Source organism: Klebsiella sp. HMSC25G12 (assembly GCF_001807705.1).
Taxonomy (GTDB): Bacteria; Pseudomonadota; Gammaproteobacteria; order Enterobacterales; family Enterobacteriaceae; genus Klebsiella; species Klebsiella variicola.
The window spans coordinates 100036-156525 of sequence record NZ_KV789900.1 but is presented as its reverse complement, the minus strand read 5'-3'; the positions used below and the strand labels follow the sequence as shown (position 1 = coordinate 156525).

55 protein-coding genes, 1 tRNA gene, 1 pseudogene and 1 other annotated feature (1 of these 58 only partly in view) are annotated in these 56490 nt (G+C 57.3%); of the genes and pseudogenes, 14 read left to right on the top strand and 43 right to left on the bottom strand.

What is annotated here, in order from left to right; genetic code table 11:
* The 7 genes and pseudogenes from rihC to HMPREF3096_RS31905 all read right to left on the bottom strand — a co-directional run.
* On the bottom strand, positions 1-187 hold the start of the coding sequence (gene rihC / locus HMPREF3096_RS17305) for a ribonucleoside hydrolase RihC (RefSeq protein WP_008807491.1). Its footprint begins 728 nt before the window's first position; the window shows 187 of its 915 coding nt (coding positions 1-187); the start codon lies at positions 185-187; the stop codon falls past the left edge of the window.
* Between the two features lie 67 nt (positions 188-254).
* Positions 255-1205, bottom strand: coding sequence for a 4-hydroxy-3-methylbut-2-enyl diphosphate reductase (gene ispH / locus HMPREF3096_RS17300; RefSeq protein WP_002887979.1), 951 nt, complete (start codon positions 1203-1205; stop codon positions 255-257).
* Between the two features lies 1 nt (position 1206).
* A complete protein-coding gene (gene fkpB, locus HMPREF3096_RS17295) occupies positions 1207-1656 on the bottom strand; it encodes an FKBP-type peptidyl-prolyl cis-trans isomerase (RefSeq protein ID WP_002887976.1) in 450 nt (149 codons plus the stop codon).
* Positions 1657-1773: 117 nt separating this feature from the next.
* Positions 1774-2274 carry a signal peptidase II gene (gene lspA / locus HMPREF3096_RS17290; protein WP_008807492.1) on the bottom strand — a complete coding sequence of 167 codons (501 nt, stop codon included), beginning with the start codon at positions 2272-2274 and terminating at the stop codon, positions 1774-1776.
* Complete coding sequence (gene ileS, locus HMPREF3096_RS17285) at positions 2274-5090, bottom strand: isoleucine--tRNA ligase (RefSeq protein ID WP_032731653.1); 2817 nt, start codon at positions 5088-5090, stop codon at positions 2274-2276. The genes lspA and ileS overlap by 1 nt, the downstream gene beginning before the upstream one ends.
* Positions 5091-5133: 43 nt before the next feature.
* Complete coding sequence (ribF, locus tag HMPREF3096_RS17280; protein ID WP_008807494.1) at positions 5134-6072, bottom strand: bifunctional riboflavin kinase/FAD synthetase; 939 nt, start codon at positions 6070-6072, stop codon at positions 5134-5136.
* A 7-nt stretch (positions 6073-6079) separates the two neighbouring features.
* A pseudogene (locus HMPREF3096_RS31905) lies at positions 6080-6285 on the bottom strand (DUF2575 domain-containing protein); the annotation flags it as partial.
* 116 nt (positions 6286-6401) lie between these two features.
* Here HMPREF3096_RS31905 and rpsT point away from each other — a divergent pair.
* A complete protein-coding gene (rpsT, locus tag HMPREF3096_RS17275) occupies positions 6402-6665 on the top strand; it encodes a 30S ribosomal protein S20 (protein WP_002887965.1) in 264 nt (87 codons plus the stop codon).
* Between the two features lie 119 nt (positions 6666-6784).
* Here rpsT and nhaR read toward each other — a convergent pair whose 3' ends face one another.
* From nhaR to dnaK, 4 genes are all read right to left on the bottom strand, one after another.
* Entirely contained in the window at positions 6785-7681 is an 897-nt protein-coding gene (nhaR, locus tag HMPREF3096_RS17270) for a transcriptional activator NhaR (RefSeq protein WP_008807495.1), read from the bottom strand.
* Between the two features lie 54 nt (positions 7682-7735).
* Positions 7736-8911: a Na+/H+ antiporter NhaA gene (gene nhaA / locus HMPREF3096_RS17265; protein ID WP_008807496.1), complete on the bottom strand. Its 1176-nt coding sequence runs from the start codon at positions 8909-8911 to the stop codon at positions 7736-7738.
* A 175-nt stretch (positions 8912-9086) separates the two neighbouring features.
* Positions 9087-10220, bottom strand: coding sequence for a molecular chaperone DnaJ (gene dnaJ, locus HMPREF3096_RS17260; protein WP_008807497.1), 1134 nt, complete (start codon positions 10218-10220; stop codon positions 9087-9089).
* A gap of 87 nt (positions 10221-10307) precedes the next feature.
* A complete protein-coding gene (dnaK, locus tag HMPREF3096_RS17255) occupies positions 10308-12224 on the bottom strand; it encodes a molecular chaperone DnaK (RefSeq protein WP_008807498.1) in 1917 nt (638 codons plus the stop codon).
* Positions 12225-12610: 386 nt separating this feature from the next.
* Between dnaK and HMPREF3096_RS17250 the strand changes: the two genes are divergently transcribed.
* From HMPREF3096_RS17250 to satP, 3 genes are all read left to right on the top strand, one after another.
* Positions 12611-13015: a DUF2541 family protein gene (locus HMPREF3096_RS17250; protein ID WP_008807499.1), complete on the top strand. Its 405-nt coding sequence runs from the start codon at positions 12611-12613 to the stop codon at positions 13013-13015.
* 27 nt (positions 13016-13042) lie between these two features.
* Positions 13043-13792 (top strand): acidic protein MsyB, encoded by a 750-nt coding sequence (msyB, locus tag HMPREF3096_RS17245; RefSeq protein ID WP_008807500.1) that lies wholly within the window; start codon positions 13043-13045, stop codon positions 13790-13792.
* An 88-nt stretch (positions 13793-13880) separates the two neighbouring features.
* Positions 13881-14447, top strand: coding sequence for an acetate uptake transporter (satP, locus tag HMPREF3096_RS17240; RefSeq protein ID WP_012542907.1), 567 nt, complete (start codon positions 13881-13883; stop codon positions 14445-14447).
* A gap of 56 nt (positions 14448-14503) precedes the next feature.
* On the opposite strand, the gene HMPREF3096_RS17235 is transcribed toward satP, so the two are convergent.
* The 3 genes from HMPREF3096_RS17235 to tal all read right to left on the bottom strand — a co-directional run bounded on the left by HMPREF3096_RS17235 (position 14504) and on the right by tal (position 17568).
* Positions 14504-15808 (bottom strand): MFS transporter, encoded by a 1305-nt coding sequence (locus HMPREF3096_RS17235; RefSeq protein ID WP_016160273.1) that lies wholly within the window; start codon positions 15806-15808, stop codon positions 14504-14506.
* 119 nt (positions 15809-15927) lie between these two features.
* Entirely contained in the window at positions 15928-16515 is a 588-nt protein-coding gene (mog, locus tag HMPREF3096_RS17230; protein ID WP_008807503.1) for a molybdopterin adenylyltransferase, read from the bottom strand.
* Positions 16516-16614: 99 nt separating this feature from the next.
* Complete coding sequence (gene tal, locus HMPREF3096_RS17225; protein ID WP_004204228.1) at positions 16615-17568, bottom strand: transaldolase; 954 nt, start codon at positions 17566-17568, stop codon at positions 16615-16617.
* A 202-nt stretch (positions 17569-17770) separates the two neighbouring features.
* Here tal and HMPREF3096_RS17220 point away from each other — a divergent pair, with 202 nt between their 5' ends.
* Together HMPREF3096_RS17220 and yaaA are read left to right on the top strand one after the other, a co-directional pair.
* The gene (locus tag HMPREF3096_RS17220; RefSeq protein WP_016160272.1) at positions 17771-19201 is read left to right on the top strand and encodes an alanine/glycine:cation symporter family protein; all 1431 of its coding nucleotides are present in this window, start codon (positions 17771-17773) and stop codon (positions 19199-19201) included.
* A 77-nt stretch (positions 19202-19278) separates the two neighbouring features.
* Positions 19279-20052, top strand: a complete 774-nt coding sequence (yaaA, locus tag HMPREF3096_RS17215; RefSeq protein WP_008807505.1) for a peroxide stress protein YaaA — start codon at positions 19279-19281, stop codon at positions 20050-20052.
* Positions 20053-20091: 39 nt separating this feature from the next.
* Here the strand turns inward: yaaA and HMPREF3096_RS17210 are convergent, their stop codons facing one another.
* The 7 genes from HMPREF3096_RS17210 to yjjY all read right to left on the bottom strand — a co-directional run bounded on the left by HMPREF3096_RS17210 (position 20092) and on the right by yjjY (position 26848).
* The gene (locus tag HMPREF3096_RS17210; protein WP_012968980.1) at positions 20092-20391 is read right to left on the bottom strand and encodes a DUF2502 domain-containing protein; all 300 of its coding nucleotides are present in this window, start codon (positions 20389-20391) and stop codon (positions 20092-20094) included.
* 194 nt (positions 20392-20585) lie between these two features.
* Positions 20586-21866: a threonine synthase gene (gene thrC / locus HMPREF3096_RS17205; protein ID WP_008807507.1), complete on the bottom strand. Its 1281-nt coding sequence runs from the start codon at positions 21864-21866 to the stop codon at positions 20586-20588.
* A 3-nt stretch (positions 21867-21869) separates the two neighbouring features.
* Positions 21870-22799 (bottom strand): homoserine kinase, encoded by a 930-nt coding sequence (gene thrB / locus HMPREF3096_RS17200; protein ID WP_008807508.1) that lies wholly within the window; start codon positions 22797-22799, stop codon positions 21870-21872.
* 1 nt (position 22800) lies between these two features.
* Entirely contained in the window at positions 22801-25263 is a 2463-nt protein-coding gene (gene thrA, locus HMPREF3096_RS17195; RefSeq protein ID WP_032731600.1) for a bifunctional aspartate kinase/homoserine dehydrogenase I, read from the bottom strand.
* 25 nt (positions 25264-25288) lie between these two features.
* Positions 25289-25406 (bottom strand) — a sequence feature (Thr leader region).
* Complete coding sequence (gene thrL, locus HMPREF3096_RS29510) at positions 25345-25413, bottom strand: thr operon leader peptide (RefSeq protein ID WP_004222578.1); 69 nt, start codon at positions 25411-25413, stop codon at positions 25345-25347. (Overlaps the previous feature by 62 nt.)
* Before the next feature lie 211 nt (positions 25414-25624).
* On the bottom strand, positions 25625-26311 hold the full coding sequence (locus tag HMPREF3096_RS17190; RefSeq protein WP_022065748.1) for a tRNA/rRNA methyltransferase: 687 nt from the start codon (positions 26309-26311) through the stop codon (positions 25625-25627).
* A 396-nt stretch (positions 26312-26707) separates the two neighbouring features.
* Positions 26708-26848 (bottom strand): YjjY family protein, encoded by a 141-nt coding sequence (yjjY, locus tag HMPREF3096_RS30495; protein ID WP_001541509.1) that lies wholly within the window; start codon positions 26846-26848, stop codon positions 26708-26710.
* Positions 26849-26943: 95 nt separating this feature from the next.
* Here yjjY and arcA point away from each other — a divergent pair, with 95 nt between their 5' ends.
* A complete protein-coding gene (arcA, locus tag HMPREF3096_RS17185) occupies positions 26944-27660 on the top strand; it encodes a two-component system response regulator ArcA (protein WP_002887843.1) in 717 nt (238 codons plus the stop codon).
* 62 nt (positions 27661-27722) lie between these two features.
* Here arcA and creD read toward each other — a convergent pair whose 3' ends face one another.
* The 4 genes from creD to creA are packed head-to-tail and all read right to left on the bottom strand — an operon-like array spanning position 27723 to position 31741.
* Entirely contained in the window at positions 27723-29081 is a 1359-nt protein-coding gene (creD, locus tag HMPREF3096_RS17180; RefSeq protein WP_012968982.1) for a cell envelope integrity protein CreD, read from the bottom strand.
* A gap of 60 nt (positions 29082-29141) precedes the next feature.
* Positions 29142-30566: a two-component system sensor histidine kinase CreC gene (gene creC / locus HMPREF3096_RS17175; RefSeq protein WP_023339560.1), complete on the bottom strand. Its 1425-nt coding sequence runs from the start codon at positions 30564-30566 to the stop codon at positions 29142-29144.
* Complete coding sequence (gene creB / locus HMPREF3096_RS17170; RefSeq protein ID WP_032731599.1) at positions 30566-31255, bottom strand: two-component system response regulator CreB; 690 nt, start codon at positions 31253-31255, stop codon at positions 30566-30568. The genes creC and creB overlap by 1 nt, the downstream gene beginning before the upstream one ends.
* A gap of 12 nt (positions 31256-31267) precedes the next feature.
* Entirely contained in the window at positions 31268-31741 is a 474-nt protein-coding gene (gene creA / locus HMPREF3096_RS17165) for a protein CreA (protein WP_012542917.1), read from the bottom strand.
* Between the two features lie 209 nt (positions 31742-31950).
* On the opposite strand from creA, the gene robA reads away from it, so the two are divergent.
* Positions 31951-32820, top strand: coding sequence for an MDR efflux pump AcrAB transcriptional activator RobA (gene robA / locus HMPREF3096_RS17160; RefSeq protein ID WP_008807515.1), 870 nt, complete (start codon positions 31951-31953; stop codon positions 32818-32820).
* On the opposite strand, the gene gpmB is transcribed toward robA, so the two are convergent.
* Positions 32817-33464, bottom strand: coding sequence for a 2,3-diphosphoglycerate-dependent phosphoglycerate mutase GpmB (gene gpmB, locus HMPREF3096_RS17155; protein ID WP_008807516.1), 648 nt, complete (start codon positions 33462-33464; stop codon positions 32817-32819). The two genes, robA and gpmB, sit on opposite strands and share 4 nt — an antisense overlap.
* A gap of 113 nt (positions 33465-33577) precedes the next feature.
* Here gpmB and yjjX point away from each other — a divergent pair, with 113 nt between their 5' ends.
* Positions 33578-34093 carry an inosine/xanthosine triphosphatase gene (yjjX, locus tag HMPREF3096_RS17150; RefSeq protein WP_008807517.1) on the top strand — a complete coding sequence of 172 codons (516 nt, stop codon included), beginning with the start codon at positions 33578-33580 and terminating at the stop codon, positions 34091-34093.
* Here yjjX and trpR read toward each other — a convergent pair.
* The gene (trpR, locus tag HMPREF3096_RS17145; RefSeq protein ID WP_008807518.1) at positions 34080-34409 is read right to left on the bottom strand and encodes a trp operon repressor; all 330 of its coding nucleotides are present in this window, start codon (positions 34407-34409) and stop codon (positions 34080-34082) included. The genes yjjX and trpR overlap by 14 nt on opposite strands.
* A gap of 88 nt (positions 34410-34497) precedes the next feature.
* Positions 34498-36435 carry a murein transglycosylase gene (gene sltY, locus HMPREF3096_RS17140; RefSeq protein ID WP_032731598.1) on the bottom strand — a complete coding sequence of 646 codons (1938 nt, stop codon included), beginning with the start codon at positions 36433-36435 and terminating at the stop codon, positions 34498-34500.
* A 228-nt stretch (positions 36436-36663) separates the two neighbouring features.
* Between sltY and ettA the strand changes: the two genes are divergently transcribed.
* Positions 36664-38331, top strand: coding sequence for an energy-dependent translational throttle protein EttA (gene ettA, locus HMPREF3096_RS17135; RefSeq protein WP_012968984.1), 1668 nt, complete (start codon positions 36664-36666; stop codon positions 38329-38331).
* 175 nt (positions 38332-38506) lie between these two features.
* On the opposite strand, the gene nadR is transcribed toward ettA, so the two are convergent.
* Genes nadR through serB form a run of 3 tightly spaced genes read right to left on the bottom strand, consistent with a single transcriptional unit; the run spans position 38507 to position 42124 of the window.
* A complete protein-coding gene (nadR, locus tag HMPREF3096_RS17130; protein ID WP_002887802.1) occupies positions 38507-39739 on the bottom strand; it encodes a multifunctional transcriptional regulator/nicotinamide-nucleotide adenylyltransferase/ribosylnicotinamide kinase NadR in 1233 nt (410 codons plus the stop codon).
* A 21-nt stretch (positions 39740-39760) separates the two neighbouring features.
* Positions 39761-41143, bottom strand: a complete 1383-nt coding sequence (radA, locus tag HMPREF3096_RS17125) for a DNA repair protein RadA (RefSeq protein ID WP_002887800.1) — start codon at positions 41141-41143, stop codon at positions 39761-39763.
* A 9-nt stretch (positions 41144-41152) separates the two neighbouring features.
* Positions 41153-42124 carry a phosphoserine phosphatase gene (serB, locus tag HMPREF3096_RS17120; protein ID WP_016160266.1) on the bottom strand — a complete coding sequence of 324 codons (972 nt, stop codon included), beginning with the start codon at positions 42122-42124 and terminating at the stop codon, positions 41153-41155.
* A 104-nt stretch (positions 42125-42228) separates the two neighbouring features.
* Here serB and HMPREF3096_RS17115 point away from each other — a divergent pair, with 104 nt between their 5' ends.
* Together HMPREF3096_RS17115 and lplA are read left to right on the top strand one after the other, a co-directional pair.
* Positions 42229-42876 (top strand): YtjB family periplasmic protein, encoded by a 648-nt coding sequence (locus tag HMPREF3096_RS17115; protein ID WP_012542920.1) that lies wholly within the window; start codon positions 42229-42231, stop codon positions 42874-42876.
* A complete protein-coding gene (lplA, locus tag HMPREF3096_RS17110) occupies positions 42876-43892 on the top strand; it encodes a lipoate--protein ligase LplA (RefSeq protein WP_012542921.1) in 1017 nt (338 codons plus the stop codon). Before HMPREF3096_RS17115 ends, lplA begins: the two co-directional genes overlap by 1 nt.
* Before the next feature lie 79 nt (positions 43893-43971).
* Here lplA and deoD read toward each other — a convergent pair whose 3' ends face one another.
* The 12 genes from deoD to HMPREF3096_RS17050 form a co-directional block, all read right to left on the bottom strand.
* The gene (gene deoD / locus HMPREF3096_RS17105; protein WP_002887789.1) at positions 43972-44691 is read right to left on the bottom strand and encodes a purine-nucleoside phosphorylase; all 720 of its coding nucleotides are present in this window, start codon (positions 44689-44691) and stop codon (positions 43972-43974) included.
* 102 nt (positions 44692-44793) lie between these two features.
* Positions 44794-46017, bottom strand: a complete 1224-nt coding sequence (gene deoB / locus HMPREF3096_RS17100) for a phosphopentomutase (RefSeq protein WP_070544530.1) — start codon at positions 46015-46017, stop codon at positions 44794-44796.
* 52 nt (positions 46018-46069) lie between these two features.
* Positions 46070-47392: a thymidine phosphorylase gene (deoA, locus tag HMPREF3096_RS17095; RefSeq protein WP_008807525.1), complete on the bottom strand. Its 1323-nt coding sequence runs from the start codon at positions 47390-47392 to the stop codon at positions 46070-46072.
* Positions 47393-47505: 113 nt separating this feature from the next.
* Entirely contained in the window at positions 47506-48285 is a 780-nt protein-coding gene (gene deoC / locus HMPREF3096_RS17090; RefSeq protein WP_002887784.1) for a deoxyribose-phosphate aldolase, read from the bottom strand.
* A 415-nt stretch (positions 48286-48700) separates the two neighbouring features.
* Positions 48701-49486: a TatD family hydrolase gene (locus HMPREF3096_RS17085; protein WP_032731597.1), complete on the bottom strand. Its 786-nt coding sequence runs from the start codon at positions 49484-49486 to the stop codon at positions 48701-48703.
* Positions 49483-50556, bottom strand: coding sequence for a patatin-like phospholipase family protein (locus tag HMPREF3096_RS17080; protein ID WP_008807527.1), 1074 nt, complete (start codon positions 50554-50556; stop codon positions 49483-49485). The genes HMPREF3096_RS17085 and HMPREF3096_RS17080 overlap by 4 nt, the downstream gene beginning before the upstream one ends.
* Positions 50557-50709: 153 nt before the next feature.
* Positions 50710-50871 (bottom strand): DUF1328 domain-containing protein, encoded by a 162-nt coding sequence (locus tag HMPREF3096_RS17075; protein WP_002887716.1) that lies wholly within the window; start codon positions 50869-50871, stop codon positions 50710-50712.
* A gap of 129 nt (positions 50872-51000) precedes the next feature.
* Positions 51001-51621, bottom strand: coding sequence for a molecular chaperone OsmY (gene osmY / locus HMPREF3096_RS17070; RefSeq protein WP_008807528.1), 621 nt, complete (start codon positions 51619-51621; stop codon positions 51001-51003).
* Positions 51622-51840: 219 nt separating this feature from the next.
* Positions 51841-53430, bottom strand: a complete 1590-nt coding sequence (gene prfC, locus HMPREF3096_RS17065) for a peptide chain release factor 3 (RefSeq protein WP_008807529.1) — start codon at positions 53428-53430, stop codon at positions 51841-51843.
* A 90-nt stretch (positions 53431-53520) separates the two neighbouring features.
* Positions 53521-54198 carry a pyrimidine 5'-nucleotidase gene (yjjG, locus tag HMPREF3096_RS17060; RefSeq protein ID WP_012542924.1) on the bottom strand — a complete coding sequence of 226 codons (678 nt, stop codon included), beginning with the start codon at positions 54196-54198 and terminating at the stop codon, positions 53521-53523.
* 14 nt (positions 54199-54212) lie between these two features.
* Positions 54213-54659, bottom strand: coding sequence for a ribosomal protein S18-alanine N-acetyltransferase (gene rimI, locus HMPREF3096_RS17055; RefSeq protein ID WP_032731596.1), 447 nt, complete (start codon positions 54657-54659; stop codon positions 54213-54215).
* Complete coding sequence (locus HMPREF3096_RS17050; RefSeq protein ID WP_004146046.1) at positions 54628-55041, bottom strand: DNA polymerase III subunit psi; 414 nt, start codon at positions 55039-55041, stop codon at positions 54628-54630. The genes rimI and HMPREF3096_RS17050 overlap by 32 nt, the downstream gene beginning before the upstream one ends.
* Before the next feature lie 102 nt (positions 55042-55143).
* Between HMPREF3096_RS17050 and rsmC the strand changes: the two genes are divergently transcribed.
* Positions 55144-56172, top strand: a complete 1029-nt coding sequence (gene rsmC, locus HMPREF3096_RS17045) for a 16S rRNA (guanine(1207)-N(2))-methyltransferase RsmC (RefSeq protein WP_012542927.1) — start codon at positions 55144-55146, stop codon at positions 56170-56172.
* Between the two features lie 171 nt (positions 56173-56343).
* Positions 56344-56430 (top strand) — tRNA-Leu (locus HMPREF3096_RS17040).
* Positions 56431-56490: the final 60 nt, after the last annotated feature.

The window sequence follows — 56490 nt, the reverse complement described above, 5'->3', positions numbered from 1 at the left end:
CCAGCGGCACATCGGCATTCCAGAAGTGCAGCAGCTGCAGCGCGTTACGGGTCGTCTTCTCCACCGAAACGTTGCCCGCCACGGTGGTCATCAGTTGCAGCTCCAGCTCGGGCGCGAACAGCGCCGCGGCAATGGCGGCAGCATCGTCGATGCCCGGGTCAGTATCAAGAATGATCGGTAAGCGCATGGTTTCTCCCTAAAAAAAATGCCAGACGTTAAGTCTGGCATCTTCTCATACTGCTGGAGGAAAGAACTTACTCTACTTCACGGACATCCACACGCAGCTCTTTCGGCACTTCAAAGACGATATTCTCTTCCCGGCCTTCCAGTGGCACGGCTTCGCCGCCGCCCAGCTCCTGCAGGCGGGTAATGACGTTCTGCACCAGAATATCCGGCGCCGATGCGCCCGCCGTCACGCCGACACAGGCCGCATCCTTGACCCACGCTTCCTGGATATCGGAGGCGTCGTCAATCAGGTAAGCCGCTTTGCCCATCCGCTGCGCCAGCTCGGCGAGGCGGTTAGAGTTGGAGGAGTTTTTCGACCCGACCACCAGCACCACGTCAGCCTGCTCCGCCAGCGCGCGCACGGCTTCCTGACGGTTAGTGGTGGCATAGCAAATGTCGTCTTTGCGCGGGCCGACGATTTTCGGGAAACGCGCGCGCAGGGCGTCAATAACGTCAGACGTATCGTCGACGGAGAGCGTGGTCTGGGTCATAAACGACAGCCGGGCGTCGTTTTTGACTTCCAGCTTGAGAACGTCTTCCGGCGACTCGACCAGGTACATGCCCCCTTGCGGGTTATTGTACTGCCCCATAGTACCTTCGACTTCCGGGTGGCCGGCATGGCCAATCAGAATCGACTCTTCGCCGCGGCGGCTGGCGCGGGCGACTTCCATATGGACTTTGGTCACCAGCGGACAGGTGGCATCGAACACCGTCAGGTCGCGGCTCTTCGCTTCGTTGCGTACCGCCTGCGAAACACCGTGGGCGGAGAAAATCAGGATCGCGCCGTCCGGCACTTCGCTGATCTGTTCGATAAAAATGGCGCCGCGCTTGCGCAGGCTATCCACCACATAGCGGTTGTGCACCACTTCATGGCGAACATAGATCGGTGCGCCATACAGCGTCAGCGCGTTTTCTACAATGCTGATAGCGCGGTCAACGCCAGCGCAAAAACCGCGCGGGTTAGCCAACAGGATCTGCATGTTACTCCTCCAGCGCCGGATCGATCTCCAGCACTTCAATATCAAAATGAACGGTGCGCCCGGCCAGCGGATGGTTGAAGTCGACGGTGATGGAATCGCCGTTCACTTCGCGGATCACGCCAGGCATTTCGCTGCCATCCATTGCGGTAAAGAGCATAATCGCGCCGATCTCTGGTTCGCCAGCGTCGATAAATTCACGGCGAGAGAAATACTGAATCAGGTCAGGGCTGGGTACGCCAAAGGCGGCGTCAGGCTCCAGCGAAAAGGCCTTTTTCTCCCCCTCTTTCAGACCGAGAAGCTGTTGCTCCAGCCCTTCGGACAGAGAGGTGTCGCCGAGGCGAAACAGCGCCGGTTTGCCGTTGCTGCGGGTGGACTCGGCGGTGGAGCCGTCGTCCAGTTTCAGTGTGAAGTGCACCAGTACCGCGCTGTTGCTCTGTACGGATTTAGACATGCAAATTGCTCGCTTGTTTTAGGTCACCGGTTGCCCGGTGGCGCTATGCTAACCGGACCGACGGGCGGCCACAAATTCTGTAGGCCGGGTAAGCGTAGCGCCACCCGGCATTGACATTTACGCCTGCTCTTTCGCGGTCGGTTTCGGCAAGAAACCTTCAAGCACAATCAGCGCTGCGCCGATGCAGATCGCACTATCGGCGAGGTTGAAGGTGGCGAAATGCCAGTCGCCGACGTAGAAGTCGATCATATCGACCACGAAGCCGTGCCACAGGCGATCGAACAAGTTACCCAGCGCACCGCCGATAATCAGGGCGTAGGCAATATTGTTCAGCTTTTGCGTCGCCTTCGAACGGTACATCAGTACCGTCAGCACCACACAAATGCCGATCGCGATCCCGGAAAAGAACCAGCGCTGCCAGCCGCCGCTGTCGGCGAGGAAACTAAACGCCGCGCCATAGTTGCGGGCATAATGCAGATTAAGCGACGGGAACAGCGGAACCGTCTCCCCCAGAGCGAAATTCTGGAGGATCAGGAATTTGCTACCCAGATCGATAATCAGCACGGCTACGACGACCCACAGCCAGCGTAGCCCCGTTGAACAGATCGATTTACTCATCAGGCGAATTTACGTTGCTCGCCGTTACCGGCGACGTTGCTCACACAGCGACCGCAGATTTCTGCGTGTTCCGCTACCTTGCCGACGTCACTGGTGTAATGCCAGCAGCGTGGGCACTTCTCGCCCTCGGCTTTACTCAGGACCACTTTCAGCCCTTTCAGCAGATCGCTCTGCCAGGCATCAGCCGGCGCCTGCGCATAATCGGCAACGTTGGCGCCGGAGGTCAACAGGACAAATCGTAATTCATCGCCCAGCGCGTTGAGCTTGGCCGCCAGGTCGGCATCGGCATACAGCGTGACCGCTGCTTCCAGAGAGCCACCGACTTTCTTATCCGCACGCGCTTGCTCGATCACCTTGTTGACTTCGCCGCGCACCTTGAGCAATTCATCCCAGAAACCGTCGTTCATCGCTTCATCGTCGGCCAGGCCGAACAGACCTTCATACCACTCGCCGGTGAAGACATATTTCTCACGATCGCCCGGCAGGTAGCCCCAGATTTCGTCCGCGGTGAAGGACATGATCGGCGCCATCCAGCGCACCAGCGCTTCCACGATATGGAACAGCGCGGTCTGGCAGCTGCGACGCGCCACGCTGTCCGCTTTCGCGGTGTACTGGCGGTCTTTGATGATGTCGAGGTAGAACGAGCCCATTTCGATGGAGCAGAAGCGCATCAGGCGCTGTACCACTTCATGGAAGTCGTAGGATTCGTAGGCTTTCAGGATATCTTCCTGTGCCGCCTGCGCGCAGCCGACTGCCCAGCGGTCCAGCACCACCATCTCTTCCGGTTTAACCATGTCTTTCGCTGGATCGAAACCGTTCAGGTTCGCCAGCAGGAAGCGCGCGGTGTTACGGATACGACGATAGCTGTCCGCGGCGCGTTTGAGGATCTCATCGGAGACCGCCATTTCGCCGGTGTAGTCGGTGGAAGCCACCCACAGACGCAGGATATCGGCGCCCAGCTTGTTCATCACGTCCTGCGGGCTAACGGTGTTACCGATAGACTTGGACATTTTGCGGCCCTGGCCATCGACGGTGAAGCCGTGGGTCAGTACCTGGCGATATGGCGCTTTGCCTTTCATCGCCGTGGAGATCATCAGTGAAGACATGAACCAGCCGCGATGCTGGTCAGAGCCTTCCAGATACATGTCCGCGGCGTGACCGGCGAATTCCGGACGCACATCAACCACGGAAGAGTGGGTCGACCCGGAGTCAAACCACACGTCGAGGGTATCCGGCACTTTCTCGTAGCTTTCGGCGTCATCGCCAAGGATGTCGCGGGAATCGAGATCCCACCACGCCTGGATGCCGTCAACTTCAACGCGTTTCGCCACTTCTTCCATCAGTTCAAGGGTACGCGGGTGCAGTTCGTGGGTTTCTTTGTGCACGAACAGCGACATCGGCACGCCCCAGGTACGCTGACGGGAGATACACCAGTCAGGGCGGTTTGCCACCATCGATTCGATACGCGCCTGGCCCCAGTCCGGGATCCACTGCACGCCTTTGATCTCTTTCAGCGACTGCGCGCGCAGGCCTTTCTGATCCATACTGACGAACCACTGCGGGGTGGCGCGGAAGATGATCGGCGATTTGTGTCGCCAGCAGCACGGATAGCTGTGCTGCATTTTTTCCACGTGCAGCAGCGCGCCGCTGTCACGCAGCATCTCAACGATGATGTCGTTGGCTTTGAAGACGTTGATGCCATCCAGAGACGGATAGGTACCAGGCAGGTAAGCACCGTCCGGGCCAACCGGGTTGGCGATTTCCAGACCGTATTTCTGGCTGATGGTGTAGTCGTCCGGACCGTGGCCGCCGGCGGTATGCACCGCGCCGGTACCCGCGTCCAGCGTCACGTGGTCGCCAAGGATCGCCGGCACGTCGAAATCGAGGAACGGATGCTGGAAGCGCATCAGTTCAAGTTCTGAACCTTGTACCGCCGCCAGGATACGGTAATCCGTAACGCCAAGGCGCTTCATCACGCTCTCAACCAGGTCTTTCGCCAGGATCAGCGCCTGACCGTCAACCTGCACCAGCGCGTAGTCGAATTCCGGCGACAGAGAGATGGCACGGTTAGCCGGCAGGGTCCACGGCGTGGTGGTCCAGATAACCAGGGAAACCGGGCCGTTGACGTCGGCCACGCCGAATTTCGCCAGTACCGCGGCTTTATCTACCGCGTGGAACGCCACGTCGATAGACGGAGAGGTTTTGTCGTAATACTCCACTTCCGCTTCCGCCAGCGCGGAACGGCAGTCAACGCACCAGTGCACCGGCTTAGCGCCTTTATGCAGGTGGCCGTTGCCGATGATTTTACCCAGCGCGCGGATGATGTTGGCTTCGGTTTTGAAGTCCATGGTCAGGTACGGACGCGACCAGTCGCCCAGCACGCCCAGGCGGATAAAGTCTTTACGCTGACCGTCGATCTGCTCCGCGGCATATTCGCGGCACTTGGCGCGGAATTCAGCGGCGGTAAATTTCTCACCCGGCTTACCGTATTGCTGCTCGACTTTCAGCTCGATCGGCAGACCGTGGCAGTCCCAGCCCGGAACGTACGGCGAGTCATAGCCCGTCAGTCCTTTGGACTTAACGATAATGTCTTTCAGAATCTTGTTAACCGAGTGACCAATATGAATGCTGCCATTCGCATAAGGAGGGCCATCATGCAGAATGAAGGTTTTTTTGCCTTTTTTGGCTGCACGAATGATGCCGTACAGGTCATCATCGGTCCAACGCGCCAGCATTCCCGGTTCGCGTTTGGCGAGGTCGCCACGCATAGGGAACCCTGTTTCCGGCAAATTCAGGGTCGATTTATAGTCACTCATCAGATTCTCGGTTCCGTATTTCGGTTTGATAAACACCAGCGGCTCAAGCCTGGCTGGTCAGCCCAAATAATTCGCGGGCCGTTAACTCATCACGTGCGATTTGCGCCTTCAGCTCGTCCAGCGACGCAAACCGCTGCTCGTTACGTATCTTTTTACGCAGTACTACATTGATATGGCGACCGTAGAGGTCCATTACAACGTCCAACAGATGTACTTCAAGCTGCTGACGCACGCCCGCGACCGTTGGACGGGTGCCAATATTGGCGACGCCCGCTATGGGTTTGTCGCCCAGCCCTGTCACTTCTACCGCATAGACCCCTTTAACCGGGGAAACCTGACGACGCAGCGGTAAGTTCGCCGTCGGAAAACCTATGGTACGGCCCAGTTCATCACCATGAACGACGCGTCCGGAGATGCTAAACGGATGGCCCAGCAGCGTCTCCGCCAGCAGGAGATCGTCATCCGCCAGCGCCTGACGCACCGCCGTACTGCTGATACGCACCCCACCTTCGCAGAAAGTCTGGGTGCTGGTCACGTCGAAGCCGTATTCCGCTCCGGCCTTTTGCAATAACAAAAAATCCCCCTGGCGACCAGCGCCAAAGCGGAAATCATCACCGACGGCAAGGAACTGCACACCCAGGCGGCGCACCAGCAGTTCGCTGATAAAATCCTGCGCGGTTAGCGCGGCGAACCGGCGGTCAAAGCGAACGCACAATACATAGTCGACCCCGCTTTCAGCCAGATAGCCCAGCTTTTCACGCAGGCGGGTCAACCGCGCCGGGGCTTTATCGGCGGCAAAGAGCTCCAGCGGCTGGGGTTCGAAAATCATCACCACCACCGGTAAACCGCGCTGGCGGCCCTCTTCGCGCAACCGCTGCAGCAGTGCCTGATGCCCACGATGCACGCCGTCAAAATTACCAATGGTCAGCACGCACCCGTGCGGCGCCTGACTGAGATTATGTATGCCGCGTATCAGCTTCATGTCTGGCTCAAAACAGTGAAAATCGTCCGAGTATACCTTGTACAACTGTCAACGTTAACCAGCGATTGCACCTCGGCAACGAAAGTTCTCAGGAATTCATTCACTCAGCGCGAGAAAGCGGGAAAACTGGCCGCGCCCGGCGATTTTTATGGTGGAAAAGCTGTATTCGCCTGCAACAAGCTGGTAGAATCTTGCGCCATCACTACGTAATGAAGCGCTGTGGTGTTAAACGGCGCTTATTTGCACAAATCCATTGACAAAAGAAGGCTAAACGGGCATATTCCTCGGCCTTTGAATTGTCCATATAGAACACATTTGGGAGTTGGACCTTGGCTAATATCAAATCAGCTAAGAAGCGCGCCGTTCAGTCTGAAAAGGCTCGCAAGCACAACGCAAGCCGTCGCTCTATGATGCGTACTTTCATCAAGAAAGTATACGCAGCTATCGAAGCTGGCGACAAAGCTGCTGCACAGAAAGCATTTAACGAAATGCAACCAATCGTGGACCGTCAGGCTGCTAAAGGTCTGATCCACAAAAACAAAGCTGCGCGTCATAAAGCAAACCTGACTGCACAGATCAACAAACTGGCTTAATCGCCTGCTTGCTGAACTTTGTTAAAGAAACCCGCGAAAGCGGGTTTTTTTATGCCCGCCATCTTCCCCCGCTAACGCGCGCTGGCGCGGCCAGCGCCACGCCAGCCCACGCCGGCAGGCTATCGGGGTTCGGTAAACAGTGACGAGTAATCGCGATTACAGATGCGCTGAACCGCGGGATGCTGAATCATTCGCTCGGCAAAAATAGCGTGATACTCCTCCATCACGCTATCCATGCGGCCAATTTCGATAATCGATTCGTCATAGTAGAAATCATGCGCATAGAGCGTCGGCGCGACAAATATCGCATTATGCGCGGCGCCGAAGGCTTTCATGAGCGCCGCATCGTCAAATTCGCCGAGGATCTCCACCTTCAGGCCCTGCACGTTAATCCAGTTCAGCAGTTTACGCCCCAGCATCGAACGCCGACCGGGGATCAGCAGCCGCCGCTCTTCCAGACAGGCCGGAAACGGCTTCGTCGGCGCCGGATTCATGCACCAGAAGCTGACGCTGCACTCGCCAATCTTCACCGAAAATAGCCCTTCCTGCTGTGTCGAGTCGATCGGACAGTCAGAGATAATCATATCGAGCTTATGCTGGCTCAGTTGCTCCAGCAGCAGCTCATGGGTGGATTCAAAACAGCGCAGATGGATCTGCTCACTCTCAACGACGGCGGCATCCAGCACGCCGCTGACCAGCCGCTTGGATAACGCATCAGCGACGCCGACATCAAACAGCAGATTCGACTCTTTGCGGTAGTTGACGATGTCGAGCATCTCCTGGCTGAGGGTAAACATGCGGTCGGCATAGCGGAAGACCAGCTCGCCCAGCTCACTCGGCTCCAGTCCCCTTCCTTTTCGCTTAAACAACTTACCCTGCAGGCGCTCTTCCAGGGCTTTGATCTGCCCGGTAATCGTCTGCGGCGTCAGAAACAGCGCCTCCGCCGCGCCAACGACGGACCCTTCTTTATACACGTGCCAGAAGTAGTACAGATGGTTGTAGTTGATATGTGACATGCTTCTCTCCCTGATAATGTCCAGGAGAGCCACGCAGGCTCTCCTGCAGAAAGGTTATACCGCGAGGCGAGTCTCCGTCACGCGCTGACGCAGTATGAGATATCCGATGACTGCTGATAGCACTGAGCCAATCAGGATGCCAAGCTTGGCCCAGTTGATCAACGCGGGGTCGACGCTACCGAAGGCCAGAGTGGCGATGAAAATCGACATCGTAAAGCCAATCCCACACAGAATACCCACCGCCATGATCTGCTTGCAGGTGGTCCCCTCCGGCAGCGAGGCCCACTTCAGCTTCAGCGCCAGCCAGCAGAACAGGCTGATCCCCAGCGGCTTGCCGATAAACAGCCCGGCCATAATGCCCAGCGGCAGAAGCGACGTCAGTCCGGCCAGGGTGACTCCCTGCAGCGAAACGCCAGCGTTGGCGAAGGCGAACAGCGGCAGGATCATAAACGCGACCCACGGGTGCAGGACATGCTCAAGCGCTTTGGCCGGTGACTTGCCATGCTTTTCCTCGAGCGGGATCATAAAGCCGACGATCACCCCGGCAAGGGTCGCATGAACGCCAGACTTCAGCACCGCCGTCCACAGCACCGCGCCAACCAGAATATAGATCCCGGTACGCCGCACGCCGCTGAGGTTCAGGGCCACCAGCACCGCAATTGCCGCCGCCGCCACGCCCAGCGAAAGCATGGACAGGTCGTGGGTATAAAACAGCGCGATAATCACGATAGCCCCGAGGTCATCAATAATCGCCAGCGCCATCAGGAAAATCTTCAGCGCCGTCGGTACCCGGCTACCTAACAGCGCCAGCACACCGAGCGCAAAGGCAATATCCGTCGCCGCCGGGATCGCCCACCCCTCTCTGGCGACAGGATCCTGGGCGTTAAAAGCCAGATAGACCAGGGCCGGCACAATCATCCCGCCGAGCGCGGCAATCACTGGAAACACCGCCTGACGACGGCTCGCCAGCGACCCCTGAATCAGCTCACGTTTGACCTCCAGGCCAATCAGTAAAAAAAACACCGCCATCAGGGCATCATTGATCCATAACAGCATGTTCTTATTGATCTCCAGCGCCCCCACTCGCAGCTGAACTGGCGTCTCCAGGAAGGAGTGATACAGACCGCTGGTCACGCTGGTATTGGCCATCACCATCGCCAGCGCGGCGGCAATGATTAAGACAATGCCGCCGGAAGCATCGCTACTAAAGAATCGTTGCAGATGTTTCACTTTTACTTTCATCCTGTTGGTGAATAACTCGATAAAAGCATAATACACACACTGATAACTCGAAAAAATCAGATTTAAATTGCTTTAATGTTCGTTTTTTACGAATAAAAGAGGAGGCGTAAGGCAAAAAAAGCCCGGGCAGCAAGGCCCGGGCCGGATATCAGGAAAAGCGGAATTAGCGGGTCAGGTCGTCGAAGAACTTCTTCACACCGTCGAAGAAGCTTTTCGAACGCGGGCTGTTGTTTTCCCCGGTCGGGCCGCCGAAGCTCTCCTGCAGCTCTTTCAGCAGCTGCTTCTGCTTCTCGTTCAGCCCTACCGGCGTCTCCACCACCACGCGGCACAGCAGATCGCCCTGGGCGCCGCCGCGAACGGATTTCACACCTTTGCCGCGCATGCGGAACAGCTTGCCGGTCTGGGTTTCACCCGGCACTTTCAGACTGACGCGACCGTCGAGCGTCGGCACTTCAATCTCACCACCCAGCGCCGCCATCGTGAAGTTGATCGGGACTTCGCAGTACAGGTTATTACCTTCACGCTCAAAGATAGCGTGCTGCTTCACCTGGACCTGTACGTACAGATCGCCTGCCGGTGCGCCATGCTCGCCAGCTTCGCCTTCGCCCGCCAGACGGATCCGATCGCCGGTGTCCACACCTGCCGGAATTTTAACCGACAAGGTTTTCGTTTTCTCTACACGCCCATGACCATGACATTTGTTGCATGGATCTTTAATCAGCGTACCGCGTCCCTGACAGTGCGGACAGGTCTGCTGTACCGCAAAGAAGCCCTGACGCATCTGCACCTGGCCTGCGCCATGACAGGTCGGACAGGTCTGCGGCTTGCTGCCGGCCTTGGCGCCGCTGCCGTGACAGACGTCGCACTCTTCCAGCGTCGGAATACGGATCTCTTTGGTGACGCCACGCACCGCTTCTTCCAGCGTCAGCTCCATGTTGTAACGGAGATCGGCGCCGCGCGCCGCGCGCTGACGACCACGTCCGCCGCCAAAGATATCGCCGAAAACATCGCCAAAGATATCGCTGAAATCCGCACCGCCGCCAAAACCGCCGCCGCCGCCCATGCCGCCCTGTTCGAAGGCCGCGTGGCCGTACTGATCGTAGGCCGCACGCTTCTGGGCATCAGTCAGGATTTCATACGCTTCTTTGATTTCTTTAAATTTGGCTTCGGCCTCTTTATCACCCTGGTTGCGGTCCGGGTGATACTTCATGGCCAGGCGCTTGTAAGCCTTTTTGATTTCACGCTCTTCCGCTGTTTTGGAGACGCCTAAAATCTCGTAGTAATCTTGCTTTGCCATCGGTGTTTTTCAGCCCCTTAACATGCGTGCACGGGCGGAGAGGAAACCTCTTCGCCCGTGCCAGTGTTTTACCCGTTCAAAGGGCGATTATTTTTTATCTTTCACTTCTTCGAACTCAGCGTCGACAACATCGTCGTCTTTCGCGTTGCTCGCCTGAGCGTCAGCGGAACCCGCCTGCTGCTGAGCGTGCTGCTGCTGAGCAATTTCCATCAGCTTCTGAGAAGCCTGCGCCAGCGCCTGCATTTTCGCTTCGATGTCCGCTTTGTCTTCGCCTTTCAGGGAAGTTTCCAGCGCGGTCAGCGCAGACTCAATAGCGGTTTTGTCATCAGCCGGCAGTTTATCGCCTGCTTCTTCAACCTGCTTACGAGTGCTGTGCAGCAGATGGTCACCCTGGTTACGGGTCTGTACCAGCTCTTCGAACTTACGGTCAGATTCGGCGTTAGCTTCTGCTTCGCGAACCATTTTCTGAATTTCTTCTTCATTCAGACCGGAAGACGCCTTGATGGTGATCTTCTGCTCTTTACCGCTGTTTTTGTCTTTCGCGGAAACGTGCAGGATACCGTCAGCATCGATGTCGAAGGTGACTTCGATCTGCGGCATACCGCGCGGCGCCGGGTTAATACCATCCAGGTTGAACTGACCCAGTGATTTGTTATCAGACGCGCGTTTACGCTCACCCTGCAGCACATGGATGGTTACCGCAGACTGGTTGTCTTCTGCAGTAGAGAACACCTGGCTGTGCTTGGTCGGGATAGTGGTGTTTTTGTTGATAAGCGCTGTCATCACGCCGCCCATGGTTTCGATACCCAGCGACAGCGGGGTTACGTCCAGCAGCAGAACGTCTTTCACATCACCCGTCAGTACACCACCCTGAACCGCTGCGCCGATCGCCACAGCTTCATCCGGGTTAACGTCTTTACGCGGCTCTTTACCGAAGAACTCAGCGACTTTCTTCTGCACCATCGGCATACGAGTCTGACCACCAACGAGGATCACGTCGTTGATATCGGAAACGGACAGACCAGCATCCTGCAGGGCCACTTTCAGCGGCTCGATGGAGCGGTTAACCAGGTCTTCTACCAGGCTTTCCAGTTTCGCGCGAGTCACTTTGATATTCATGTGTTTCGGACCGGTCGCATCTGCAGTGATATACGGCAGGTTAACGTCGGTCTGCTGAGCAGAAGACAATTCAATCTTCGCTTTCTCAGCGGCTTCTTTCAGGCGCTGCATGGCCAGCGGGTCGTTACGCAGGTCAATGCCCTGATCTTTCTTGAACTCATCAACGAGGTAGTTGATCAGACGCGTATCGAAGTCTTCACCGCCCAGGTGGGTGTCACCGTTGGTCGCCAGTACTTCAAAGGTTTTCTCGCCGTCAACTTCGTCGATTTCGATAATAGAGATATCGAAAGTACCACCACCGAGGTCGTATACCGCGATAGTGCGGTTACCGACTTCTTTATCCAGACCGTAAGCCAGCGCCGCCGCGGTCGGTTCGTTGATGATACGTTTGACTTCCAGACCGGCGATACGGCCGGCATCTTTGGTAGCCTGACGCTGCGCATCGTTGAAGTAAGCCGGTACGGTGATAACCGCTTCAGTTACCGGTTCACCCAGGTAATCTTCAGCCGTTTTCTTCATTTTTTTCAGCACTTCAGCAGAGATCTGCGGCGGTGCAGTTTTGGTGCCTTTCACATCCAGCCATGCGTCGCCATTGTCTGCGGCAACAATTTTGTATGGCATGATAGAAACGTCACGCTGAACTTCTTCGTCCTGGAAGCGGCGGCCAATCAGGCGTTTAATCGCAAACAGGGTGTTTTGCGGGTTTGTCACTGCCTGACGTTTAGCCGGCTGACCAACCAGAGTTTCACCATCCTGGGTATAGGCAATGATAGAAGGCGTGGTGCGATCGCCTTCGGCGTTCTCCAGCACGCGTGCAGTAGTGCCATCCATAATCGCTACACAAGAGTTGGTAGTACCCAGGTCGATACCAATAATTTTACCCATCTAAACGTCTCCACTAAAAATTCGATCAACATGTGGTTGTGAACCTGTAATAAGGGCGAAACGTGCGGTTTCAACTGCCCAGACATCATTTTTTTTCAGGTTCTTCACTGCGGTTGACTACAAGATGGGGTCGCCCACCCCGGCATCAAGGGGCAAGCCTAAAAATTTTTTGCACCGTGCCCCGACCTGAGTCGTGAAAAGCGTCCCGAGCGACATTGTCAGGCGCCAAAAGAGGCAGCGAAATGCATATATAAATGATGAATGTGAAAACAAAATATATTCATAATATCATTGACATAACCCGCAATACTTGCGCGCTAATGGCCCCACGCCCCTGGTGATAATATCCCTCGCCGTCGCACTTTACTTATTCAGGGGACATATTGATGAAACCACTATTCCGGATTTCCGCGGGGCTTATCCTCGGCTTATCGTTTATCACCTCGGCGGCCGCCAACGACCATAAAATCCTCGGTGTGGTAGCCATGCCGCGCAATGAAACCAACGACCTGACGCTGAAACTCCCGGTCTGTCGGGTCGTCAAACGCATTCAGCTCAGCGCCGAGCGCGGCGATGTACAGCTCTCCGGGGCGACGGTCTACTTTAAGGCCAGCCGCGGCGCCAGCCATACGCTGAACGTCCCCGCCGGGATAAAAGAGGGCAGCACCTCCGGCTGGATCAACATCAATAGCGATAACGACAGCAAACGCTGTGTGAAGAAAATCGCCTTCTCCGGCCACACGGTCCACTCCTCAGATATGGCCTCATTAAAAATTATCGGCGACGACTAACCTCGTTATCCTGAGGAGGGATGATTTATGCATATTAACTATCTGGCAGATGACGATCTGGCCTTTCTTCCTGAGTGCAGCGAGGCGCATCTGGAAGCTTTTACCCGTATTCTGACCCACGGCGAAAACGGCAAACCCCGCCTCTCCAGCACGCTGCTGCGCAACGAGACCTTTTTAGCAATGGAGGGCCACCCTGAACGCTATCGCCGCAACTGGCAGCTGATTGCCGGAGAGCTACAGCATTTTGGCGGCGACAGCATCGCCAACACCCTACGCCGCCACGGCAAATTTTATCGCGCGATCCTGCTGGATGTGTGTAAACGGCTGAAGGCGAAGGTCGACAAACAGATGACGACGCCGCAGATCGAACAGCAGTTACTGGAACATTTCCTGCAGCACAGCTGGAATAAGCTGGATGCGGAGCAAAAGGCACAATTTCTTGCCGCGGTGGATTGCCGGAGCCATGAGCTGGAAAATCTGTTGCCCCATCTGCTGAGGCACCGCAAGCTAAGCGAAGGGGTCGCCCTGTTGCTGGACGAGCGCTTAACCGCCATTCTGCGCACCCATGCCGCCGTAAGCGTTATTGGTCATGGTCTGGTGCGCGGCGCCGGGCTGGGCGGGCCGCTCGGCGCCGCGCTGAACAGCGTCAAAGCGGTGAGCGGCAGCGCTTACCGGGTCACCATCCCTGCGGTCCTGCATATTGCCTGTTTACGGCAAATGATCCAGCCGCCGTCGGGCGCAACAGAAATTGGTGAAAAATACCCCGCCAGATCATAGACAGCCCTTCAGCGCCTCATTATTATGCCGCGCCCCGCCGCCAAGTCGCGGGGTAATGCTTCCCTTTTAATGATAATTTTGAGGAATTATGGGCAACACTAAGTTGGCTAATCCGGCACCGCTGGGCCTTATGGGCTTCGGCATGACCACTATTCTGCTTAACCTGGCGAATAGCGGCCTGTTCGCATTCGATGTAGCTATCCTGGCGATGGGCATTTTTTACGGCGGCATTGCGCAAATTTTTGCCGGCCTGCTTGAATACAAGAAAGGCAACACCTTTGGCTTAACCGCTTTTACCTCCTACGGCAGCTTCTGGCTGACGCTGGTGGCTATCCTCCTGATGCCGAAAATGGGTCTGGCGGAAGCGCCTAACGCGCACTTCCTCGGCATGTACCTCGGCCTGTGGGGCGTCTTTACCCTGTTTATGTTCTTTGGCACCCTGAAAGCAGCCCGCATGCTGCAGTTTGTCTTCCTGAGCCTGACCGTGTTGTTCGCGCTGCTGGCGATTGGTCATCTGGTGGATAACGAAGGCATTGTGAAAGTCGCTGGCTGGGTCGGCCTGGTTTGTGGCGCCAGCGCTATTTACCTGGCGATGGGTGAAGTGCTGAACGAGCAGTTCGGCCGCACCGTGCTGCCGATCGGCGAACCACGTTAATCGTCCGCCGCCGTCCTGTCACAGGGCGGCGGCAGGTCATCATCGGTAAACCAGACTCAACGCTGCAGTTCCCCTTCCGGCAATCCCGCCGACGCCGTCATCCCCTGACGCAGCCAGATACCTAATCCTAGCCCCATCAGCGAGAGGGCCAGCACATACCAGGCTGGCGCCATCGGCGACACGCCCATCAGCATGGTGACCGCAATCGGCGTCAGGCCGCCAAAGATCGCGTACGACAGGTTGTAGGAAAATGAGATGCCGGTGAAGCGCACTTCAGCCGGGAAGGCCCGCACCATGACATAAGGCACCGCCCCTACCACCCCGACGCAGAGCCCCACCGTGCCGTAGAGCAGAAACAGCCGCTGCGGGCTGGCGCCGGACAGGTGGTAAAATGCCCAGCTGGCAACCGCCAGCAGCAGGCTGCCGACGATGAAAGTCCGGCTGGCGCCAAAGCGATCCGCCGCCAGCCCGGCGAGCAGACAGCCGATGCACAACATAATCGTGGCGATGCTATTGGCCTGCAGGGTAATCGCCGGCGCGAAGCCATAGTGTTTCTGCAGCCAGACCGGCGACATCAGGATCACCACCACCACGCCTGCCGACAGCAGCCAGGTCAGCAGCATAGAGATCACCACCGCCTTCTGGTGCTTCAGCGCTACCGCTTTTACCGGCAGCTCCTGCGCCAGCGCTTTACGCTGCTGCATCTCAAGAAAAATCGGCGTCTCCTGCAGCCAGCGACGCAGATACATCGCAATCAGACCAAATACACCGCCCAACAGGAAGGGGATCCGCCAGCCGCCGTCGTGGATCCCCTGCGGCGTCAGGCTGGTGTTGATAAGCGTCGCCACCACCGACCCCAACAGAATGCCAACCGTCAGGCCGGCCGTCAGCGTACCGCAGGCGATACCAATGCGTTTTTCCGGGACATGCTCGGCGACAAACACCCAGGCGCCAGGAACTTCCCCGCCGATCGCCGCCCCCTGCAGAATACGCATCAGCAGTAACAGCAACGGCGCGACGATGCCCACCGAGCTATAGGTTGGCAGCAGGCCAATCGCCAGGGTCGGCAGCGCCATCAGCAGGATGCTGAGGGTGAACATTTTCTTGCGTCCCACCAGATCGCCAAAGTGGGCCATGATGATCCCCCCCAGCGGGCGCGCCAGATAACCGGCGGCGAAAATGCCAAAGGTTTGTACCTGACGGAGCCATTCGGGAATATCTGCGGGAAAGAAGAGCTCACCGACGACGGCGGCAAAGAAAACGAAAATGATAAAGTCATAAAACTCCAGCGCGCCGCCCAGGGCGGCCAGCGTCAGCGTTTTATAATCCTGGCGGTTTAGCGGTCGGTTTGCATATGACATAACGCGATTTCATCCTGAGGTGTGCAGCGTGATTTATAGCGTGTAAAGTAAACAGCACTATATCGTAAATAAAACGGCACACCATCAGCGATGCAGGTTATGTCACAAATGCATTAAATTCAGGATAAAGTTTCGCGCCTGGCGCTCTTAGGACGAAATGCTTCTACCACACGGCCATCGGTTTCCACATAAGGCCCCTCCAGCAACTGTACACAATAAGGTACACTTGCAAAAATACCGTGCACCAGTACCTTGCCGTCAGCATCTTTTACCCCTTCCAGGGTCTCCTGAATCGCTTTCGGTTGTCCGGGAAGGTTGAGGATCAACGCCTGCTTGCGGATCACCCCGACCTGCCGGGAAAGGATAGCCGTCGGCACAAAGTGTAGGCTAACCTGGCGCATTTGCTCGCCGAAGCCCGGCATCTCGCGATCGGCAATCGCCAGCGTTGCGTCAGGCGTCACATCGCGACGCGCAGGGCCGGTTCCGCCGGTGGTCAGCACCAGATGGCACCCCATCTCGTCAACCAGTTCGCACAGCGTTTGCTCAATGATCACCTGCTCATCCGGAATCAGGCGGGTTTGCAGTTCGAAAGGGGTGGTGAGGGCACGCGCCAGCCACTCTTCCAGTGCCGGGATGCCTTTATCCTGATAGACGCCGCTGGAGGCGCGATCGGAGATGGAAACTAAGCCGATTCGTAAGGTATTCATGGTTATTCCGTTCAAACTGGGGCGTTAAACGAAATGATACACTGCCGGAGGCGGGACAGACAGTGTAATGTGGCCGACGGGCGTCGGCCACCTGCGGGATTACAGCAGTTCGCCGATCATTTTTTCCAGTTTTTCCTGGTCGATCGCAAACTTACGGATACCTTCCGCCAGTTTGTCTACCGCCATCGGATCCTGGTTATGCTGCCACAGGAACTCAGATTCGGTAATACGTTCCGGACGCGCTTTCACTTCGCCGGTATAAACCAGTTTACGCTCAACGGCGCCTTCGCTTTCAGACAGCTCTTTCAGCAGCGCCGGGGCGATGGTCAGGCGGTCACAGCCGGCCAGTTCCAGGATTTCGCCAACATTACGGAAGCTGGCGCCCATCACCACGGTTTCATAGCCGTGCTGCTTGTAGTATTCGTAGATTTCGCTGACGGAAACCACGCCCGGATCTTCTGCCGGCGCGTACTCTTTCTTGTCGGTGTTAGCTTTGTACCAGTCGAGGATACGGCCAACAAACGGCGAAATCAGGAAGACGCCCGCTTCGGCGCAAGCGCGAGCCTGAGCGAAGGAGAACAGCAGCGTCAGGTTACAGTTGATGCCTTCTTTTTCCAGCTGTTCAGCGGCGCGAATGCCCTGCCAGGTGGAAGCCAGCTTGATAAGAATACGATCGTTGCTGATGCCCGCGTCGTTATACAGCTTGATGATGCGCTTGGCTTTCGCGATAGACGCTTCAGTATCATAGGAGAGGCGTGCATCCACTTCAGTGGAAATACGGCCCGGGATCAGTTTCAGGATTTCGAGACCGATGTTCACCGCCAGCTTGTCGGAAGCATCGAGGATCTGCTGCGCGCGATCGCTGCTCTGGCTACGTGCCCAGGCCACAGCGTCATCAATCAGCTTACGGTACTCAGGGATCTGAGCCGCGCCGAGAATCAGGGAAGGGTTGGTGGTGGCATCCTGAGGCTGATACAGCTTCATTGCCGCAATATCTCCGGTGTCAGCGACGACAGTGGTGTACTGACGCAGAGAAGTTAATTTATCCGTCATGATATATTTCTCTTAAACAGCAGTTAAGGGGATGTAACCGGTCTGCCCAGATGATAACACGCTGCCGGGTCAGCGCAACCGCCGACGAGAGAAGAGCGCAGAGTGTGATAAACTGTGCCGCTTAATTTGCTGAAAGCGAAAGGATTGTCACTTAATTGGTAACGCTTACACAAGCGTACCGGCATGGACAAGAGGATGTTTAATGCCTGATTTTCTCTCATTTATCAATGAAATACTCTGGGGCTCAGTGATGATTTATCTGTTACTGGGGGCGGGGATCTGGTTTAGCTGGCAAACCCGGGGTATTCAGTTCCGTTACGTGCGCAAATTCGGCCGCAGTCTGAAAAAAAGCCTGCACCCGCAGCCGGGCGGTTTAACGTCCTTCCAGGCGCTCTGTACCAGTCTTGCCGCCCGGGTCGGCAGCGGCAACCTTGCCGGGGTGACGCTGGCGATCGCCGCCGGCGGGCCTGGGGCCGTATTCTGGATGTGGGTTTCCGCCCTGCTCGGCATGGCCAGCAGCTTCGCTGAGTGTTCTCTTGCGCAACTATACAAAGAGCGCGACAGCCAGGGACAGTTTCGCGGCGGCCCGGCGTGGTATATGGCGCGCGGTCTCGGCATGCGCTGGATGGGTGTCCTGTTTTCGATCCTTCTGCTGCTGGCCTATGGATTTATCTTTAATACCGTGCAGGCCAACTCGGTGGCCCATGCCCTGCACTATGCGTTCGATCTGCCAGCGGCAGTCAGCGGCGGAGTGCTGGCCATTTTCGTTTTCCTGGCCATTCTCCGTGGCCTGCGCGGCGTGGCGCGCCTGATGCAATGGCTGGTGCCCATCATGGCGCTGCTGTGGATCGCCACCAGTCTGCTCATCGGCCTGTGGCACGTCACCGCCCTGCCGACCATTTTTGCCACCATCTTTCGCTGCGCCTTCGGCTGGCAGGAAGCCGCCGCCGGCGCGGTGGGCTACTCCATCAGCCAGGCACTGACCAGTGGCTTCCAGCGCGGCATGTTCTCCAATGAAGCAGGGATGGGTTCTTCGCCTAACGCCGCCGCGGCCGCCGCCTCCTGGCCGCCGCACCCGGCAGCGCAGGGGATCGTGCAGATGATTGGCGTGTTTATCGATACCATCGTGATCTGTACTGCCAGCGCGATTATCGTCATGCTGGCGCCGCGCCCCGACAATGAATATACGCTCAATGGCATTCAGGACTTGCAACATGCGATGAGCGTGCTGGTCGGCGGCTGGGGAGCCGATTTTATCGCCCTCATCGTGCTGCTGTTCGCCTTTAGCTCTATTGTGGCCAACTACGTGTATGCGGAAAATAATCTGGTCTTTCTGCGTCTGGATAAGCCTCGCTACATCTGGGGGCTGCGAATACTCACCGTCCTGATGGTGCTGCTGGGGACCCTGGTAAGCCTGCCTGTCGTCTGGCAGAGCGCGGATATCATCATGGCGCTGATGGCGATGACCAACCTGACGGCCATCCTGCTGCTTTCCCCGACGGTGCGGATTATCGCCAGCGATTATCTGCGCCAGCGGCGGCTGGGTATCCAGCCCACTTTCGATGCCGCCCGCTACCCGGATATTCACCAGCAACTGGCCCCGGGCGCCTGGAATGAACTGCCGCGCGAATAGCACGGCAATCGCAGCTATCGATCCCACCATGCACTTTTTTTGTTAAAATTCGTCGAAATTACCTGCAAGGACTGGATATGCTGATTCTGATTTCACCTGCTAAAACGCTCGATTATCAAAGCCCGCTGGCAACGACTCGCTATACCCAGCCCGAACTCCTCGAGTATTCTCAACAGCTTATCGGCATCGCTCGTAAGCTGACCGCGCCGCAAATCGGCAAGCTAATGAGCATTAGCGACAAGCTGGCGGATCTGAACGCCACCCGTTTCCACGACTGGCATCCTGACTTTACGCCGCAAAATGCCCGCCAGGCGATCCTTGCCTTTAAGGGCGATGTCTACACCGGCCTGCAGGCAGAGACGCTCACCGAGGACGACTTTGACTTCGCCCAGCGACACCTGCGCATGCTCTCCGGCCTGTATGGCGTGCTGCGCCCGCTGGACCTGATGCAGCCCTACCGCCTGGAGATGGGGATCCGTCTGGAAAACCCGCGCGGCAAAGATCTGTACCAGTTCTGGGGCGAGACCATTACCGAGAAGCTGAATCAGGCCCTGCAGGCTCAGGGCGACGATATCGTCATCAATCTGGCTTCCGATGAGTATTTTAAATCGGTGAAAACGCAAAAATTGCAGGGTCAGCTGATCAAGCCGGTCTTCCTCGATGAGAAAAACGGCAAATTCAAAGTGATCAGCTTCTATGCGAAAAAGGCGCGCGGTCTGATGAGTCGCTACATTATCGAAAACCGCTTAACCCAGCCGGAGCAGCTCAAAGCCTTTAATAGCGAAGGCTATTTCTTTGATGCGGAGGCTTCGGAGAAAGGTGAGCTGGTGTTTAAACGCCACGAGCAGTAGGCCTCGATGCCCCCGGCCTCTCAGCGGGGGCAAAGATGATCAGTCGTCGTGGTGATGCCGCTCGTGCCCATGGCCATGATGGCCTTGATCGTCATCATCGTCGCGATCATGGTGGCGATAATCATCATGCGGGCGCCAGCGATCGTCACGCCAGTCATAATGGTGAGCCCACCAGTCACGATCGCGCCAATGATCGCCATCCCAGTAGTGCCCATAATCATCGCGATCGCCGATTTGCAGCTTCACCGCCGGGAGCAGGGTGATTTCGTCGGCATGAACCAACGCAGGAGCGACCAGCAATATAGAAAGTGCCAGCAAAGCAGATTTCAGCGTTGTCATAAGTGACCTCTTCTATCCGTCCCCGTTATGGGCCGATAGCAAAATATTAACGCCACAAAACTATTCTGATTATTCTCTGCAATCTGAATCTAGAGTGCGCCGCATTTATTGCTCGTTCGTACACAATATCTCCATCTTCGAGCGTAAAAAAACCGGGCACCAGGCCCGGTTTAGCTGGTGGATGAACGACAATACTAGCCCATCATCAGCTTACGCAGCGCGGCGAAATCCGCCGGCAGATTGTGGGACAGCAGCGGCAGGTCGGCGCGGTCAGCCAGCTCCTTCGGCAGCGGCAGGGTTTCCTGCAGGATCTCTTCCACGCTCTCTTTGAATTTCGCCGGATGCGCGGTACCGAGGAACAGGCCGTACTCTCCCGGCTGCAGCTGATCGCGCAGCGCGCGCCAGGCAATCGCCGCATGCGGCTCAGAGATGTAGCCGATGGCCTTCAGCTCGCGCATCGCCGCTTTGGTGGTCTCATCATCGACCGCGGCGTAACCCAGCTCGCTCAGGCGCCAGATTTTACGGCGGAACAGCTCCTCGACGCGCGGCCAGTTGTTCGGCTGGCTGACGTCCATGGCGTTAGACAGCGTCGCCTGGGTAGCTTTTGGCGCCCACTCGCCGCCCTGCAGATAACGGGGAACGGTGTCGTTCGCGTTGGTGGCGGCAATAAAGCGCTTAATCGGCAGACCCAGCGACTTGGCCAGCAGACCAGCGGTCAGATCGCCGAAGTTGCCGCTTGGCACGGAAATCACCAGCTGATTGCGAGCTTCCTGCGGCAGCTGCGCCGCCGCTTCGAAGTAGTAGCAGATCTGCGCCAGCAGGCGGCTGATGTTGATGGAGTTAGCCGAGTTGAGCCCCAGCGTGGCCTTCAGCTCTTCATCGTCAAACGCCTGCTTCACCAGCGCCTGGCAGGCATCAAAGTCGCCATCAATCGCCACGGTTTCAATGTTGCCGCCGAGGGTACAGAACAGCTTCTCCTGCAGCGGGCTGATCTTACCGCGCGGATAGAGGATCACGACCTTGACGTTCGGCAGACCGTAGAAGGCATGCGCCACCGCCGCCCCGGTGTCGCCGGAGGTTGCGGTGAGAATGGTGACCGGCTTATCGCCGGCGATATGGGTCAGCATCTGCGCCATAAAGCGGCCGCCAAAATCTTTAAACGCCAGCGTCGGGCCGTGGAACAGCTCCAGGCAGCCGACATCGTCCTGAACCTTGCTTACTGGCGCCGGAAACGCAAACGCTGCGCGCACCCGCTGCTGCAGGACATCCTGCGGGATCTCATCGCCGATAAAGGCCGATAAAATTTTGGCGCTGCGGGTGACAAAATCCTGCGCCAGCATGTCGTCGATTTCAGTCAGGCTGAATTCCGGCAGATCGTGCGGAAAGAACAGACCCTGATGCTTGCCAAGTCCCTGGGTGACGGCCTGCGCAAAGCTGACCTGCTCGTTATGATCTTTTAAGTTATACAGTTTCATTGGTTATCCCACTACGCGTGCGCCCGCCGTGTCCAGCCGGCAAATATGAACAAAGCCTTCCTGATTCTGCAGATAGTGCGCGCCAAGCCAGTCGGCGACGCGCTGTGCGGTGTCCGGTTTATCACACAACGCAAACAGCGTCGGGCCAGAGCCGGAGATGCCGCAAGCCTGCGCACCGATCTCCATTGTCGCCTGGCGCGCTTCGCTAAAGCCCGGCAACAGTTTGGTACGGTACGGTTCGGCAATGACATCTTTCATCAATTTTGCCGCCAGCTGCGGCTGGCGGGTGTAGCAGGCATGAATAAAGCCCGCGAGGTGGCGACCATGGGCGATACAATCCTGGCGGCGGTATTGTGCCGGCAGAATCGCCCGCGCTTCGGCGGTGGATACTTTAATCCCCGGATAGGCCAACACCCACAGCCACTCATCAAACCCCGGCACCTGCTGGCTGATAATCCCGTTCTCTTCGATCATCAACTGCATGCCGCCAAGATAACACGGCGCCACGTTATCGTAGTGAATGCTGCCGGAGATACGCCCTTCCATCTCCCCCATCAGCGCCAGCATCCGCGTCTCGTTGAGCGGCTTACCGCAGAACTCGTTCATGGCCACCAGCGCGGCGACCACCGAGCAGGCGCTGGAGCCGAGCCCGGAGCCGATCGGCATGTTTTTTTCCAGGGTCATCGTCACCGGTACCGTCTTACCGATCTCCCGGCAAAAGCTTTCCCAGCACTGATAAACAATGTTTTCCTGCGGCGCCGTCGGCAGTTTGCTGGCGAAGCGTCCCAGATTGTGCAGACTGAATTGCTCCGCCGCTTCAACAGTGACGTTATCGCCCAGCAGCGTGCCATCCACCGGCGTGACCGCCGCGCCCAACACATCAAACCCGACGCTCATATTGGCACTGGAAGCCGGGGCATATACTTTGACCATCTTAAACTCCTAACTTCCAGGACAAGGTGCGCAGCAGGTCGGCAAATACGCCGGCCGCCGTGACGTCGTTCCCGGCGCCATAGCCGCGCAGCACCAGCGGCAGTGGCTGATAATAGTGGCTGTAAAAGGCCAGCGCGTTCTCACCATTTTTGACTTTGAATAATGGATCGTTGCCGTCAACGGCGGCAATTTTCACGCGGCAGGTACCATCATCTTCGATGTTACCGACGTAGCGCAAGACTTTACCTTCATCACGTGCCTTAGCAACCCGCGAGGCAAACCCATCGTCCAGCGAGGGCAGACGGGTCATAAAGGTTTCGACGTCGCCGCTGGCGTCGAAGTCCGCCGGCAGCGCCGACTCCACGATAATGTCTGACAGCTCCAGTTCACGCCCGGTCTCACGGGCCAGAATCAACAGCTTACGCGCGACATCCACCCCGGATAAATCGTCGCGCGGATCCGGCTCGGTATACCCCATCTCACGGGCCAGCGCCGTCGCGGCTGAGAAACTCACCCCCTCGTCCAGCTTGCCGAAGATAAAGGACAGAGAGCCGGAAAGGATCCCGGAGAAGTGGCGCAGCTCATCGCCCGCGTTGAGCAGGTTCTGCAGGTTCTCAATCACCGGCAGGCCAGCGCCAACGTTAGTGTCATAGAGGAACTTACGGCGCGAGCTGCTGGCCGCATGGCGCAGCTGGTGATAGTAATCCAGCGAAGAGGTATTGGCCTTTTTGTTCGGCGTCACCACATGGAAACCTTCGCGCAGGAAGTCGGCGTACTGATCGGCGACCGCCTGGCTGGAGGTACAGTCGACGATCACCGGATTGAGCAGGTGGTACTCTTTCACCAGGCGGATCAGACGGCCAAGATTAAACGGCTCTTTCGCCTCAGCCAGCGCTTCACTCCAGTTCTCCAGATTCAGGCCATGAACGCTGGTCAGCAGCGCCTGAGAATTGGCTACACCGCAGACGCGCAGATCGATATGTTTGTTCTTCAGCCATCCCTGCTGGCGCTTGATCTGCTCCAGCAGCGCGCCGCCGACGCCGCCGACGCCGATGACAAACACTTCAATCACCTGGTCGGTGTTGAACAGCATCTGATGGGTCACGCGCACGCCGGTGGTGGCGTCGTCATTGCTGACCACCACCGAAATAGAGCGCTCGGAAGAGCCCTGGGCAATCGCCACGATATTGATATTGGCGCGGGCCAGCGCCGCAAAAAATTTCGCCGAGATACCGCGCAGGGTACGCATCCCGTCGCCCACCACGGAGATGATGGCCAGACGCTCCATAATGGCCAGCGGCTCCAGCAGCCCCTCTTTCAGCTCGAGATAAAACTCATCTTCCATCGCCCGTTTGGCACGCGCGCAATCGCTCTGCGGCACGCAGAAACTGATGCTGTACTCCGAAGAGGATTGGGTGATCAATACCACCGAGATGCCAGCGCGGGACATGGTGGCGAAGACGCGTGCCGCCATGCCGACCATACCTTTCATCCCCGGACCGGAGACGTTGAACATCGCCATATTGTTGAGGTTAGAGATGCCTTTTACCGGCAGGTCGTCTTCATCGCGACTGGCGCCGATGAGCGTTCCCGGCGCCTGCGGGTTGCCGGTATTTTTGATCAGGCATGGGATCTGAAACTGAGCGATAGGGGCAATGGTGCGCGGATGCAGCACTTTCGCGCCAAAGTAGGAGAGCTCCATCGCCTCCTGATAAGACATTGATTTCAGCAGACGCGCATCTGGCACCTGGCGCGGATCGCAGGTATACACCCCGTCGACATCGGTCCAGATTTCGCAACAGTCCGCGCGCAGGCAGGCGGCCAGTACCGCCGCCGAATAGTCGGAGCCGTTACGCCCCAGCACCACCAGTTCGCCCTTCTCATTGCCGGCGGTAAATCCGGCCATCAGGATCATATGGTCTGCCGGGATCTGGCTGGCGGCAATGCGGCGGGTGGATTCGGCGATATCGACGGTGGATTCCAGATAGTGGCCCACGGCGAGCAGTTTTTCGACCGGGTTAATCACACTGACTTTATGTCCACGGGCTTCCAGCAGACCCGCCATGATGGCGATGGAGAGCTTTTCGCCACGGCAGATCAGCGCGGCATTAACCCCATCCGGGCACTGGCCCAGCAGGCTGATGCCGTGCAGGACATGCTTAATCTGAGCAAATTCCTGCTCAACGAAGGCTTTCAGTTGGGCAAGCGGGAAAGCGGGCTGGGCATCGGCAAGGCCCTGGAGAAGTTCGGCAAAAATGCGTTCAGCGTCGGCAATATTCGGGAGGGCATCCTGGCCACCGATCGTTTTTTCAATCATCGCCACCAGGTGGTTGGTGATCTTCGCCGGGGCAGACAGTACGGTCGCTACCTGCCCCTGCCTGGCATTACTCTCCAGAATATCGGCAACCCGCAGAAAACGTTCCGCATTTGCCACTGATGTACCGCCGAACTTCAACACTCGCATGGTTCTTACCCCTTGATCTCTTGTCAAAAAAAAAGCCCGCACTGTTCAGGTGCGGGCTTTTTTCTGTGTTTCCTGTACGCGTCAGCCCGCACCGTTACCTGTGGTAATGGTGGTGGTGATAATGGTGGTAATCATGCCGATGCGATTCATGGATGTTGTGTACTCTGTATTTTTATCTGTCTGTGTGTCCTGCCTATATTGGTTAAAGTATCTGCCTTCTTAAGTCAATGAATTTCTCAATTAACCCCATTTCAGCCAGCTTACGTATTGCGCCGTCATGGCAAGAAAAAACATCCAGTTCGGCGGAATTTACCCCACAAAAACAGCACAGATAACTATAACTAAAAAATATGATAGAGCTTTATTCTGGTAGGTTTTTTTCAATATCATGCAGCAATCGATGCAACATTGCCGTGTCGCGCTGCTGCAGCAGCCCCATTCGTTGCGCCAGCCAGTCGGCCAGTTTGGCATCCTCCTCCGCGCCTAAACGCGAAAGCAATGCCTCGGTGCGGATGCGTAACGCCTGCAGCTGATGATGATCTGCCGCGGTGGCGGCGGGAGCCGTTTGTTGCATAAGCGATGCTAATTGATAACAGTAGACCATCACCGACTGGCCGAGATTGAGCGATGGATAATCCGCTACCATCGGCACGCCGGTGAGCACATCGGCCAGGGCCAGCTCCTCATTGCTCAACCCGGAGTCTTCACGGCCAAAAACCAGCGCCGCGTGCGTCATCCACTGCGCCTTCTCCTCCAGCAGCGGCAACAGTTGCTGCGGCGTGGCGTAGTAATGAAACCGCGCGCGACTGCGGGCGGTGGTGGCGACGGTAAAATCGACGTCGTGCAGCGCCGCAGCAAGGGTTGGATAGGTAGTGACGCCATCGAGGATATCACCTGAACCATGCGCCACCCAGCGTGCCGCTGGCGCCAGGTGGGCTTCACTGTCCACGATCCTGAGATCGCGAAATCCCATCGTTTTCATTGCTCTGGCAGCGGCACCGACGTTTTCTGCCCGGGCTGGGGCGACTAAAATAATCGTTAAACGCATTGCGGTTTCTTTCTCTCTCTCAGGCGTTGGCGAAGCGCTGGCCCCACCATTTTACGCGGTGAAAATTTACAAATTTGCAACAAAAATCACTAAAATTGCGTTTGCTAACCCATAAAAAAATCTAAACTGTTCTCAGGAGGCCATGACGAGGAGTATGTTAACAGAACCCATTTATCCATATGATGGGCAATGAAATTTCATCTGAGCCATCGTTCCATGCATTGGATTCACTGTATTTATTAATTTATCCACGCAACTAGTTGAGCTGTGTAAGGATTGTGACTATAAAGAGCATGACGATGCAATGATTTCACAAGACTGTTAACGTGCTACAATTGAACTTGATATATGTCAACGAAGCGTAGTTTTATTGGGTGTTCGGCCTCTCTTAGCCTGTTATGTTGCTGTTAAAATGGTTAGGATGACAGCCGTTTTTGACACCGTCGGGTCCAGAGGGAAAGTACCCACGACCAAGCTAATGATGTTGTTGACGTTGATGGAAAGTGCATCAAGAACGCAATTACGTACTTTAGTCATGTTACGCCGCGCATGTTAATTTGCGACATGCAGCAGGCAGGTCAGGGACTTTGGTACTTCCTGTTTCGATTTAGTTGGCAATTTAGGTAGCAAACATGCAGACCCCGCACATTCTTATCGTTGAAGACGAGTTGGTAACACGCAACACGTTAAAAAGTATTTTCGAAGCAGAAGGTTACGATGTATTCGAAGCGACCGATGGCGCGGAAATGCATCAGATCCTGTCTGAAAATGATATCAACCTGGTAATCATGGATATCAACCTGCCGGGTAAAAATGGTCTTCTGCTGGCGCGCGAGTTGCGTGAGCAGGCTGACGTCGCGCTGATGTTCTTAACCGGCCGCGACAACGAAGTGGATAAGATCCTTGGCCTCGAAATCGGCGCTGACGACTATATCACTAAACCGTTTAACCCGCGTGAGCTGACCATCCGCGCGCGCAACCTGCTCTCCCGTACCATGAATCTCGGTACCGTGAGCGAAGAGCGCCGCAGCGTGGAGAGCTACAAGTTCAATGGTTGGGAACTCGATATCAACAGCCGCTCACTGGTGAGCCCGAACGGCGAGCAGTACAAGCTGCCGCGCAGTGAATTCCGCGCGATGCTGCACTTCTGCGAAAATCCGGGCAAAATTCAGTCTCGCGCCGAGCTGCTGAAGAAAATGACCGGTCGCGAGCTGAAGCCGCATGACCGTACCGTTGACGTGACCATTCGTCGGATTCGTAAACACTTCGAATCCACTCCGGATACCCCGGAAATCATCGCCACCATTCACGGTGAAGGCTACCGTTTCTGTGGCGATCTGCAGGAATAATGCGTTTTATTCCGCAGTCATGATGTGAAAACGGCGCCTCAGGGCGCCGTTTTTTTATGTCGTCACTCTTTCCAGAGGCGCAGCTTGTCGTCATCGGCAGACGGCGGCGGGGGCGCACTGCCTTTCGGTAACGATAACGCATACCAGTCCACCCGGCGGGTCAAAAACATCAGGACGCTCAGCGCCAGTACCAGTACCCCGGTACCCAGCAGTAGCGCGCTGTCCTCGGAATGCAGCAGAAACCACATCACACCATCCAGCAGCAGCAGCGCGGCGACAAACAGCAGGCTGTTACGCCATCCCCTGAGCACTGCCTGTAAATAGACCCCGTTCATCACCGCGCCGGACAGGCTGGCCGCCAGCCAGGCGGCGGTAAATCCAACGTGCTCCGAGAGCGCCAGCAGCACCAGGTAAAACAGCACCAGCGACAGGCCCACCAGCAGATACTGCATCGGATGCAGGGGACGACGGGTCAGGCTCTCGAACACGAAAAAAGCCATAAAGGTGAGCCCGATTAACAGGATGGCATATTTTGTCGCCCGATCGGTTAGCTGGTACTGGTCGGCAAGGGACATCACATCGGCACTGAACGCCGGCAGTCGCGACCACGGGATCTCCATATCATCCTTAAAATAGCTCCCCATATCGTTGGCGAACCAGCTGCTTTGCCAGTGGGCGCGATAGCCGGCAGCACTCACTTCCCGTTGCGTTGGCAGGAAGCTGCCGAGAAAGCCGGGATGCGGCCAGTTACTGGTTAACTGCAGCTCGCTGTTACGCCCGATCGGCACCAGTGAAAACTCTCCCGTCCCGTTCAGATCGAGTGAAAAGGCAATCTCAAGCGGCTTGTTGTCCTCCGCCAGCGCAGGCATTGGCATATGAATACCTGCGCCATCGCCGCTTATCCCCAGCCCCGGCTCCACGCTTAATACGTTACCGTTGACCTCCGGGGCATGGATGGCGCCAATGCCGCGGGCATCGCCGACGCTCACCACCAGCCGCGGCTGGCCTAAGACGATATTCGTTTTTCTCAGCGCCGCCAGACGCAGCGGATCAAACGAGGCCTTAATCTGCAAGGCGTTATGCCAAACCTGGCCGCTGTAGATACCCACCCGCCGCGACTCCACGGTCTGTTTGCCGGTGACCGCCAGCGACTCCGGCAGCCAGTAGTACTCCCAGCTCCGCTGATAGTTGACCTCTTTTTGGTTCTCCATGCGGGTCAGGGTCTCGGTCACCGGAATGGCGATCAGCGGCCCGGCGAGTTTTTGCGAGCCACTGGTGCTTTGCTCAATGGCATCCACCACTTCGCTACGATAATCCGCCCGCTCATTAATAAGCTCCCTGACCATCATTAACGGCAAAGATAACAGCACAACACAACCGATTAACGTGGTGATTTTCCAGAATAACGGTGATTTCAACATAGCCTTTCTCCCTATCGTGATGACGTCACTGTAGGACGGCTATGTGGGGGGAATTTGAAGCTATGTGAAGGGACGGTGAAGTCGCAGCGTGGCGACCACGCCGCCTTCGGGCCGATTGTGCAGATTGATATCGCCGTGATGCAGGCGCGCGACTTCACGAACGAACGCCAGTCCCAGGCCGCTGCTCTTATGGCCGTCTTCACGCGGTAGCGAGTAGAATCGCTCAAAGATTCGTTCCAGGGCATAGTCCGGAATACCGCACCCGTTGTCGATAACGCTCAATTGCACCTCTTCATTTCGCTTCTCCGCAGCCAGGGCGATCTCGCCGCCCTTGGGGGTAAAGTCAATCGCGTTGTCGAGCAGATTACCCAGCGCCTGGGCCAGCAGCTCGCCATCGCCATTGACCAGCATCCCACTCTCCCGCCAGCGCAGGGTGATAGCTTTCGCCGCCAGAGCGATGTCACGCTCCTCCGTCAGCCGTTGGTATAGCGCATCTATCGACACCGGCTGCGGCTTTATCTCCAGCCGGCTTTCCAGTCGCGCCTGCTGGAGCAGCCGCTCCACCAGCAGTTGCATCCGGGTGTTTTGCGCGAGGATATTATCAGTAAACCGCGCCGCTACCTCAGGCGGCGGCCCTTCGCGCAGGATCTCCGCCGCGCCGCGGATGGCCGCCAGCGGGCTTTTCAGTTCATGGGTCAGGTCATAGACATAGTTTTCGATGGCATTCTTACCTTCGAGCTTTACCCGCATGCTCTCCAGGGCCTGGGCCAGCTTGCGCAATTCGCTGCTGCCAACCTCCGGCAGCGGCAGCGGGCGCTCAGCGGTCACCGAGTCCGCATAGCGCACCAGCTTGCCGATAGAGAAATTGATCCACCAGACGACGCCGACGCCAATCAACAACGCAATGCCCAGCAGGGCGCCGCCGGCCCAGAGGATCCGCCGTTCGCTGCGCTTGATGACCGGCGTCATCGCCAGGTTGGGTTTACCGACGCTCAGCACCCCGATAATCCGCCCCTTATCCATCACTGGCGCGGCGATATACATGACTGAGCTGGTTTCATCATGCGGATCGCTGCGCGTACTGCGCGCGCCGTACTGGCCGCGCAGGGTGAGCCAGACGTCATTCCAGCGCGAATAGTCCTGCCCTGTCGCCTGTCCGCTGGAGTCAAACACTACCTTGCCCCTGGCATCGGTCAGATAGACACGGTACTCATTACGCACCTTTTTAATTCCGCCAATATGGGCGTTGATCGGCTGCTGGTTGAGCTGTTGAAAGGCCTGAGCCAGCCTGCCCTGCTGCGGATTTGCCGCCAGCAGGTCCTCACGCGCCAGCGCCGCCAGCAGCGTGGCGGTATCGTTGAGGGTCCCCTCCGTCGCCCCGCGCACGCCTGGCTTCACTTCCTGGACAAAGATCGACAGCACAAACCACGCGGCGATAGCGACGATAAGAAAATAGCCCAGCAGCAGGCGCATGCCGATACGCATCAGCCACGCCCCAGGCTGTAGCCCATGCCGCGATGGGTATTGATCGGCGTAACCTCGGGATTCACGGCCCGCAGCTTGGCGCGCAGGGTTTTGATATGGGTATCGACGGTACGGTCGAGGCTTTCCCAGGCATCGCTCCACACCAGCTCCATCAATTGCTGACGGGAGAAGACGCGACCAGGCGCGTGAAGCAGGGTTTTCAACAGCAGGAATTCGTAGCGCGTCAGGTTCAGCGGCTGGCCGAACCAGCTTATCGACGCCGCCTGCTCATCGAGCACAAACTCGCCGACGCGCACCACCGGCGAAGGCGCGGCAAACTTCTGCAGTCGCCGCAGCACGGTTCGCACCCGCGCGCAGACTTCGCGCGGCGAAAACGGCTTGGCGATATAATCGTCAGCGCCGATTTCCAGCCCCAGCAGCTTATCGACCTCGTCGCTCCGCGCCGTCAGAAACAGCACCGGCAGCGCCGGATAACGCGTCAGCATGCGCCGACAGAGCTCAAAGCCGCTGATATCCGGCAAGCCGACGTCAAGGATGGCGACATCGGGCGCCTGATGCGCCGCCGCCTCCAGCGCGGGCAACCCGCGGCCAAAGACGGTGACCTGGAAGCCCTCCTGCTGCAGCATGTAAACCAGGGTATCAGCGATACTCTGTTCATCCTCGACTAACCAAATCCGTGGCTGCTGCATGCGCGCTCCCGTTTATTTATTCCATGGCATGATCGGCACGGCGCTGATGGCGTTCTTCGGCGAGCCATCAACCACTTTATCCGAGTAGGTCAGATAGACCAGCGCATTGCGCTTGGCATCATAGAAACGCACGACCTGCAGTTTTTTAAACACCAGCGAGGTGCGCTTCTGGAACACCACGTCACCCTGGCTTTTGCCGTTTTTGATTTTGTCCGTCAGCTCAATCGGCCCGACCTGCTGGCAGGAGATGGCCGCGTCAGAGGTATCTTCCGCCAGCCCCAACCCGCCTTTAATCCCGCCGGTTTTCGCCCGGCTGATATAGCAGGTCACGTTCTGCACATCCGGATCGTCAAAGGCTTCGACGACAATTTTGTGATCCGGCCCTAACCATTTGAAGACCGTATCCACGGAACCAATCTGCTCCGCCTGAGCCATCTGGCAGCCGGCCAGCAGCAGCAGGCCCATCGCAAACTTCTTGTATTTCATATTGTTACCATTATTAAAAAATATAGCTGAGTGATTATCACGCACTTAGCAGAAAAGGTTTATAGATCACAGCTTTACAAAATTATCGTTCAGCTCCACTGACCTTCCGCATTTAAAAGCAAAAAAAACACTGAATGCTAAAACATCAAAAAATGCTATTATCCGCTACTTTAATATCAGGCACCTGTGTTTAAGGATGGGGACATTTTATGGATCAAGCAGGGATTATTCGCGATCTCCTTAGCTGGCTGGAAGGTCACCTGGATCAGCCGCTTTCTCTGGACAATGTGGCGGCGAAGGCAGGTTATTCCAAGTGGCATTTACAGCGAATGTTTAAGGATGTCACCGGCCATGCCATCGGTGCCTATATTCGCGCGCGCCGGTTATCGAAATCTGCTGTCGCATTACGTCTAACCGCCCGTCCAATCCTTGATATTGCGCTTCAGTACCGTTTCGACTCCCAGCAGACCTTCACCCGGGCATTTAAAAAGCAGTTCTCGCTGACGCCGGCGCTCTACCGCCGCTCCCCGGACTGGAGCTCGTTCGGTATGCGTCCGCCGCTGCGTCTTGGCGAATTCACGCTGCCAAAACATGAATTTGTCGCCCTGCCCACCACTCAGTTGCTCGGCGTCACCCAGAGCTATACCTGTAAGCTCGAGGAAATCTCCGATTTCCGCAACCAGATGCGCGTCCAGTTCTGGCGGGACTTCCTCGGCAATTCGCCGTCGATCCCTCCGGTGCTCTACGGGCTGCATGAGCCGCGTCCGAGCCTGGAGAAAGACGATGAGCAGGAAGTGTTCTATACCACCGCGTTGACGCCGGAGATGGCTAATGGTCATCTGCAGAACGCCCACCCGGTCACCCTGGAGGGCGGCGAGTATGTCATGTTCACGTATGAAGGACTGGGCACCGGCCTGCAGGAATTCATCCTGACGGTCTACGGTACCTGCATGCCGATGCTAAACCTGACCCGTCGCAAGGGGCTGGATATTGAACGCTTCTACCCTGAAGATGAAAACCGGGATCAGGCTACGCCGATTCAGTTACGCTGCGAGTATCTGATCCCGATTCGTCGTTAACGCTGCAGCTCGTCCATCGCGGGGGCGTCAAGATGCGAGACGTCGCCCGCCGTTTCCACCACCCAGCCGGAAGCCAGCCACGGGCTTTGCTGATAGTCAACGCGCGAGATAGAGCAGTTGCGCAGTCGCAAACGACGCTCAGCGTATGCTGGCAGCCCTAAAATCGTGCTTACCAGGCAGCCCAGCGCAATCCCATGACTCACCAGCAGCGGTCGGCTACCGGCCGGTAATTCCAGACAGGATGCCAGCGCCGCATGCATCCGCTCGCTGAGCTCCTGCATCGATTCGCCCTGCGGAATACGGCCATCCGGCGTGCCGTTGACCAGCTGGCGACGCCAGCCCTCTTCTTCGTCGCTGAGCGAGTCGATATGGCGCTTCTCCAGCACCCCCATATCCAGCTCGCGCAGACGCGCATCGGCGATCACGCTGCAGCCGCAGGCTTCGGCGATAATCTCTGCTGTACGGCGGGTTCGTCCCAGATCGCTGGTAATAATATGGGTGATCCCCAGCGTTCTGGCGCGCTCGCCAACCTGCCAGGCCTGGCGCTCACCGTGTGCGGTCAGCGGGCTATCGGACTGACCCTGAATACGTCGCTCGGCGTTCCACTGCGTTTCACCGTGGCGAACAAGGTATACCTGTAACATGCTTTTTTTCCGTTCTGGACTCGTTATCAACCGGGTTTGGGCATTACCGCCTGCCCTGAGGGTGATTTAGAGTATACTGCGATGACGTTAGTTTATTCTGAGTTGTTTTGATTATGCACCATGTTGTCTCAGCGACCACTAATCCCGCCAAAATTCAGGCAATTCTGCAGGCTTTTAACGAGATTTTCGGCGAAGGATCCTGCCATATTGAGTCCGTCTCCGTCGAGAGCGGCGTGCCGGAACAGCCCTTCGGCAGCGAGGAAACGCGCGCTGGCGCACGAAATCGCGTCGCCAATGCGCGTCTTGTCCAACCCAGTGCCGATTTCTGGGTGGCCATTGAGGCCGGTATCGACGATGGCAGCACCTTTAGCTGGGTGGTCATTGAAAGCGCTGATCGGCGCGGAGAAGCGCGCTCAGCCACGCTGCCGTTACCTGAGGTTATTCTTGAGCAAGTTCGCGCTGGTGAAGCCCTGGGACCGGTCATGTCGCAGTATACCGGCATCGACCAGATCGGTCGTAAAGAGGGAGCGATTGGAGTTTTCACCGGTGGAAAATTAACCCGCAGCAGCGTTTACCATCAGGCGGTCGTGCTGGCGTTGAGCCCGTTTCATAACGCTATTTATCGCTAGCCAACAGCGTCTGTTCCAGCCACTGACGCAGTTCGGCCGGCGCTGATTTCAGGCTGTTCGACCCGCGGGTAATGGTCGCAATCCCGGCGCCGAGCTCATTTTTCAGTTCGCGCTGGCTCATCTCACCGCGCAGCAGCTCTTCAATAATGCGCACCCGGGTGCCCAGCGCTTCGCGCTCGTCGGGGGTCAGCATCAGCTGCAGCAATGGCAGATGCAGATCCTCAGCATAGGCCTGCTGTAACAGCGCCACAAAGCGCAGCCACTCCTGATGACGTTGTTCGGCAACGGCCGCGGAATAAGGAGATTGTTGGGTCATATCGCGCCACCATATTGAGACGGGCAGCTTACGCTGCCCGTCGAATGTACTCTTCAACGAGTACAAAGCATAACATACTTCCCGGCGATCAGTAACGCTGCCGCCACTCCGCATCGCTGAACAGCTTATCCTGCTGCCCCATAAAGTAGCGATAGTAGGCGTCATAGGAGAGGACATTTTTCACGTAGCCGCGGGTTTCCGAGAACGGAATACTCTCGACAAACGCCACCGCATCGATCCGTCCGGCGCTGTTCCCCTGCCAGGTACGAACCCGGCCCGGCCCGGCGTTATAGGCCGCCGAGGCATAGATACGGTTATTGCCGAACTGCTGGTAGACATACTGCAGATAGCTGGTGCCGATGTTGATGTTGGTTTCCGGATCCAACAGCTGCGACGGGCCGCTGTAGCCGGGAATGCTGAACATGCTGACGGTATGCGTCGCGGTGCCCGGCATAATCTGCATCAGTCCGCTGGCGCCAACCGGCGAGCGCACTTTCGGGTTCCAGGCACTCTCCTGACGGGCAATCGCCATCGCATAGCTCTGCGGGATATCTTTGCCACTGATGTAACGCGCGAACAGATCGTTATACGCCAGCGGGAAGCGCTCCTCCAGCTGATCCCACAGTTTGCCGGCGATCGTCGCCTGCACGCTCAGATCCCACCAGTGCTGATCAAAAGCGTAACGCGCCAGCTGCGCCTGCTGGGATTTGGTTCGGCTGGTGACGAGGTTCGCCCATTCGGTGCGCGCGGTGTTATCCATATTCCAGTACATCAGCTCGCGTACCCGCGCCATCTCCGGACCGGAAGCCAGCGCCGGATCGATCGTTCCCGAGGCTTTATCGATGCGGAAGGTATACTCCTCGCCAAGTCGCTGCGCAGCGACCATCGGATAGAAGCCTCGCTGTTGCATCAACGAGCGAAGGATCGCCTGCGCCTCCTCGTCCCTGCCGCGCTCAAGCAGCAGATCCGCTTGCCAGTAGCGCCATTCGTCTTTCTCTTTCGCCTCCATCGGCAGGCGCGCCAACCAGGTGTTCAGGCCATGGCGATCGCCCGTTCCCAGCGCCATCCGCACGCGCCGCTCCAACAGCGGCGTGGACTGTGAGCGCATAATCGCGTCATCGCGCCAGATAGCCTGCTCTTCGGTTACATCGGTACCCATCAGGCGCCAGGCGACAATATCACGTAGCTCCTGAGTCTGATCCTCGTTGAGCTGCTGAGCCTGCACCAGCGAAGGGATCATCAGGCGGGCATTTTCCACATCCTGACGGGCGACGCTGGCGAAGGCGACGGCGGCCATCTGGCGGGTAAAGTCCGTCGCCCCGGTGGTGCGGGCAAAGGTCAGAACGCTGTTTGGATCGTTAGCCAGGGCGACGACGGCGGAAGCGATGCTCTGATAGTTGCCGGGCATTTGCTGAGCCAGCGATTTGACCAGCCCGATATTGCCGGCCTTCATCGCCAGGCGGATCCGTTCGAGATAGGCCAGCGGATCCTGCTGTCCGGAGTCGCGCCAGGCGCTGAACAGCGGCTCACAGGCGCCAGGCTGGTTCTTGCCCGTCAGCCACAGGTCTTTCGCCCCGCTCCAGGCTTCCTGCGACTGCCCCACGCTCAGCTTGGCGTAGTAATAGTTGCACTGTGCCTCGGTGCTGGTCGGCTTATCGGGACTAAACGCCAGTAGGCCACGCCAGTCGCTGCGCCGGGCCAGCTCATTCACGAAGCGCGAACGTAATGAACGCGCCGGGGGCAGCGTCGGATTGGCGTCAATAAAGTTTTTCACCACCAGCGCCGGCTGGTTCATCAGATCGTCGGTGATCTGCCGGTACTGCAAATAGGGGTACAGGGGATAGGTGCTTAACGTGGGCATCAGCTGGTCGACTACATCCATCTGCCGGTTATCCCACGCCTGCTTAATTTGTGCGTAGCGGTTGCGCTGTTCATCCAGTGAATCCGCATGCGCCAGCTGACTCAACGTCAACAGACCAACGCTGGCAGCCAAAAGACGCCACGCCATTTTTTTGGCTTTTTCCACAAGCTCTTCCTCTTTCCGGTGCATTTTCGCAGCATCGTGCCGCTTAAAAGCCCCCGCCGGTTCGGCAGGCAGCTTTACTTATGCTAATCAGACAACGCTAAACGCGCCATGTCCTGGACATTTTTTTACGCTTCTGTGAATCCTGTCGCCTCGCTGGGATTAGCGCGCGAAAAAGGCTACACTTCGGCTTTGAACTATCTATCAAAATAGAAAGAGGCGAAGTCCAACGTGGCTCAATTCGTTTATACCATGCATCGTGTCGGCAAAGTGGTTCCGCCGAAACGTCATATTTTGAAAAATATCTCCCTCAGCTTCTTCCCTGGCGCGAAAATCGGTGTGCTCGGTCTGAACGGCGCCGGTAAGTCTACCCTGCTGCGCATCATGGCCGGTATCGACACCGAGATCGAAGGTGAAGCGCGTCCGCAGCCTGGCATCAAAATCGGCTACCTGCCGCAGGAGCCGCAGCTCAACCCGGAGCACACCGTGCGCGAGTCCGTTGAAGAAGCGGTCGCCGAAGTGGTTAACGCGCTGAAGGGTCTGGACGAAGTGTATGCCAAATACGCCGAGCCGGATGCGGACTTCGATAAGCTTGCCGCCCAGCAAGGCAAGTTCGAAGAGATTATCCAGGCGCACGACGGCCACAACCTGAACGTGCAGCTGGAGCGCGCGGCCGATGCCCTGCGCCTGCCGGACTGGGATGCAAAAATCGCGAATCTTTCCGGTGGTGAACGCCGCCGCGTCGCGCTGTGCCGCCTGCTGCTGGAAAAACCAGATATGCTGCTGCTCGACGAACCGACTAACCACCTGGACGCCGAGTCCGTCGCCTGGCTGGAACGCTTCCTGCACGATTTCGAAGGCACTGTGGTGGCGATTACCCACGACCGTTACTTCCTCGACAACGTCGCCGGCTGGATCCTCGAACTTGACCGCGGCGAAGGTATTCCGTGGGAAGGCAACTACTCCTCCTGGCTGGAGCAGAAAGATCAGCGTCTGGCGCAGGAAGCTTCTCAGGAAGCGGCGCGTCGTAAATCCATCGAGAAAGAGCTTGAGTGGGTTCGCCAGGGCGCGAAAGGCCGTCAGTCCAAGGGCAAAGCCCGTCTGGCGCGCTTTGAAGAGCTTAACAACGTCGAATACCAGAAACGCAACGAGACTAACGAACTGTTCATTCCGCCAGGCGCGCGTCTGGGCGATAAAGTTCTGGAAGTCAGCCATCTGCGCAAATCTTACGGCGACCGCGTGCTGATTGACGATCTGAGCTTCTCGGTACCGAAAGGCGCTATCGTCGGCATCATCGGTCCGAACGGCGCGGGTAAATCCACCCTGTTCCGTATGATGTCCGGCCAGGAGCAGCCAGATTCCGGCACCATCACCCTGGGTGAAACCGTTAAGCTGGCCTCCGTCGATCAGTTCCGCGACGCGATGGACAACAGCAAGACCGTGTGGGAAGAAGTATCCGGCGGCCTGGATATCATGAAGATCGGCAACACCGAGATGCCGAGCCGCGCCTACGTGGGCCGCTTTAACTTCAAAGGCGTCGACCAGGGTAAACGCGTTGGCGAGCTGTCCGGCGGTGAGCGTGGTCGTCTGCACCTGGCGAAACTGCTGCAGGTCGGCGGTAACGTCCTGCTGCTCGATGAACCAACCAACGACCTGGATATCGAAACCCTGCGCGCGCTGGAAAACGCCCTGCTGGAGTTCCCGGGCTGCGCGATGGTTATCTCGCACGACCGCTGGTTCCTTGACCGTATTGCCACCCACATTCTGGATTACCAGGATGAAGGTAAGGTTGAGTTCTTCGAAGGTAACTTTACCGAATACGAAGAGTATAAGAAACGCACCCTCGGCGCCGACGCGCTGGAGCCGAAGCGAATCAAGTACAAGCGTATCGCGAAATAAAACGCAAAAAGGCAACTTCGGTTGCCTTTTTTAGGGTTTGCTCCCTCTCCCATTGGGAGAGGGTTGGGGTGAGGGCAAGGTAAATGCAAAAAGGCAACGCAAGTTGCCTTTTTTAGGGTTTGCTCCCTCTCCCACCGGGAGAGGGTTGGGGTGAGGGCAACAGCCCGCAGAGGACCTACCCCTGCTCGCCCATCAGCTGCTTCACCAGCTCAACGCAGCGCAGGAACCGGGCATCGTAGTCCGACTCCTTCACATGGACGAATTCGATCTCGTTCTCTTTCAGCAGCGACACCAGCAGCGACTGAAACTCTTTACGATCCACCGAACTCCCAAGGCTGCGTAACCCATCGGCCACCCACGGGGTATTGTTCTCCAGCAGGATCACCAGGTCGAAACGGTATTCATCAATCAGCGCCTGCACGAACGGGTGCTCACGCCCCTCGTACTTCAGGCAGAAGGCCTGAGTGCTGACGAAGTCGGTATCGATAAACGCCACCTTGTTGGCGTATTTCACTGCAAAATCAATATACTGCGCATGTCCGAGGGCAATTTTATCGTAATCCGAATACTGGAGCGCCATCTCATCGCCGCCAAGATGCGAAAAGACATAATCCCGACCATACTCCCAGGCGCTGGTGGTATTGAAGATATTGGCGAGCTTATTGACCAGCGTCGATTTACCGCTCGACTCGCCGCCGAGGATCGCCACCGTCCGCACAAAGAACGGTTTCACTTCCGTCGGAATATATTCCCAGTAGCGGAACGGGTTCTCGCGGATCTGCCCGCCGCTAATATTCATAAAGGTCCGCTTAGGATCGATAAGCACCGTCTCGATCCCCAGATGCTCAAGGTACTGCGGCGCATCGGCCTCTTCCGAGGTATAGATCCGGTTCGGCTCGATCCCTTTTTCACTCATAAAAGCGCGGATCCCATGGCTCCAGACGTCCCAGCCATGCGGATAGGGCTCCATCCCCTCTTCATTGAAGGCGTGGATGCGAATATTCTTCTGATATTTAAAGGTCTGCAGCAGCCAGCGCAGGCGGTCAGGCACCGTCGGCTGCTGCGACATGGCGCTCTCTTCAAACAGCTCGCGGTCGCGGGTATCGTCATAGCCCATGATGATATGCAGCTCATCGACCTGGCTACAGGCGCGCTGTATCAGGTAGATATGCCCGGTATGCAGCGGGTAAAACTTACCAAACACCACCCCGACGCTTTTCTGCCGGCGGGGAAACTCCAGCCCGAGGAAACGATGCAGCGCTTCAAGCTTCTGCGCGCTCGGGCTTTTGATTTTGGCATTCAGCAGCTGGCTGAGATACCCCTTGGTCATTCCGCTGGCTTCCGCCACCTGCTGCAGGGTACAACCTTTCTGCTTAATGGCGCTTTTTAAATAGTCAAATGACGACATCGCTAATCTCCTTTTAACTTATTATAAGTCGTCAAAAACGCTTAGCGCGTCTGAAAGCTTTTTCACACCAAAGATTTGCATGCCTTCCGGTACTTTTTTCGGCACATTGGCCGCCGGGACGATGGCGCGGCGGAAACCATGCTTCGCCGCTTCGGATATACGCTCCTGACCGCTCGGCACCGGGCGAATTTCCCCGGCCAGCCCGACTTCGCCAAAGACCACCAGATCCTGTGGCAGCGGGCGATCGCGCAGGCTGGAAACCATCGCCAGCAGCAGCGCCAGGTCAGCGCTGGTTTCGGTGACCTTCACCCCGCCAACCACGTTGACGAAGACGTCCTGATCGGCCATCTGCAGACCACCGTGACGATGCAGCACCGCCAGCAGGATCGCCAGACGGTTCTGTTCCAGCCCCACCGCCACGCGGCGCGGGTTGGACATCATCGAGTGATCCACCAGCGCCTGGATCTCCACCAGCAGCGGGCGGGTCCCTTCCCAGACCACCATCACCGAACTGCCGGAGGTGATTTCATCTCCCCGGCTAAGGAAGATAGCGGAGGGGTTGCTGACTTCGCGCAGGCCCTGCTCGGTCATGGCGAAAACGCCGAGTTCATTGACCGCGCCAAAGCGGTTTTTGTGGCTACGTAACGTGCGGAAACGGGAATCGGCATCCCCGTCCAGCAGCACCGAGCAGTCGATACAGTGCTCCAGCACCTTCGGACCGGCCAGCGAGCCATCTTTGGTGACGTGGCCGACCATCACAATCGCCACGCCGCGAGTTTTAGCAAAGCGCGTCAAATAAGCCGCGGTTTCACGTACCTGGGCGACACTGCCCGGCGACGACTGCACGTCGGCCATATGCATCACCTGGATGGAGTCGATCACCATCAGCTGCGGCTTTTCCTCATCGGCGATCTGACAGATCTGCTCAATGCTGGTTTCCGAGAGCATGTTCAGGTTGGCCGTCGGCAACCCGAGACGATGGGCGCGCATCGCCACCTGTTGCAGGGACTCCTCCCCGGTGACGTACAGGGTTTTCATCCCCTCCGCAAGTTTGCAGAGGGTTTGCAGCAGCAGCGTCGATTTCCCGGCGCCGGGGTTGCCGCCAATCAGGATCGCGCTGCCCGGCACTACGCCGCCGCCCAGCACGCGGTCAAACTCTTTAAAGCCGGTGGAGAAACGCGGCAGCGCCTCCAGGCTAATATCTGACAGCTTCTGCACCTTCGACACGCCGGCGTTACCGGCATAGCCTGAAAGACGCTCGTTTCTCGCCACCTGCGGCGACGCGGCGATGCGCATCTCGGTGATGGTGTTCCAGGCATGGCAGGCGCTGCACTGCCCCTGCCAGCGCGGATAATCCGCACCACATTCATTACAGACAAATGCGCGTTTTGGAGCTTTCGCCACGTTTACCTCTTACTTTTGGTTCATGCTGCCCGAGAGAATACAGAATACCCCCATCAGGTCAGCGTGACGGATAGTTACTTCCGCCTGTTCATTCACTTTAGGCTTCGCGTGATAGGCGATGCCGAGGCCTGCCGCCTTAATCATCGGCAGGTCGTTGGCACCGTCACCGATAGCCACGGTTTGCGCCGTTGGGATCTCATACTTTTCCGCCAGCTTGCGCAGCGTATTGGCTTTATATTTCGCATCGACGATATCGCCGAGCACGTTGCCGGTGAGCTTGCCGTCGCGGATCTCCAGCTCATTGGCGAACACCGCGTCGAGATGCAGCTTGTCGCGCAGGTACTCCGCAAAGAAGGTGAAGCCGCCGGAGGCGATCGCCACTTTCCAGCCTAACGTTTCCAGCTTGAGCACCAGCTGTGCCAGGCCCGGCATCAGCGGCAGCGCGTCGCGCACCTGCAGCAAAATACTGGCATCCGCATCTTTCAGCGTCGCCACGCGCTGGCGCAGGCTGGCGGTGAAGTCCAGCTCCCCACGCATCGCCCGCTCGGTCACTTCCGAGACCAGCTCGCCGGTGCCAGCCAGTTTCGCAATCTCATCGATGCATTCGATCTGGATCGCCGTGGAGTCCATATCCATCACCAGTAGCCCTGGGGTGCGCAGATGGGGGATTTTACCCAATGGCGCGACGTCCAGCCCCGCCTCATGCGCCAGTCGCGTCGCACGGGGAGTCAGCGAACCGGCCAGGCGGATCACCTGGTAATCCTCGACCACCCAGGAGGCAACGATCACTAACGCGGCGCCCAGCTCGCGCTGCCAGTCCGTCAGACGGCGCTTATTCAGCCCACGCCCGTACAGCAGCCAGCCGCTGCGCCCGGCGTGATAATCCAGCGGCATGACCTCATCGCCGCTCAGGGAAAGCGGCAACCCAGGCCACAGGGAAACGTCTTCAGGCAGGTCGCACCAGGTCAAACTGTTAGGCATTACGGCTCCACATCTCTTCATTCAGGCGAGGAAAATAACGCATGAGGCTACCTTGTAACCAGCGCTTCTGGCAACATTAAGCTGCAAATTTTCAAAGGTGGAATATGGTTCGCGCAAAACTGAAATTCCGGCTGCATCGTGCGGTCATTGTCCTTATCTGTCTGGCGCTGCTCGTCGCACTGATGCAGGGCGCCTCGTGGTTCAGTCAGAACAGTCAGAAACAACGCAATCCGCAGCTGGAAGAGCTGGCCCGCACGCTGGCGCAGCAGGTGGTACTGAATCTCGTGCCGCTGATGCGCAGCGAAACACCGGACGAGAAGCGCATTAATCAACTGTTGACGCAGCTGACCCATAACAGCCGCGTACTGGACGCCGGCGTGTATGACGAACAGGGCGACCTGGTGGCACGCTCTGGCGAAAGCGTCGAGGTTCGCGACCGGCTGGCGCTGGATGGCAAAAAAGCCGGCGGCTACTTCAACCAGCAGATTGTCGAGCCGGTTCCGGGAAAAAACGGCCCGCTGGGCTACCTGCGTCTGACCCTCGATACTCATACCCTGGCGACCGAGGCGAAGCAGGTGGATAATACCACCAATATATTACGCCTGATGCTGTTACTGTCCCTGGCTATCGGCGTGGTGCTAACCCGCACGCTGCTGCAGGGTAAACGCACCCGCTGGCAGCAATCGCCCTTCCTGCTCACCGCCAACAAGCCGGTTGAGGATGAAGACGATGAAAAGAAAGGAAATCTATAATGTCCACATTGCGCCTCCTGCTCTCTGACTCTTACGACCCGTGGTTCAACCTGGCGGTCGAAGAGTGTATTTTCCGCCAGATGCCCGCCACCCAGCGGGTGCTGTTCCTGTGGCGCAATGCCGATACCGTGGTCATCGGCCGCGCGCAGAATCCGTGGAAGGAGTGTAATACTCGCCGCATGGAGGAAGATCACGTGCGGCTGGCCCGTCGCAGCAGCGGCGGCGGCGCGGTGTTCCACGACCTCGGCAATACCTGCTTTACCTTTATGGCAGGCAAACCGGAGTACGACAAAACCGTCTCCACCGCTATCGTGCTGGCGGCGCTCAATTCACTCGGCGTAACCGCCGAAGCCTCCGGGCGCAACGATCTGGTGGTCAAAACCGACAGCGGCGACCGCAAAGTGTCTGGATCCGCCTATCGCGAGACCATCGACCGCGGTTTCCATCACGGCACCCTGCTGCTGAATGCCGATTTAAGTCGCCTCGCTAACTACCTTAACCCGGACCAGAAAAAGCTACAGGCCAAAGGCATTACCTCGGTGCGCGGTCGCGTGGCGAACCTGGTTGAGCTGCTGCCGGGCATTACCCATCAGCACATTTGCGAGGCGATTCAGGAGGCGTTCTTCAGCCATTACGGCGAACGGGTGGACGCCGAGGTGATCTCCCCGGACAACACGCCGGACCTGCCGAATTTTGCCGAGACCTTCGCCCGCCAGAGCAGCTGGGAGTGGAACTTCGGCCAGGCGCCGGCCTTCTCTCATCTGCTGGACGAGCGCTTTCGCTGGGGCGGCGTTGAGCTGCATTTTGACGTCGAGAAAGGCCATATCACCCGCACGCAAGCCTTTACCGATAGCCTGAACCCGGCGCCGCTGGAGGCCCTGGCGGCACGCTTAGTTGGCTGTCAGTATCGGGCGGAAGTCTTGCTGCAGCAGTGTGAGGCGCTGGTCGGCGATTTCCCGGAGCAGGAAGCGGAACTCAAAGAACTGTCGGCGTGGATGGCCGGCGCGGTGCGCTAATAAAAAAGCCCGCTGCGCTTAGCGGGCCTGGAAAACCGTAGGCCGGGTCAGGCGAAGCCGCCACCCGGCACAACAGGTCTTATTCTTTATCGCCCAGCAGTACCGATTCCAGTGCGATTTTGATCATATCGTTGAAGGTCGTCTGACGTTCAGCGGCAGTGGTCTGCTCGTGAGTACGGATGTGGTCGGAGACTGTGCAGATGGTCAGCGCTTTCGCGCCGAATTCTGCCGCCACGCCGTAGATCCCGGCCGCTTCCATTTCCACGCCCAGGATGCCGTATTTTTCCATCACGTCGAACATGGACGGGTCTGGCGTATAGAACAGGTCAGCGGAGAAGATGTTGCCTACGCGCGCGTCAACGCCCAGCGCTTTCGCCGCGTCTACCGCGTTACGCACCATGCCGAAATCGGCAATCGCCGCGAAATCATGGTCTTTGAAACGCAGACGGTTCACTTTAGAGTCGGTGCACGCGCCCATGCCGATCACCACGTCACGCAGTTTGACATCTTCACGCACCGCGCCGCAGGAGCCCACGCGGATGATTTTCTTCACGCCGAAATCGGTGATCAGCTCCTTGGTGTAGATTGAGCAGGACGGGATACCCATCCCGTGGCCCATCACGGAGATTTTGCGGCCTTTATAAGTACCGGTGAAGCCCAGCATGCCGCGCACGTTGTTCACTTCACGCACGTCTTCAAGGAAGGTTTCTGCAATGTGCTTCGCGCGCAGCGGGTCGCCCGGCATCAAAACGACGTCAGCGAAATCGCCCATTTCTGCGTTAATGTGAGGAGTTGCCATCTTCAGTTCCTTTTACATTGTTGTTTTTGCCGGGTGGCGGCTACGCCTTACCCGGCCTACAAATCGTAGGCCCGGATCGCTGTGCGCCACCGGGCAATGACCTCAGAACATGGCTTTGCCATATTCCATGTCAGACGTACCAAAGTATTTCGCAATAGTCTGGCCGATATCCGCGAAGGTTTCACGGTGACCGAGCGAACCCGGTTTCACTTTCGGGCCGTACACCAGCACCGGAATATGCTCGCGGGTATGGTCGGTACCGGTCCAGGTCGGGTCACAGCCGTGGTCGGCGGTGAGGATCAGAATGTCGTCTTCGCCAACCAGCTCCATCAGCTCCGGCAGACGGCGATCAAACAGCTCCAGACCCGCCGCGTAGCCGGCGACATCGCGACGGTGGCCCCAGGAGGAGTCAAAGTCGACGAAGTTAGTGAAGACGATGGTCTCGTCGCCCGCTTCCTTCATCTCTTTGATGGTCGCGTCGAACAGCGCGTCCAGCCCGGTGGCTTTCACTTTCTTAGTGATGCCGCAGTTGGCGTAGATGTCGGCGATTTTACCCACGGACACCACGTGGCCGTTCTTCTCGTCAACCAGCTTCTGCAACACGGTCGGCGCCGGCGGTTCGACCGCCAGATCGTGACGGTTGCCGGTACGCTGGAAGTTACCGGCTTTGTCGCCGATAAACGGACGGGCGATGACGCGGCCAATGTTATAGCCGCCTTCGGTCAGCTCTTCACGCGCGATTTCGCACAGCTCATACAGCTTGTCGAGGCCAAAGGTCTCTTCGTGACAGGCGATCTGGAACACTGAGTCAGCGGAGGTATAGAAGATCGGTTTCCCGGTTTTCATATGTTCTTCGCCGAGCTGATCGAGGATCACCGTCCCGGAGGAGTGGCTGTTGCCGAGGTAGCCCGGCAGGTTCGCACGCTTCACCAGCTTATCCAGCAGCTCCTGCGGGAAGCTGTTTTCATGGTCGCTAAAGTAGCCCCAGTCAAACAGCACCGGCACACCGGCGATTTCCCAGTGACCGGACGGCGTATCTTTACCAGAAGAGAGTTCATGCGCCCAGGCATAGGCACCAATCACTTCGGCATTGCCATCCATTCCGGCGGCAATTTTACCGGTAGAACCTTCATGCGCTTTCACCAGACCCAGACGGGTCAGGTTCGGTAAATTCAGCGGGCCCTTGCGGCCATTGTCAGCCTCGCCTTTGGCGCAGGCTTCCGCAATGTGGCCCATCGTATCGGCGCCGACGTCGCCAAAGCGGTCAGCGTCTTCCGTTGCACCAATCCCAAAGGAGTCCAGCACCATGATAAATGCACGTTTCATCTTGTTCTCCATACATCTTGCGCTGCAAAAAAGCGATCAGATCAGTATATCGCTATTCAGTGATGCGGCGATAGACTGTCGGTGTAATTTCCGGGGCTTTATCGTCCAGTTTAATGGCCGCTTTGACCGCTTTCGCGGCCTCCTGCCAGCTGTTCTCGTCTTTGGCATGGATCACCGCCAGCGGACGCTGTCCGTCAACGTGGTCACCCAGACGCGCCATATCGGTAAAGCCAACGCTATAGTCAATGGTATCTGATGCCTGGCGGCGGCCGCCGCCCATAGAAACCACTGCCATTCCCAGCGCGCGAGTATCCATCGCGCTGATAAAACCTTCGGTATCAGCATAGACCGCTTTGCTCAGCATCGCCGTCGGCAGATAATGATCATAATTCTCGACAAAGTCGGTCGGCCCTTTCTGCGCCGCGACCATGCGGCCAAAGACTTCCGCCGCTTTACCGTTATCCAGCACCGCCTGCAGCTTCGCGCGCGCCTCAGCGTCATCCGCCGCCAGCTTGCCGGAGATCAGCATTTCCACACACAGCGCCATCGTCACGTCGAACAGGCGTGGGTTGCGATATTCGCCGGTCAGGAACTGCACCGCTTCGCGAACTTCAACGGCGTTGCCGGCGCTGGATGCCAGCACCTGATTCATATCGGTCAGCAGCGCGGTGGTACGCACGCCGGCGCCGTTGGCAACACCCACGATCGCTTCGGCCAGCGCAGCAGAGAGTTCATAAGTCGGCATAAAGGCGCCGCTGCCGACTTTGACGTCCATCACCAGCGCGTCCAGCCCTTCCGCCAGTTTCTTGGCCAGAATCGAGGCGGTAATCAGCGGGATGGAATCCACCGTCGCGGTAATATCGCGGGTGGCATAGAAACGTTTGTCGGCCGGAGCAAGCGAGCTGGTCTGCCCGATAATCGCCACGCCGACATCTTTAATAATCTCGCGGAAGCGGTTGTCGTCCGGGAAGATATCGAAGCCCGGGATCGCTTCCAGTTTATCCAGCGTACCGCCGGTATGGCCGAGGCCACGCCCGGAGATCATCGGTACATAACCGCCGCAGGCGGCCACCATTGGCCCCAACATCAGCGAGGTCACGTCACCCACGCCGCCGGTGGAGTGTTTATCGACGATCGGGCCGTTGAGGTTAAGGCTTTTCCAGTTGAGAACGGTGCCGGAATCCCGCATCGCCATGGTCAGCGAAACACGCTCCGGCATGGACATATCGTGGAAGAAAATGGTCATCGCCAGCGCGGCGATCTGCCCTTCTGAGATAGTATTGTCGCGGATGCCGTTGATGAAAAAGCGGATCTCTTCATCGCTTAATGCATGACCATCACGTTTTTTACGAATAATTTCTTGTGCGAGAAACACGGTAACCTCCCAAAGAGAATAAATTGCCGGATGACGGCGCGAGCGCCTTATCCGGCCTACAGGCATCCATTCGTAGGCCGGATAAGCGCAGCGCCATCCGGCAAATCAAGGGATTAGTAGCTGCTGGCGCTCTTGCCGTCGCCGTGACCCAGCGCTTTCAACAGGCTAGCCAGCAGGCTGGATGCGCCAAAACGATAGTGACGAGAATCGGCCCAGTCGGCGCCGAACAGTTCATCAGCGATCGCCAGGAACTGCTGCGCATCTTCCGCGCTGCGTACGCCGCCGGCAGGCTTGAAGCCAACGGTTTTCTCAACGCCCATATCGCGGATCACTTCCATCATGATGCGCGCGCTTTCCGGCGTCGCATTCACCGGCACTTTACCGGTCGAAGTCTTGATAAAGTCAGCGCCTGCCTTGATAGAGATTTCAGACGCTTTGCGGATCAGCGCTTCTTCTTTCAGCTCACCGGTTTCGATGATCACTTTCAGCAGCACGTTGGCCGCCGCGCAGGCCTCTTTACAGGCTTTCACCAGCTCGAAACCGACCTGCTCGTTGCCGGCGATCAGCGCGCGGTACGGGAAGACCACGTCCACTTCATCGGCACCGTAAGCGATCGCTGCGCGGGTTTCCGCCAGCGCAATGTCGATATCGTCATTACCGTGCGGGAAGTTGGTGACCGTGGCGATGCGAATATCCGGCGTTCCTTGCTCGTTCAGCGTTTTACGGGCAATCGGGATGAAGCGCGGGTAGATACACACCGCCGCAGTGTTACCCACCGGGGTTTTCGCCTGATGACACAGGGCAATGACTTTCTCATTGGTGTCGTCGTCATTCAGGGTGGTCAGGTCCATCAGTTTTAACGCGCGCAGGCTGCTTGCTTTTAAATCAGTCATTTCATACTCCGCCGGCGTCATGCCGGATCAATAGTTTGTTCACCTTGCGAGTCTGTTACTATTGTAACATCCACTCGCTGTTACACTTCGACATTCATCACAGTTAATGAAAACTACTTACTAATTTGCATTACTGTGATGTGATGCAAGTCACAATTAATCATTCACTATCGCGACGCTGACCTGTACGTCCTGTTTAAGCATAACCGGCAAAGCGCAGTGAGTGATGATGTTATTATTCTAACATATACTACTGAAGTTTCTCGACGCCACGGCGCACAATTTGTGCACATTGTCGCCATAAACAACAGTTTATTATTGAGATATAAAGAATTTTAGATGGACAAAAAATGATGGAATTATCACAGCAGGCCAAAATCGAGGCCTGCTTCGTCTCGGGCAGAAAAGGAGAGGCTTAGCCTGCCAGCGCGGAAAAGAGGCTTTTTGTATTCGCCATCACCGCGGCTTCAATCATCGGTGCCGATTCCGCGCGCAGTTCACATAGCGCGTCAAATACGCGCGCCACCTGTTCAGGGCGGTTGGGCTGACCCTGAAAACCATTCAGCGGCATATCCGGCGCATCGGTCTCCAGCAGCAGCGCGGAAAGCGGCAGACGCGCCATCACTTCGCGGGTTTTGCTGGCGCGCGGATAGGTAATAGTGCCGCCAACGCCAATCTTATAGCCGAGCTGAACGAAGCGCTCGGCCTGCTGCAGGCTGCCGGCGAAGCCATGTACCACGCCGGTGCGCGGCAGGGCATGTTTTTTCAGTAGCATCGCCAGCTTATCGTGGGTACGTCGGGAGTGGAGGATCACCGGCAGATCGTAACGCTTCGCCAGCCTCAGTTGCTCCTCCAGCAGCGCTTGCTGGCGGTCAAACTGCGGATCGTCGCGATAGAGATCGAGGCCAATCTCCCCCACCGCCACCAGTTTTGGCGGACGCAGGGACAGACACCTCTCCAGCTGCGCCAGCCCCTCATCGGCATGCTGCTCAATGACGATCGGATGCATGCCCAGCGCGGCGTACAGCGCCTCATGCTGCGCCGCCAGCGCCAGCACCCGGTTAAAACGCGCAGCGGAGATGGCCGGGACAATGATCTGCCCGACACCGACCTGGGCCGCGCGCGCAAGGCTGGCGGTTTCATCCTCGGCGAAGGGAGGAAAATCGAAGTGGCAGTGGGTATCGATAAAACGGTGGCTCATGCCAGATCCTCATGATCAAAGCTGGCGTCATTCGCCTGCGGTGCAGGAATGACAGTCGCCTGAGGCGCTTCATTGGCCACCGGTACGGGCGGCACCACCACCGGCGCAGGCCGGGCAATACGCGGCGCATGGCGCAGCAGCGGCGGCTGGTCGGCCAGCAGTTTACCCACCGTCGCCAGGAAATAGCGGCCACACTGACGTCCGGTTTTGTAGTCCTCCAGCAGCGCCGGCAATCGACTGCCAAGCGCCATACTGCGCAATGGCCGCTGCGGGTAGATTTCGAAGATCCGCAGCTTGCCGGGTGGCTTCTCGATGAACTGCTGGATAGCGCGGTAAGTGTTTTCGTGGTGGTGCACCAGATTGACCAGCGGCTGCAGGCTGCTCTCCCCCAGCCAGCGCTCCATCCGCTTAAACCACTGCGGGGTATAAAACATCTGCGAGGGGACGGTACGGATCACCACGATGGTCTGCGCGCCGCGGCGGGCCGCCTCCTGCACCGGGATCGCATCGCTGACGCCGCCGTCAAGGTAGCTGACGCCGTCGAGCAACACGCCGCTGCGATAAAAGCCGGGGATGGCGCTGGAGGCGCGGATCAGGTCCAGCCACGTTTGCGGCGTCGGCGAAAAATAGCTGGCAGAGTAATCGTCACCGCGGCAGGCGCACAGCCACAGCTCTTTCCCCAACGCGAACTGCGCTTCAGCATAATTCATGGCCAGCGGCATCTGCTGCGAAGTGGCCTCCACCAGCCAGTCGAGATCGATAAGGTTGCCGCCGCGCACAAAGCGCATCGGATCGAAAAACTGGCGTGAGGTGGTGTAGCGGGTGATAACTTTGCGGGCATAGCCTTGCTGATTACACATGTAGGCGGAGAGGTTTTGCGCGCCGGCGGAGGTCCCCAACATCAGATCAAAGGGGTTAAATCCGGCGCGCATAAATTCGTCCAGCACCCCGGCAGTAAAAATCCCTCGCTGTCCCCCGCCTTCGCATACCAGCGCCAGCTTACCTGGTCGGAAGGGTTTAACCGCCAGCGGGGCGATATTGCCCAGCGTGACGGGAATGCGTTGCCCCACCCTGCTTTCCTGTTCGATTGGTCTTCTCCTGACAAGGTAACGCAATTTGCCCATCGCTTAAACCGCGAAAGCCAGTCCGCAGGACTGGCTTTGTGTAAGATGACGTGTCAGTAAAAATGCTCAGGCTTCAGCATCGCCCGCATCGCGGGCCACCTAAGGACGTCTGCGTCCTGTAAACAGGCTCACCAGGAACAGGATAATCCCGACGACAAAGACGATTTTCGCGGCGCCAGCGGCAGTACCCGCCAGACCACCAAAGCCCAGGGCCGCAGCAATTAATGCAATGACCAGAAAAATAATTCCCCATCGAAACATACTTTTCTCCTTACCATAATGGACGGTGAACAGCGGTTTGCGCACCCTTTCTGTATAGCTCATCGCTCAGAGGATGCTGCTATTCGTTCGGCAACCTTGGCCAGACAACACTTTTGTTAATAACTCGATTTACTTAACGCTAAGATCGTTGCGGACGCTTTTCACGCCGGAGACCGCTTTCGCAATCTCTGCCGCACGCTCCGCCTGCGCCGCGGAAGCCACCGTACCGGTCAGATGCACCGCGCCGGCGTTGGTTTCGACTTTCACATTGCGCGAAGGGACAATGTCATCCGCCAGCAGCTTGGCTTTCACTTCGCTGGTAATGGCGGTATCCCCGGCATAGCCTTTCAGCGTCGCCGTCTCGCTCGATGATTTATGATGGACCGTCAGCTTGTCGTTAACGTGCGAGACGCCTTCGACCCCTTTCGCTACGCTCAGTGCCTGACTTTTCTGTTCAGTACTGGTGACGTCGCCGCTGAGGGTGACCACTTTATTCTCCGTTTTCACCGAAATATCGCCGGAGTTAATATCTTTATGGTCGATCAACGCCGCTTTTACCCGCGCGGTAATGGTGCTGTCATCCATAAAATCGCCGACTTTATTAATCGAATTGTCTACCGCCTCTCCCGCATTGCTGGCAGCCGACTTCGCACTGTCTACCGTTGTTTTTTCCGTCTCTGCCGAGGCGTTCAACGCGGCTAAGCCTAAGAAGAGCGCCAGCAACATATTGGCATTCTTTAGTCTGGTCATCGTGATGTCCTCGTTTTTTCACCAGCGCTGGCGTCTGAAAGCAGTGAATTACGCCAGCATTTTTAAAATCACGAATTAAATATAGTAGACAGACGAAGGGGTTGCGGATGATATGGACAAAAAACAGACGAATTAGCGGTGTTTTAAGAACTTTCCAGAAGGAGGGAAACGCGAGCTTGGAAAGAAAAAAGCGCGGGCTATGCCGCGCTTCATCAGGGATTAGTGCTCGCGCGTTTTGCGGAACACCACGTCAGGATAACGCTCCTGCGTCAGGTTCAGGTTGACCATTGTCGGGGCGATATAGGTCAGATTATCGCCGCCATCCAGCGCCAGCTGAACTTCGTTTTTACGTTTGAACTCTTCGAATTTCTTCACATCCGTGGATTCAACCCAGCGCGCGGTGGCCACGTTGACCGATTCGTAAATCGCTTCCACGTTGTATTCGCTTTTCAGACGCGCTACCACCACGTCAAACTGCAGCACACCAACGGCGCCGACGATCAGGTCGTTATTGGCGATCGGACGGAAGACCTGTACCGCGCCCTCTTCAGAGAGCTGAACCAGCCCTTTCAGCAGCTGTTTCTGCTTCAGCGGATCCTTCAGGCGAATACGACGGAACAGTTCCGGTGCGAAGTTCGGAATACCGGTGAACTTCATCATCTCGCCCTGGGTGAAGGTATCGCCAATCTGAATGGTGCCGTGGTTATGCAGGCCGATAATATCGCCCGGATACGCTTCTTCAACGTGAGAACGGTCGCCGGCCATAAAGGTCAGCGCGTCGGAAATCACGACGTCTTTACCGATACGCACCTGACGCAGCTTCATGCCTTTTTCATATTTGCCGGACACCACGCGCATGAAAGCCACACGGTCGCGGTGTTTCGGGTCCATGTTGGCCTGAATTTTAAACACGAAGCCGGTAAATTTCTCTTCCGTGGCGGTGACTTCACGCGTGTCGGTGTTACGCGGCATCGGCGCCGGCGCCCACTCCACCAGGCCATCCAGCATATGGTCAACGCCGAAGTTACCTAACGCAGTCCCGAAGAACACCGGGGTGATTTCGCCCGCCAGGAACAGATCTTTATCGAACTCGTTTGACGCGCCCTGCACCAGCTCCAGCTCGTCGCGCAACTGCTGCGCCAGGTCTTCCCCCACCGCTGCGTCGAGTTCCGGGTTGTTGAGCCCCTTCACGATGCGCACTTCCTGAATAGTGTGGCCTTTACCGGTCTGATACAGGTAGGTTTCATCTTTGTAGAGATGATAAACGCCTTTGAACAGCTTGCCGCAGCCGATAGGCCAGGTAATCGGCGCGCAGCCGATTTTCAGCTCATTCTCAACTTCATCCAGCAACTCCATCGGATCGCGGATATCACGGTCGAGTTTGTTCATAAAGGTGAGGATCGGCGTGTCGCGCAGACGGGTAACTTCCATCAGCTTACGGGTCCGGTCTTCAACGCCTTTCGCCGCGTCGATCACCATCAGACAGCAGTCAACCGCCGTCAGAGTACGGTAGGTATCTTCGGAGAAGTCTTCGTGCCCCGGCGTATCCAGCAGGTTCACCAGGCAGTCGTGATACGGGAACTGCATCACCGAGGTGGTGATTGAGATCCCACGCTGCTTTTCCATCTCCATCCAGTCGGACTTTGCATGCTGGCTGGAGCCACGGCCTTTTACGGTACCGGCGGTCTGAATCGCCTGTCCGAACAGCAGCACCTTTTCGGTGATGGTGGTCTTACCGGCATCCGGGTGAGAAATAATGGCAAAAGTGCGGCGTTTGGCCACCTCTTGCAGATAAGGAGACAAAGTCATAATTAATCTTCTAAGTAAACGCAGCAACGGGCTGCGCATGTGGAATACGAAAAATTGCGGCTATTTTACCCATCAATGGGGGGGAGGCAATCAGTGTTTACACAGGAGCTGCTCCAGTTCGCTTAACGAGGTCACCGTCCAGTCGGGCTGCAGGTCTACCGGCAGCGTTTGCTGGTGCGCATTCAGCCAGCAGGTCGCCAGGCCGGCATTTACGCCGCCGCGGATATCCGACTCAGCGGTATCACCGACCATCAGTACTCGCGAGCGCGGTGGATTACCCGCCTGCTCCAGCGCGTAATCGAAGATGCGCGCATCCGGCTTGGCGACGCCGACTTCTTCAGAAATAATCAGTAAATCAAAGTGATCGCGTAAACCTGTGCGTTCCAGACGAGTCTGCTGCAGCGAGGTAAAACCGTTGGTGATGATGCCCATCCTGACCTTGCCCTGCAGCGCGTTAAGCAGCGAGACCGCCCCCGGCAGCGGGGCACAGATTTCCGCCATCGCATTCATAAACGCGTCGTTGAGCTCACCCGGCTTAACATTCAAACGTTCCGCCCAGCTGTCAAAGCGCTGGTGCTGCAGCTGCAGCGAGGTGATGACGCCGTTTTGATAATCCACCCACAGCGGCTTATTCACGGCCTGATAGTCCTGAAAATCTTCGGCGGTAAATGTCACGCTGTAGTCGAGAAACATCCGCTGTAAGCCGCTAAAAGAATCAAACGAAAACAACGTTTCATCGGCATCAAAGAAAATCCAGTCCCATTTCATCGTATCACCTTGTCTTACATACTGATTGGCAGAGCCATAATAATGGCGTCTTCGCGCCCGTCGACCGTCGGATAGTAGTTGCGGCGGATGGTCGCTTCGTTAAAGCCTACGCTTTCATAGAGCGCAATGGCGGCAGCGTTGGAAGCGCGCACCTCCAGCCATAGCGTGACGACGCCGCGTTTTTCAACTTCATCGATAACATGTTCCAGCAGTTCCCGTCCCAGGCCACGGCGCTGGTATGCGGGGTCGACGGCGATGTTAAACAGCGTCGCTTCATCAAGGACAATCTGAGTAATGGCAAATGCCGCCATTTCCCCATCCACTGCCAGTTGGTAATTCAGATAACGTTCACCCTGATTGCTGGCAAAGGTCTGTTCGCTCCACGGGAAAGCGTGGGAGCGTTTTTCGATTTGCCAGGCGTTGGATAAATCAGCCGTGCTGAGGGTAGAAATCGTGTTCATGTGCGCAGATTTGTTGCCAGAGCGCCCTGCGAGCAGGCGCGCTGGTCTGAAGTTCATCAAAAGCGGGGGTGGACACCTGGGCGCCCGCCAGCGGCAGCGACGCCTCTGTGCCCAACCGCCAGCTGTTGCAACGGCTGTCCTGCGGCAGCATCGCCACCCGCTCGGGGGTAAGCTGCAGGACCTGATCTGGCGTCACGGCCAGCGCGCGTAATATGTCGCCAATCAGCGGCTCTGTCAGCGACGGCGGGGTTTCTGCCACCATCACCAAACGAATATGTTCAGGAAGCGAGATAGCGATTTCGCCCTGCAACGCCCCCGGTCGGCGCAGCGACCACTGGGTAATGCCCAGCTGCTGTAATTGCCAGTCTCGTCGGGATGTCATAGCGAAACACTCCTGGTAAACAAGCGCGCAATATAGCAAATCCGTCGTATCTGCGCCAACAAACTACTATAATCGGCGCCAGTCTTAATGAAGGAGTGTTTCATGTCCGCTTTTACCCCGGCAAGTGAAGTCTTGCTGCGCCACAGTGATGATTTCGAGTCCGCCCGCGTTCTGTTTGCCGGTGACCTGCAGGATGACCTGCCTGCGCGTCTGGATACCGCGGCCAGCCGCGCTCATACCCAACAGTTCCACCACTGGCAGGTGCTGAACCGTCAGATGGGTGACAACGTCCGTTTTAGCTTAGTGGCCGAGGCCGCCGACGTCGCCGATTGCGACACCCTGATCTACTACTGGCCGAAGAACAAACCCGAGGCGCAGTTCCAGCTGATGAACCTGCTCTCTCTGCTGCCGGTGGGAATCGATATTTTCGTCGTCGGGGAAAACCGTAGCGGCGTTCGCAGCGCAGAGCAAATGCTGGCCGAATATGCCCCGCTGAATAAAATCGACAGCGCCCGTCGCTGTGGCCTCTACCATGGTCGTCTGGAAAAGCAGCCAACCTTCGACGCCGAAGCATTCTGGGGCGAGTATGCGCTGGATAATCTGACGATTAAAACGCTGCCTGGCGTGTTTAGTCGCGACGGTCTGGACGTCGGCAGTCAGCTGCTGCTGTCCACTCTCGAGCCGCATACCAAAGGGAAAGTGCTGGACGTCGGCTGCGGCGCGGGCGTGCTGGCCGCAGTGCTGGCCAGCCATTCGCCGAAGGTGCGTCTGACCCTGTGCGACGTCAGCGCCCCGGCGGTCGAAGCCAGCCGCGCGACGCTTGCCGCTAATGGTTTTGCAGGCGATGTGTTTGCCAGCAACGTCTTTTCGGAGGTCAATGGTCGCTTCGACATGATCATCTCCAACCCACCATTCCATGATGGGCTGCAGACCAGCCTCGAAGCGGCCCAGGCGCTGATCCGCGGCGCGGTTCGCCATCTGAACAGCGGCGGCGAACTGCGCATTGTCGCCAACGCCTTCCTGCCGTATCCCCAGGTACTGGATGAGACATTTGGCTTCCATGAAGTGATCGCCCAAACAGGACGGTTTAAGGTCTATCGCACCATCATGACCCGCCAGGCGAAAAAATAATCGTCTTCTGGCGCCAGCGGCCCACTTGCGGTGCCGCTGGCTCTTCTTCGCGGCAAACCCGACCATTTTTGCAGCAATCGATACAACCTGCATAATTAACTATTGACGTGCCGCCGAAAACCACTAGAATGCGCCTCCGTGGTAACGATACTTTCATAGTGTCGATGGTATGCGAAGGTGGCGGAATTGGTAGACGCGCTAGCTTCAGGTGTTAGTGTCCTTACGGACGTGGGGGTTCAAGTCCCCCCCCTCGCACCATAATCCACAAAGATATTGCTCGCACTGGGCGAAGGTGGCGGAATTGGTAGACGCGCTAGC

Excerpts from the sequence above, each read along its gene's own strand:
- satP (WP_012542907.1), top strand. The coding sequence starts at position 13,881 with ATGGGCAACACTAAGTTGGCTAATCCGGCACCGCTGGGCCTTATGGGC.
- nadR (WP_002887802.1), bottom strand. The coding sequence starts at position 39,739 with ATGTCGTCATTTGACTATTTAAAAAGCGCCATTAAGCAGAAAGGTTGT.
- prfC (WP_008807529.1), bottom strand. The coding sequence starts at position 53,430 with ATGACTTTGTCTCCTTATCTGCAAGAGGTGGCCAAACGCCGCACTTTT.
- HMPREF3096_RS17075 (WP_002887716.1), bottom strand. The coding sequence starts at position 50,871 with ATGTTTCGATGGGGAATTATTTTTCTGGTCATTGCATTAATTGCTGCG.
- thrB (WP_008807508.1), bottom strand. The coding sequence starts at position 22,799 with ATGGTCAAAGTATATGCCCCGGCTTCCAGTGCCAATATGAGCGTCGGG.
- HMPREF3096_RS17115 (WP_012542920.1), top strand. The coding sequence starts at position 42,229 with ATGGTTCGCGCAAAACTGAAATTCCGGCTGCATCGTGCGGTCATTGTC.
- HMPREF3096_RS17220 (WP_016160272.1), top strand. The coding sequence starts at position 17,771 with ATGCCTGATTTTCTCTCATTTATCAATGAAATACTCTGGGGCTCAGTG.
- HMPREF3096_RS17235 (WP_016160273.1), bottom strand. The coding sequence starts at position 15,808 with ATGTCATATGCAAACCGACCGCTAAACCGCCAGGATTATAAAACGCTG.
- dnaK (WP_008807498.1), bottom strand. The coding sequence starts at position 12,224 with ATGGGTAAAATTATTGGTATCGACCTGGGTACTACCAACTCTTGTGTA.
- trpR (WP_008807518.1), bottom strand. The coding sequence starts at position 34,409 with ATGACCCAACAATCTCCTTATTCCGCGGCCGTTGCCGAACAACGTCAT.
- lspA (WP_008807492.1), bottom strand. The coding sequence starts at position 2,274 with ATGAGTAAATCGATCTGTTCAACGGGGCTACGCTGGCTGTGGGTCGTC.
- nhaR (WP_008807495.1), bottom strand. The coding sequence starts at position 7,681 with ATGTCACATATCAACTACAACCATCTGTACTACTTCTGGCACGTGTAT.
- tal (WP_004204228.1), bottom strand. The coding sequence starts at position 17,568 with ATGACGGATAAATTAACTTCTCTGCGTCAGTACACCACTGTCGTCGCT.
- deoC (WP_002887784.1), bottom strand. The coding sequence starts at position 48,285 with ATGACTGATTTAAAAGCAAGCAGCCTGCGCGCGTTAAAACTGATGGAC.
- creB (WP_032731599.1), bottom strand. The coding sequence starts at position 31,255 with ATGCAGCAGCCACGGATTTGGTTAGTCGAGGATGAACAGAGTATCGCT.
- HMPREF3096_RS17250 (WP_008807499.1), top strand. The coding sequence starts at position 12,611 with ATGAAACCACTATTCCGGATTTCCGCGGGGCTTATCCTCGGCTTATCG.
- mog (WP_008807503.1), bottom strand. The coding sequence starts at position 16,515 with ATGAATACCTTACGAATCGGCTTAGTTTCCATCTCCGATCGCGCCTCC.
- HMPREF3096_RS17210 (WP_012968980.1), bottom strand. The coding sequence starts at position 20,391 with ATGACAACGCTGAAATCTGCTTTGCTGGCACTTTCTATATTGCTGGTC.
- rsmC (WP_012542927.1), top strand. The coding sequence starts at position 55,144 with ATGTCCGCTTTTACCCCGGCAAGTGAAGTCTTGCTGCGCCACAGTGAT.
- lplA (WP_012542921.1), top strand. The coding sequence starts at position 42,876 with ATGTCCACATTGCGCCTCCTGCTCTCTGACTCTTACGACCCGTGGTTC.
- creA (WP_012542917.1), bottom strand. The coding sequence starts at position 31,741 with ATGAAATACAAGAAGTTTGCGATGGGCCTGCTGCTGCTGGCCGGCTGC.
- yjjG (WP_012542924.1), bottom strand. The coding sequence starts at position 54,198 with ATGAAATGGGACTGGATTTTCTTTGATGCCGATGAAACGTTGTTTTCG.
- creC (WP_023339560.1), bottom strand. The coding sequence starts at position 30,566 with ATGCGTATCGGCATGCGCCTGCTGCTGGGCTATTTTCTTATCGTCGCT.
- fkpB (WP_002887976.1), bottom strand. The coding sequence starts at position 1,656 with ATGTCTAAATCCGTACAGAGCAACAGCGCGGTACTGGTGCACTTCACA.
- yjjY (WP_001541509.1), bottom strand. The coding sequence starts at position 26,848 with ATGACTAAAGTACGTAATTGCGTTCTTGATGCACTTTCCATCAACGTC.
- osmY (WP_008807528.1), bottom strand. The coding sequence starts at position 51,621 with ATGACCAGACTAAAGAATGCCAATATGTTGCTGGCGCTCTTCTTAGGC.
- creD (WP_012968982.1), bottom strand. The coding sequence starts at position 29,081 with ATGTTGAAATCACCGTTATTCTGGAAAATCACCACGTTAATCGGTTGT.
- gpmB (WP_008807516.1), bottom strand. The coding sequence starts at position 33,464 with ATGTTACAGGTATACCTTGTTCGCCACGGTGAAACGCAGTGGAACGCC.
- yaaA (WP_008807505.1), top strand. The coding sequence starts at position 19,279 with ATGCTGATTCTGATTTCACCTGCTAAAACGCTCGATTATCAAAGCCCG.
- deoB (WP_070544530.1), bottom strand. The coding sequence starts at position 46,017 with ATGAAACGTGCATTTATCATGGTGCTGGACTCCTTTGGGATTGGTGCA.
- HMPREF3096_RS17085 (WP_032731597.1), bottom strand. The coding sequence starts at position 49,486 with ATGAGCCACCGTTTTATCGATACCCACTGCCACTTCGATTTTCCTCCC.
- dnaJ (WP_008807497.1), bottom strand. The coding sequence starts at position 10,220 with ATGGCAAAGCAAGATTACTACGAGATTTTAGGCGTCTCCAAAACAGCG.
- HMPREF3096_RS17190 (WP_022065748.1), bottom strand. The coding sequence starts at position 26,311 with ATGCGTTTAACGATTATTTTAGTCGCCCCAGCCCGGGCAGAAAACGTC.
- msyB (WP_008807500.1), top strand. The coding sequence starts at position 13,043 with ATGCATATTAACTATCTGGCAGATGACGATCTGGCCTTTCTTCCTGAG.
- deoD (WP_002887789.1), bottom strand. The coding sequence starts at position 44,691 with ATGGCAACTCCTCACATTAACGCAGAAATGGGCGATTTCGCTGACGTC.
- ispH (WP_002887979.1), bottom strand. The coding sequence starts at position 1,205 with ATGCAGATCCTGTTGGCTAACCCGCGCGGTTTTTGCGCTGGCGTTGAC.
- thrC (WP_008807507.1), bottom strand. The coding sequence starts at position 21,866 with ATGAAACTGTATAACTTAAAAGATCATAACGAGCAGGTCAGCTTTGCG.
- robA (WP_008807515.1), top strand. The coding sequence starts at position 31,951 with ATGGATCAAGCAGGGATTATTCGCGATCTCCTTAGCTGGCTGGAAGGT.
- yjjX (WP_008807517.1), top strand. The coding sequence starts at position 33,578 with ATGCACCATGTTGTCTCAGCGACCACTAATCCCGCCAAAATTCAGGCA.
- rimI (WP_032731596.1), bottom strand. The coding sequence starts at position 54,659 with ATGAACACGATTTCTACCCTCAGCACGGCTGATTTATCCAACGCCTGG.
- arcA (WP_002887843.1), top strand. The coding sequence starts at position 26,944 with ATGCAGACCCCGCACATTCTTATCGTTGAAGACGAGTTGGTAACACGC.
- ileS (WP_032731653.1), bottom strand. The coding sequence starts at position 5,090 with ATGAGTGACTATAAATCGACCCTGAATTTGCCGGAAACAGGGTTCCCT.
- HMPREF3096_RS17050 (WP_004146046.1), bottom strand. The coding sequence starts at position 55,041 with ATGACATCCCGACGAGACTGGCAATTACAGCAGCTGGGCATTACCCAG.
- thrA (WP_032731600.1), bottom strand. The coding sequence starts at position 25,263 with ATGCGAGTGTTGAAGTTCGGCGGTACATCAGTGGCAAATGCGGAACGT.
- serB (WP_016160266.1), bottom strand. The coding sequence starts at position 42,124 with ATGCCTAACAGTTTGACCTGGTGCGACCTGCCTGAAGACGTTTCCCTG.
- ribF (WP_008807494.1), bottom strand. The coding sequence starts at position 6,072 with ATGAAGCTGATACGCGGCATACATAATCTCAGTCAGGCGCCGCACGGG.